The organism is Blastococcus sp. KM273128, from assembly GCF_021698975.1.
In the GTDB taxonomy this organism is placed as follows: Bacteria; Actinomycetota; Actinomycetes; order Mycobacteriales; family Geodermatophilaceae; genus Blastococcus.
The window spans coordinates 1-55,953 of the sequence record NZ_SSXA01000009.1 but is presented as its reverse complement, the minus strand read 5'-3'; the positions used below and the strand labels follow the sequence as shown (position 1 = coordinate 55,953).

The window sequence follows — 55,953 nt, the reverse complement described above, 5'->3', positions numbered from 1 at the left end:
CGTGAGAAAACGCGGCGGCCTTATACCCACGATGGCGCGCCCATTTTCGCCGGCAACAAGATCCGCTTCAAAGCGACCTACCAGTCGCCGGGACACTCGGAGATCTGGTGGCAGGTCACCAATACGGGCCGCCATGCGGCCAGTCGGACGGACCAGATGCGCGGCGGCTTCCTGAAAGCGCAGTCTGTCACGGGCGGGACATCGCGTGACCAATCAGTGCATTGGGAGAACACCTCATATACCGGGACCCACCGCGTGCGGGCAGTTCTGGTCCGCGACGCGACGGTTGTGGCCATTAGTCCTTGGTTGAATGTGAACATTTGGAGCAAGGACTGGCGGCATGGGATCTGATGGCAGCTAGCGCCTCGGCGTACTCTGCTCCGCTGGCCATCTAATGCTGGGAAATCGCATCGTCGTGCCCTATCGACCGCGGCCCCAGCTGCGTTCTCTGCCGGAGTTTGCGAACACGAACCTGCCGCGGCCGGACCCGGCGGTGCAGCAGCGGGTCGAAGAGTTTGGTCTTCAGAGCTACGGGTCCGGCCACTCGCTCCGGGAAATCGCTGAGTTGACGGATCGCTCGCACTCGGCGGTACGGAACATCCTGCACAAGCATGGCGTCCGTCGTCGATCGGGCGGTGCTGCTCGTATTTCGCCTGACTCTGGTTAGACCGCTGGTGGCTTGCGCTGCCACGGCGCTTCGTCGTCACTCAGGGTGTCGAGCATGAACTCGCACCAAGTCTTAGCGGCGTTGATGGCCAAGCGTGCATGACGGCGGCCAAGACCGGTCCGCGCCGCCCCAGGACCATGCCCAGTGCCGTATCCACGGTTGCGCAGTTCGGTCAGACCGGCCGTCACGGCGACTGTGGCACCAAGAATCTTTTTAACAGCGTCGGAGCCATCCGGTCCGGGAGCGTGGCCGGAAGGGTGAACGTCTAGTGCGATCTGCGCTCGGCGGACAAGCTCCGGTACATCGTCGCTGTCGCTGTATGTCTCTCCGCGCTCGCGCAGGACGAGCTTCGCTGTGCTCTCCACGAGCTCTTTCGCTGAGCCGATCGCTTGGGCCGGGTCATCTCTCTCGATGGCGTGACTGATGCGGTCAAGGTGCTCGTGAATGACCGTCGGCTCCGTGAGGTTGGCTAGGAAGTCCTCGGCTATGACGACGGTAGGGCCACCGGTGAGCCGGCCATCTTCGTGCAGCTGGTAGCCGTCGCGCTCCAGTAGCCGGCGGATGCGGGACACGAGCGCATCCACGTTGACGTAGCCCACCGGAGGGTGGAGCAGCTGCCGTAGCACAACCTCGAAGACCCGTAGCGCCCTGGTGACCTGTGCGGCGTCCGTCCAGTCCACTTGGTTGAGATAGCCCTGGAATCGCGTGACGCGCTGACCGCCAACCGGCTCAGGGTCCTCTGCGGGTGGAAAGAGCTCGTCCTGCCATAGTTGGTCGATCTCTCGCAGCGTCCACCCGCTCATCGTGTCGCGGATAGCCTCGCGAGTGCGGCGGCTGACTAGATCGCGACGGAGCGGAGCGGAGGCGGGAGTCTTTGACATATTGCGTCAGTCCTATGTGTCCAACATGTCCCAGTCTTCACCGAGGACCCAGCGTAAAGTTGATAATTTGCCGCTCAGCATGCCCCAAGCGAAATCGCTCTCCATGTGGCGCATCAGCTCGTCCTTGCCGTACTTTGCCTCGGCGTCCGCCATCGCCTTCCGCATACCCGCAAGTATCTCTTCGGGGACTGGGCGACCGAAGTCTCCGTCTTGCGGCTTGCGTCCATACCAAACCTTCTCAAACATCTCATTCTCGGCGGTCATGATGTCAGCGATGGACCGGAGCGACGAGACGGATACGCTGTGCTGCCAAGCGATATCGAGATCCTTGGCTATCATGCCGCTGAGCTGCGGCCGTTCCCAATAACGAAAACGGAACGGCGGTCGATTATTGGTCTGATACTGTGCGATCCAGTCCTTCGCGGGGTTGCTCAGGAAGCCGGACGCGATCACCAGGGCAACATCTGGGCGCTCAGTCAGGCCCCACGTAGCCAGCCCTTGCAGCGCTTCTGGCGGCACCCCAGTCTTGTAGTGCTTGCAGTCAACGAACCACGTCTCGTGATAAACGTGTCCGTCTACGTCGCGACGCTCTAACTGAGCGACAAGATCCCGACCGCGGTCCGAAGGACTTGCTTGTTTCGGCGTGCCCTTTCGCCAGTCGACGTTGACGAAGCCCTGTGCGATGAGGAGGTCGTGGCAGAAGTCCTCGAAGTCGGTAGCGTCCAAACCCTCGAAGCTCACGGAGCTCAGCAAGGGACTACCCGCATCGTCGTCCGATGCCGGTTCTTCTAATTCGTGGTCTGGGGTATCGTCCTCGGTCATCACCCCTATTATCGCATGTTTCGCGGCGAGGGCTGTTCCGTCGCTCCGGCGTGGTGCTCCGGGACCCTCGTAGCGCGACTCCAGGGGCCGGGTTGGCGGGGTTATCCCTCAGGCCCGTGTCTGCAGTCAGGGTCATGGCCTTACGGACCTGGCAGCGACCCGACACATGTACAACGACCTCGCTAACGCTGAGATCGATGACCGACATGTTTTGCACGACTATGCCGATGCCGAGGCAGCCGCGAGTTGGATCATGGAGGAAGTAGCCAAGGGCAACTTAATCATCTGAACATGCCGATTGCCGCATCTTAATTGCCACGCGGACCTCGCCTCCGAATAGCGATTCCGTTGCGGCGGAGCAGCTTGTTGACGGAGCTGTGAGCCAGACCGAAGCGCTCGCCAACATCCCGAGTTGTCGCGCCGCTTTCGTACATCGCCACGATGGCCACCACCGTCTCTGCTGACAAGCGGCTGCTCAGCTTGGTTGGCTGATAGATCGGCCGCGGTGTTCCGGACGTCCCCGCGGCAGGCTGCCTTCTCAGGTGTTGCGTCAGTCGTTCCACCCGCTGAGCAGCCCCGTAGCTGTTCGAGTGACGTCGGAGTACCTCCACCAAACTGATACCTAAGACTTCTTACTCGAACCGCCGGTCTCACGCTGGCGACATGTGGCCCGAGAAGTTCAGGATTAAAACATGGGCACCTTTGCTATCATTGTTGTATGAATGCACAGTCCAACGTAGAGGAGGCACCACAGCTAATAGTCGTGACCGGCCCGCCAGGTGCTGGCAAATCGACCGTTGCCGAACAACTCGCCAGTCGGTTCCCTGTTAGTGCCTTGATGGCGGGTGATGACTTCTTCGCATTCCTGCGCAACGGGGCCATTCCACCATGGGAACCGGCAGCACATCTTCAAAACGAAGCCGTCATAGCCGCAGCGGGTGCTGCGGCTGGACGCTTGGCGACAGGCCAGCGGACGGTCGTTTACGACGGCGTGGTTGGCCCTTGGTTTCTATCCAGATTCATGGCAGCGACGAATCTCGAAAGTTTCCACTACGTGGTGTTACTGCCCAGTGAAGCGGAATGCCTGGCGCGAGTACAGCACCGTGAAGGCCATGGTTTTACTGACCTGGCGGCAACCCGGCACATGTACAACGACTTCGCCAACGCTGAACTCGATGCTCGGCATATCCTGCGCGACTACATCGACGCCGCGGCAGCCGTCAGTTTGATCGTAGAGCGAGTCGCCAAGGGCGATCTGCTCGTCTAAGCATGCTGGTCCTGTCCGACCTCATCTGTCGCGCGGACCTCGTCTTCGCATATCGACGTCACTGCGGCGCAAGAGCTTGTTGACGGAGCTGTGAGCGAGACCGAAGCGCTCGCCTACTTCCCGAGTCGTCGCACCGCCTTCGTACATCGCCACGATGGCCGCCACGGTCTCTGCCGACAGCCGCTGACTGAGCTTGGTTGGCTGATAGCCCGGCCGCGGAGTCACTAACGGCTCCTCAGTGGGTGGCTTCGCCAGGTGCTTCGTCAACCGTGCGACCCGCTGGACGGCTCCGTAGTTGTTCGAGTGACGTCGGAGTGCCTCCACCCCGAGGTCTTCGCAGATTTCGCGGAGACTCTTCGCAGAATGACGAACCGCCCCGGACCTCCAGGTCCGGGGCGGTTCGTCGTCTCATGCAGGGGTCAGGCGGCCTGGGGGACCGGCTGCAGGTGGCCGCCGCGGAGGCGGCGCAGGCGCTCGGCGTCGACGGCCTTCGCCTCCTCCTTTGTCAGGTCGCGGAAGCCCCAGTACGGCGGGTCGGGCTGCAGCAGCGGGTGGTCCGCCGGGCCGCGGCCGGTGCGGTCGTGCCAGCTGCGGAGCTGTTCCTCGTTGAACACGCTGGCCTTGACCGCGGCGACGATGGAGGCCATGGCCAGGCCGGGCAGCCGGTTCTGACCGCGGCGGAGGCGCTGCCGGCTGGCGTTCTTGAGGATGCCGAAGGCGCCCTCGACGAGCGCCCGCCGCTTGAACAGCCGGCGCCACCGGCGGCTGCCGTAGTACTCGCGCTGCATCAGCTTGCGCTGGTGGTTCACGTCGTCCGGGTTCGGCGTGAAGTCCATCGTCTTGCCCGTGCAGCACCGCCGGGTCTGCCAGTCGCCGGGCGGGGTGATGATCGGCAGCTCCAGCTCGGTGGCCGCCTGGACCTGCGCCGCGCCGAGGGCGTGGCAGCCAGCGCGGCCGGCGCGGGCCGGGCAGATCCACTTGCTGGTCAGGTTCTTGCCGAGGCCGCTCTCCTTGCGGTCGAAGGCCCAGTTGCGCTGGAACTCCTCGACGCTGTCGTGGAAGGTCTCCCACTCCTCGGCGGAGGCCCGGTCGGGCGGCAGTGGCCGCTGGTCCATCGGGGCGGCGGCGCAGTGCAGCCAGCCGTGCTGCATCTGCGCACCGTTGATGTCGACGACCTTGTGGTTGTCGCTGCGCATCGCCAGCCCCTGCTCAATGCCCCGCTGGGCCAGGGGCACGGCCCACCGGCCGCCCTTGAGGTTGGTGTAGAGCATGTCCCCGAGGAGCCGGGTGAAGGCGTGCCGGGCGCGGATGCGGTCGATCAGCCCGAGGGAGGCGTCGACGACGTCGGCGTTGGCCGGGGTGAGGATGAACCCGTCGATGAGCAGCGGCTCGTCGTCGTTGTCGGCGGTGGGGTCCGGAACGCGGCACATGGTGTGCTGGTGGAAGCCGAACCCGACCTCCTTCTCGCCGGTCTTGCTGGTCTTGTAGCCCCAGGCGGCGTCGAGGCAGCGGCCCCGGGCGGTGGCGGGCGCGGGGGCGCTCTGGTCCTCGGGTGCGGTGGCACCCTCGTCGTCGGTGGCGATGCCGGCGACCTCGAGCGCGTCGGGGTCCTTCACGCCGTCGGCGCCGTCGGCGAGCTGCTTCTCCAGCTCCTTCTTGCGCTTGCTCGGGCCGCGGGTCCAGGCCCATTGGCCGGTGGCGTCGAGGGCCCAGGTGCTGCCGGTCCGTGGGATGGTGGTGGCGGCGGTCAGCGCGTCGATGATCTGCTCGACGGCGCCCTGGCGGGCCGCGCGCTCGGCGTCGTCGAGGCCCGGGGCGGCGCCGTGGCCGTAGTCGAGCCGCTTCCGCAGGGCGGTGGCAGCGTTGTAGAGATCGTCGTAGCTGAGCTCCTCGACGCCGTCCTCGGTCCAGATGCGCTTGCGGGGCTTGCCGTTCTTGACCAGCGCGGGCGCGTCGGGGTCGAACGGCTTGTCGTTGGCGCGCTTCTTGGTGGTGGTCGGGCGGAGCACGCCGAGCTCCCACTGCTTGTCGCGGGGCAGCGCCTCGGTGAGCACCTGGTGGATGCTGCTGAGGGTGGTCTCGTGCCCCAGGCGGGTGCACAGGTGCATGCCGATGAGCAGCAGGCGGGTGTTGTCCCGGATGTTGCCGATCCGGCCGCGCTGTCCGGGCTGCCGGGGCGGGCAGGCCAGGTCGAGGGCGCCGCTGCTGTCGATGACGTGCACCGTGCGGTCGACCAGCGCCGGAGTGAGGTGCTTGGCGCTCACCGGGCACCCTCGCGCAGCGCGTCGGCGGCGGGCGCGGTCAGGCCCTTGTGCTCGAGCCACGGGCCGACGTGGGGCATCAGGTCGACCAGCGTGCGGGCGGACTTCAGCCCGGCCGCCTGCAGGAGCACCCCGATGGGCACGGTGTCGGTCATCAGGTCGGCGAGCCAGGTGGCGCGCAGCCGCGCGGGCTCGATGTGCGGGACGTTGTAGAGGGCGGCGTTCTCCACGGCGCGGGCGGCGGTGTTCCGCCGGTCCGGCTTCTCCCCGATGACGAGTTCGCCGGTGCGCCGGCCGTCCATCGCGGCGCGGAGCAGGTCCTCCATCCCCCTGCGTAGCGGCACGGTCCGCGGCCGCGGCTGCTGGACGTGGACCTGCAGACCGTCGGTTTCGAGGTCCTCGATGTGCTCGGTGTGCAGGTGGCGGAGGTCGACGCTGTCCAGGCCGGCGCCGGCGCACAGCGCCACCACGACCGACAGGTCGCGGCGCTTGGTCTCGGTGGGCTGCGTGCGGCAGACGCGGGCGATGATGGCCAGCTCCGTCGGCGTGTAGGGCGGCTTGACCGCGCGGTGGCCGATCGGGGTGAGCCGCGCCGGAGTGGTGGGGCCCGGGTTGACGGTGCGGGCGAGGGCGAGCAGGCGCCGCCGCCGTTCCCCCTTGACGGAGTCGCCGGCACCGGTCATGCCCAGGCGCACGTACTCGTCGATGAAGGCCGTGGTGAGCACCTGCGGAGGGTCGAGGGCGACGCCGCGGTAGATCGCGTAGGCCGCCAGCCCGGCGATGTGCGTGCAGTGCTTCCGGACGCTCTCGACGCCGGTCAGCGTGCTGGCGGTGATGACGGTGCGGAGGAACGGCTGGATGCTCGCCATCTGTACGGCGGTGTAGTTGGTGCCGGTGTAGTCGTCGATCAGCTGCGCCAGCGCCGGCGGCAGCTGCCGCTGCTGCTCGTGCTCGGCCTGCACCTGCGCCAGCTGGCGGGCCATGGCCGCCTTGCTGGGCTTGCGCCGCCGTGTGGAGTTGCTCGTCAAGGTCGGGCTCCTCAGTCCGGCCGCCCGGCCTCTCCGGGCAGCTCGGGCCGGGACCGTGCGGGGGCCGACCGGTACGGCAATCACCGCCGACCTCACGTCGTCAGGCGCCGCGCAGCACCGCCCGCTGCTGCTCCGAGGGCCGCTCCGGGAGGACCGCGGCGTAGGTGAGGCCGAGGTCGAGGTCGCGCCGGGTCAGTCCCGCTGCGGCGATCAGCACCGCCACCGGCTGCTCGCTCTGCAGCAGCTCGTGGGTGATCACTGCGGCCAGCACCCGCTGGGTCAGCCCGAGTCCGTGGCGCTCAGCGAACGCCCGCGCCCGCCGCCAGTCCGCCGGATCGACGGCGGCCTCGACGTCTGTGCGGCGGGCACGTCGAGCGGCGTCCACAGCCGCGATGAGGGCCATCGCGCCGGTGCCGCAGTCCGCCCCGGCGGCGGCGACGACCCGGGCGACCTCGTTCACGAGCGACGGCGGGGGTAGGTCGTCCACCCGCTCGCCGTCCGCGCGGCGCTCCCGACGCCAGGGCACGCCGTGGTGCACCGCCTGCAAGCGGCGCAGGATGCCGCGACGGTTCTCGCGGGTCTTGTCCCGCGCACCGGCGCGTGCGAGTGCGAGGTCGAAGTCCAGCAGCGTCGCGTCCGCCAGCGCCTCGTCCAGCGACAGCTGGCGGTTGCGCTCGATCAGCCGGGCGGCGACCGCCCCGAGCGCCTGGATGTCTTTCTCCACCCGCGTCCGGGTAAGCGGTCCGGCCTTCCTGACCAGGGCGATGGCGTCCGGGGCGAGGACCGCCCACCGGTCGGCGTCCAGCCCGGTGGGGGTGTAGTCAGTGAGAAAGCGGTCGAGTTCAGCGGGGTCGTCGAGCCGGGGGCCGGGGCCGTCGGCGGTAGCGGTCATGCCCGGTACGTGTCCGGCGATGGGTCGGATCGGCAATGAGGTCGATCCGACCGTGGGGAAGGCGCTTGGCTGACCGTGCTGGCGTGGACCGCCGGCGCACCGGACCCGGACATGGGTGTGGCCCCGCCCTTGCGGGCGGGGCCACGGTGGTGTTCAGGACGCCGGGCGGACCTCGACGTCGGATACGTGCCACTGTCGGCAGAGCCGGCAGGACTTCGATGCGGGCCGGCCAGCGGGGTGCAGCCGGGCGGCGTCGGCCGCCACCCATCCGGCGTTCGACTGGGCCCAGACGGCGGGGTACTCCTGCCGCAGCCGTTCCTCGACGCGGTGGAGGCTCTGCCAGAGGACGTCAGCGCCGGGCAGGTCGTGGCAGAGGTGCTCGACCGCGGCGTCGGCGAGCGCCTGCCGGCGAACGAGGAGCTTCCTCAGCCGGTAGTCGCGTAGCGGTTCGGGCGTGCAGGTGCCCGGAGTGTCTGAGTTGGGGGTCATCGGCTTCTCCGTGCCGATCGGCGTCCCCGGCACCGGCGGTGCGGGTGACGCGGACGGGCCGAAGCCCGTCCGCGTCACCCCTGAGCGCGGCTTCCCAGGGCACAAGCCCTGTCACCGCTCGGTTGGAGCCGCCATCCAGCCCAGCACCAGCTCCGCGTCGCGGGCGAGGGCGTCCAGCCGGGCCTCCAGCTTTCCGAGTTCACGGGCGCACTCCATCGCCAGGTCGGAGCCGGCGCAGTCGGGGCACGCACCGGTCGACTCCTCCAGCCGCGACAGGAGCAGTTCAGCGGTGACACGAAGGACCGCCAGCTGCGCGGGGCCGGGACCCCAGCGCAGCGGTAGAGGTAGCACCCGGCTGGGGATGCCCACCAGCGTCGCTGCCCGGGTGAGCACAGCTTGGTCCGAGGCAGTGACGACGCGGTCTGACGGCCACGGCTCGTGGCGGCCGACGGCAGATGGGAAGCGGAGCACGGTCATGCCGGCACCTCCGGTTGGCTGGCGACCCAACGGGCCGCGGCGGACGATCCGCGCCTTCAGCTGTGCCGGCTGAGTCCGTCGGGACATTCGACCGAGCAGCCCGATTGACGAAGCACAGCCGCTTGGTGACCTTGCCCATCGTCGGCGGCGCGAGGCGCCGCCGATCGCACATTGACAACTCCACAGAGATCGAACGGACGCCGGGTTTCCGCCGGCTGGCAGCCGTCACCGAAGGAGGTGATGTTCGACGGCGCCGTCGCCCAGGTCCCACGCCGTCCAGACCCGCTGATGCTTGGACGCAGGAGACGCATCTGGGTCATGCCGACGCCGAAAGGAGGTGAACCGCTCGTTGGCGTGACCGACCGTGTCCGGTTGTCCACTGCACGGTGGCTGTCGGGCTACCGTGCCTGTGCTTCAAACAACCGAGGGAGTTGCAGGTGCCGTCGCGCGCGAACAAGAACGGGTCCGAACCGCTGACGATCGAGGACGTGCTGTTCACGGCAGCTGACCAGTTTCGCGACTCAGTGCTGCTGGTGGCGCAGGTGACGGGGGTGTCAGAGTGATCACTGGCGATCTGAAGGGCAAGATCGACAGGGTCTGGGACGCCTTCTGGTCCGGAGGTATCTCCAACCCCCTCGAGGTCATCGAGCAGATCACCTACCTGCTCTTCATCCGTCGCCTTGACGACCTCCAGACCCTGAAGGAGCGGAAGGCCAACCGCACCGGCAAGCCGATCGAGGATCCGATCTTCCAGCCCGGCGAGGCGGACCTGCGTTGGTCCCGGTTCAAGGACTTCGAGCCTGGTGTTATGCACCAGGTGATCGGCGAGGGCGTGTTCCCGTTCCTGCGCCGGCTCGGCGGCGACGGGTCGACGTACTCCGAGCACATGAGGGACGCCCGGTTCACCATCCCGACCCCGGCTCTGCTCTCCCGCGTCGTCGACATGCTCGACGACGTCCCCATGCAGGACCGCGACACCAATGGCGACCTTTACGAGTACATGCTCAGCAAGATCGCCACCGCAGGTCAGAACGGCCAGTTCCGGACGCCGCGGCACATCATCCAGCTGATGGTGGCGATGACCGCCCCGCAGCCGTCGGACGAGATCTGCGACCCTGCCTGCGGCACTGCTGGCTTTCTCGTCGCCGCGTCCGAGTACGTGCGGCGCGAGCACCCCACGGTCATGACCGACGATGAGCAGCGGCAGCACTACCACCGCAGCATGTTTCATGGGTACGACTTCGACTCCACCATGCTCCGCATCGGCAGCATGAACATGCTGCTGCACGGGGTCGAGCAGCCGGACATTCGCTACCGTGACTCCCTGTCGGAGGGCGCAGCAGGCGAGGAGGGGCTCTACTCGCTGATCTTGGCGAACCCGCCCTTTGCTGGCAGCCTGGACTACGAGTCAACTTCGAAGGACCTGCAGCGCGTCGTCAAGACGAAGAAGACGGAACTGCTCTTTCTTGCTTTGTTCCTGCGGCTGCTCAAGCCCGGCGGCCGTGCGGCGGTCATCGTCCCCGACGGTGTTCTCTTCGGGTCATCGACGGCACATAAGGCGCTCCGCCAGATCCTGGTTGAGGATCAGAAGCTGGACGCGGTGGTGAAACTGCCCTCGGGGGTGTTCAGACCGTACGCTGGTGTTTCCACGGCCATACTCCTCTTTACCAAGACAAATAGTGGCGGCACCGATAATGTCTGGTTCTATGACGTCCGAGCTGACGGCTTTAGTCTCGATGACAAGCGGACTTCCACTGAAGTCAATGACCTGCCTGATGTGCTGACACGCTGGCGCCAGCGTGGTGATGGTGAACTGAAGCGAGCACGCACCGAGCAGAGCTTTTGTGTGCCTAAGCCAGAGATCGTCGCCCAGAACTTCGACCTCTCGGTCAACCGCTACAAGGAAGCCGTTCGAGTCGAGGTAGAACACCGCAAGCCGCACGAGATCATGGCGGATCTTGAGGATCTCGAGGCGGAGATTACGCAAGGAATCGCCGACTTGAAAGCTCTACTGCGATGAGCGGTGTGCAGCGGCGACTGGACGAAGTCTGTGTCATCACGATGGGCCAGGCGCCGCCTGGGGACTCGTACAACAATGACGGGCGCGGCTGGCCACTCGTTGCAGGGGCGGGCGACTTCTCTGGCGACGGGCTATCGGTCAAGAAGTTCACCACAGCTCCATCGAAGCTGTGTGCGCAGGGAGACATCCTGCTGAGCATTCGCGCGTCGATTGGCGCAAAGGTTTGGGCGGATGGAGAGTACTGCGTAGGTCGTGGAGTTGCCGCACTTAGGTCAGGCCCGGACCTGCATCAGCGTTTCCTGTGGCATTGGCTCACTGAGAATGAATCAAAGCTCGCAGCTAAGGGTAGAGGGGCGACGTTCCTACAGGTCAATCGGAATGACATCGGAGAAATGCCGATTGAGGTTCCGCCTCTTGATGAACAGGGCCGTATCGCCGAAATCCTCGATCGAGTCGATGCGCTCCGGGCTCAACGTCGCCGGGCCCTAACGACCCTCGACCCGCTTGTTCACTCACTCTTGAATGACGTGCTTCAAGATGGGGGGACGGTGGAACGGAAGCTGGGTGAGGTTGCCGATTTCTTCGCGGGTAGCAGCCTTCCGGAAGGGGAGACGTATACCGGTCAAGGCAGCGGCTACCTGCTGATGAAGGTCTCTGACATGAATCGTCCGGGCAATGAGCGGGCGGTAGAGACATGCGCGCTTTGGAGTGCACATCCGGGATCTCGCTCCGCCACCTGTCCCGCCGGCTCCATTGTTATTCCGAAGAGGGGTGGCGCTATCGGGACAAACAAGAAGCGAATCGTCGTGCGTCCGACTGTGCTGGACCCCAACCTTATGGCCATCACTCCAAAGATGGACCTTGACCTGCAGTACCTGTTCGCATGGTTTCTGAGTTTCGACCTCGCTACCATTGCTAGTGGTAGTTCCGTGCCGCAACTCAACAAGCAAGATCTTTCGCCGCTAGTCGTGCCCGTTCCCTCGCCTCGGCGTCAACAGGAGTTTGCCGACGCGATCGAGGGGGTTGAGGTCGTGTCATCCCGGCATCGACAGCAGTTGGCAGTACTTGATGAGATGTCCGCGGCACTTCGAGCCCGAGCATTTAGTGGCACCCTCTAATGTGTGAAGTCATCGGGGACTGAACTGCGGGGGATTCGAATGTGGGACGGCTATCGGTATCGGCGCCCCAGTCTTGCTGACTGCCTAGTGGCTCTCAATGGTGAACGGGGAGTAGGAACATGAGCAACTTCGACTTCATCGCAGTCGAGTGGCCCCCCATTCATGCTGACTGCACGCGGGCCGAGTCCTACCTAACCTCAGACCCGCGGTCGGCGTGCTTTTATGCGCGTCGCGCGGCCGAGCAGATCGTTGGATTGATCTACGACGTCGACGGGTTGCCTGTTCCGTATAAGGACGACCTTTCTGCTCGTATCAACGAGGCGGCGTTCCAGCGGCGCGTCGGGGTCGGCATCGGGCAGAAGCTCAACCTGATCCGCAAGCTCGGCAACCGTGCGGTCCATGACGTGCAGTCCATCCCGGCCCGGGCCGCGGCCGATGTGCTGCGCGAGTTGCATCACGTGGTGGTGTGGACGGCGTTCCGCTACTCCACCAATCCGGCTTCGGTGCCGACCGGGGCTGTGTTCGATCCGAAGCTCGCCGGCAGTCAGGCGCCGCTGAACCGTGCCGATGTCGTCAAGCTCGCGGAGAAGTTCCGCCAGCAGGACGAGAACAATGCCCGTGCGCTCAAGGAGCGGGACGACCTTGCCGCGGCGAAGGACGCAGAGATCGAGGCACTGCGGCAGCAGATCAAGGCCGCGCAGGCCGCAAACACGCTGACCGACACGCACGACTACTCCGAAGCCCAGACCCGCGACCTCATCATCGATGAGCTTCTCCGCGAGGCGGGCTGGCAGCTCACCGATGTCCGGGACCGTGAGTTCGAGGTCACAGGCATGCCCAACGTCGAGGGGAAGGGCTTCGTCGACTACGTGTTGTGGGGCAGCGACGGGCTGCCACTGGCGGTGGTGGAGGCCAAGAAGACCACGGTCGAGCCCGCCGTGGGTCAGCAGCAGGCCAAGCTGTACGCCGACTGCCTGCAGCAGATGACCGGCCGCCGGCCGGTGATCTTCTACACCAACGGCTATCAGACCTGGCTGTGGGACGACGCCGCCGGCTATCCGCCGCGCCGGGTCGAGGGCTTCTTCACCGCCGACGAGCTGGAACTGATGGTGCAGCGCCGCACCGGCCGCCTTCCGCTGGCCGACGCGGGCATCGACAAGGCCATCGTCGGCCGGCACTACCAGCAGCGCGCCATCCGGGTGGTCGGTGAGGCGTTCACCGCCAACCAGCGGGCGGCGCTGCTCGTGATGGCCACCGGGTCAGGCAAGACCCGGACGGTCATCGCACTGGTCGACCAGCTCATGAAGGCGGGATGGGTCAAGCGGGTGCTGTTCCTCGCCGACCGCACCGCGCTGGTCAACCAGGCCGTCGGGGCGTTCAAGACGCACCTGGCGAACGCGACCACGGTCAACCTGGTCACCGAGAAGGTCGCCGATGGCCGGGTGTACGTCTCGACGTACCCGACGATGATGAACCTGATCAACGAGACCGACGGAGGCCTCCGGCTGTTCGGGCCGGGCTACTTCGACCTGATCGTGATTGATGAGGCCCACCGGTCGGTGTACCAGAAGTACCGGGCGATCTTCTCCTGGTTCGACTCCCTGCTGGTCGGCCTGACCGCCACCCCGAAGGACGAGGTCGACCGCAACACCTACACGCTGTTCAATCTCGAGGACGGGGTGCCCACCGACGCCTACAGCCTCGACGAGGCGGTCGCCGAGGGCTATCTCGTACCCCCGGTAGCGGTGTCGGTGCCCACCAAGTTCCTCCGGGAGGGCATCCGCTACAACGAGCTCAGCGAGCAGGAGAAGGACGACTGGGACTCCCTGGAGTGGAGCGAGGACGGCGACATCCCCGACGCCGTCGCGGCCGAGGAGCTCAACAAGTTCCTGTTCAACGCCGACACCGTCGACAAGGTCCTCGCCACCCTGATGCAGAACGGCCACAAGGTCGCCGGCGGCGACCGGCTCGGCAAGACCATCATCTTCGCCAAGAACCAGGCCCACGCCGAGTTCATCCAGAAGCGCTTCGACGCAAACTACCCCGAGTACGCCGGCCACTTCGCCCGCGTCATCACCCACTCGGTGACCTACGCTCAGAACCTCATCGACGACTTCTCGAGCAAGGACAAGGCGCCGCACATCGCCATCTCCATCGACATGCTCGACACCGGCATTGACGTCCCCGAGGTCGTCAACCTCGTCTTCTTCAAGCTGGTCCGCGCCAAGAGCAAGTTCTGGCAGATGATCGGCCGCGGCACCCGCCTGTGCCCCGACCTGTACGGCCCCGGCGAGGACAAGAAGAACTTCTACGTCTTCGACTTCTGCGGCAACCTCGAGTTCTTCAGCCAGAACCTGCCCGACTCCGGCGGGTCGCTGCAGAAGTCGCTGGCCGAACGGCTGTTCGAGACCCGCCTGGGACTGCTCGCCGCACTGGACCAGACCGCCGCCGGCGCCGGCGCGGACGGACAGCCCGAGGTCGGCCAGGGCGAGGTCAGCGAGCGCGGCCTGCGCGTGGATGTGGCCTGGACGCTGCACGAGGTGGTGGTCGGCATGAACGTCGACAACTTCCTGGTCCGCCCGGCTCGGCAATGGGTCGAGACGTACTCCGACTGGGATGCCTGGCACCAGTTGACTCCGGAGAAGGCCGGCGACATCGCGCACCATCTCGCCGGCCTGCCCTCCACCAAGCGGGACGACGACGAGGACGCCAAGCGCTTCGACCTGATCCTGCTGCGGCTGCAGCTGGCCCGCCTCGACGGCGATGCCATCCTGTTCGAGCGGCTGCGCACGCAGGTGCAGGACATCGCGGGCGCGCTGCTCGGCCAGACCGGGATCCCCTCGGTCAAGGCGCAGGAGCAGCTGCTCGAGGAGCTGTCCGGCGACGAATGGTGGGTCGACGTCACCCTCCCGATGCTCGAGCTCGCCCGGCGCCGAATCCGCGGGCTCGTGCGGTTCGTCGAGAAGTCCCGGCGCGCTGTCGTCTACTCCAACTTCGCCGACGAGCTCGGCGAGAGCAGCGTCGTCGAGCTGCCTGGCGTCACCCCGGGCACCAACTGGGAACGGTTCCGCGCGAAGGCCCGCGCCTACCTCCGCGACCACGAGAACCACTTGGCCCTGCAGCGGCTGCGCCGCAACCTCCAGCTCACGCCGGAGGACCTGGCGTCGTTGGAGGCGATGCTGGTGGAGTCCGGCGCCGGCAGCGAGGCCGACATCGCCCGCGCCCGCGAGGAGTCCCACGGGCTCGGGCTGTTCATCCGCTCCCTGGTCGGCCTGGACCGCGAGGCCGCGACTACCGCGTTCGACCGCTATCTGACCGACGCGACGTACTCGGCCAACCAGATCCGGTTCATCCAGCTCATCGTCGAGCACCTGACAGCCAACGGTGTCATGGAAGTGGAGCGCCTCTACGAGTCGCCGTTCACCGACAGCGCACCGCACGGCCCGGACTCGATCTTCACCGAGGATGAGGTCGACGGCATCGTGACCGTTCTCCACCAGGTCAGAGACCGTGCACTTCCGGACGTCACGGTCGCCTGAGCGAGGCTGCTGTCTCTGGCTCTCCGCCCGGCGTAGGTGTTCCTTGCCGGTCCTCAGCAGTGCCCGTCGAGAGTTGGAGCGGTGGCAGGGCGGCCATGTGACTGTGGGTGAACTGTGGCAGCGGGTGACGTTGGTGAACTAGCGGCTGGTGGAGCAACACGGCTTCGGCCCCCCTCGGTAGGCGCGGCGGACGCAGACCGGACCGATACCGTCCGGTCCGGGGGGATTGCGTCCCTGGCAGGCGCGGTCTGATTGCGCGGGCCCGTGTAGCCAGACGGACGGGCAAGCAGCCGGCGGGATCAGAGTTTTCGGTAGATCGAGCACCAACCAACTGCAACGGGGCTAGACATGGGTTTCCAGACGCCGCTCTACGAGCTGAGCGAGTACTTGAAGTGGACGACGAACGGCAAGATCCAGCTGCCGGACTTCCAGCGCGGCTACAAATGGGAGGACGAGCGGATCCGGCAGCTGCTGGTCACCATTCTCCGGGGACACCCGCTGGGCGTCGTGATGCTGCTGCGCACCGGCAACGACCAGATCCGGTTCAAGCCGCGACCCGTGGAGGGCGTGACGCTGCAGCCCGGTGTCGCGGCTGACCTGCTCCTGCTCGACGGTCAGCAGCGGCTGACGTCTCTGACCCAGGCCCTCACCGGTGGCGGCGTGGTCGCCACCGAGGACAGCCGCGGCAAGAAGATGACCCGCCGCTACTACGTGGACATGAAGACCGCGTTGCTCGGGGAGGATCGGATAGACGACGCCGTGGTCTCCGTCCCCGGTGACGGCGTCGTGCGATCCAACTTCGGCAAGGACGTCGACCTGGATCTGTCCGACGCGGACAAGGAGCGGGCGGAAGGCTACTTTCCCGTCCGCCTGCTTTTCGCTGGTGCCGAGACTGTCACCTGGCTGTTCGCGATGGAGGACAAGGACCTGGCGAGCCAGTTCCATGCCTCGATCGTGCAGCCCGCCGGCACCTACAACATCCCCGCCATCGAACTAGACACGGCTACCAGCAAGTCGGCCGTGGCCACCGTGTTCGAGAAGGTGAACACCGGCGGCCTGTCCCTCAACGTGTTCGAGTTGCTCACCGCGACGTTCGCCGGGGACAAGGCCTACTACGACGAGCACGGTGAGGACTTCAGGCTCAACGACGACTGGCGCGAGACGCAGCTCAAGTTCGCCGGCTACCCGGCGCTCTCCGCCGTGGAGAACACCGACTTCCTGCAGGCCGTCACCATGCTCACCACATTGCAGCGCAATCGGGCCGACAGCTCCGAGAGACCCCCCGCTGTGTCGGCGAAACGGGAGGACGTCCTCAAGCTGGAGCTGACGGACTACCTTGTCCCGCGTCAAGTAGTTGGCAGTTTTTCGGGATCGGGGAAGCTGGGGACGAGCGGGTCGGCGGCGCCAACGTGGACGTCGTGGGGGCGGTTCCAGGCGATCGCTTCGTGGGGGCGGACGGTGTTGTACTCGATGCGGTAGTCCTCGGCGTGGGCGACGAGGTCCAGGACGCTGTCGATCTCTTCCAGGAACAGTCGCTCGTACTTCAGCGAGCCGAAGCCGCGTTCGCGGGAGCCGTTCTGGCCGGGGGTGCGCACCCGGGTGCGGACGTGGCGCAGCTCGGGGTGGGTGGCGATGAACGCTTCGAACCGGAAGCTGCGGAACGGGCCGCCGTTGTCGGTGACGAGGGTGACCAGCGGCTGGATGTGCCCGTCGGCGTCGCGGGGAGCGAGGTCGACCAGCGGGCGCCCGGCCAGGCGCTCGGCCTCGGTGAGGGCGGCTTCCACCGCGGCGATCGCGTCATGCATGTTCGCCGTCGGGGACACGTGCCAGCCCAGCTCGTACTTGCTCCAGTAGTCCCGGCAGCCGGCCAGCCGCCAGGTGCCGCCGGTGGTGGTCTCGAACTCGGAGAAGTCCAGCTGCCAGACCTGGTTGGGGCCGGTGGGTTCGGTGGCGAACGCGGCTTTGCGCCGGGCGGCGAGCTGGCGGCGTTCCCGCTGGTAGGCCGCCTCCAGGATGAGGCCCTCATCGCGCAGCAGCCGAAGCACGGTGGCCTGGGAGACCCGGTGCCCGTCGTGGCGGCACATCGCCCACACCTTGCGGTGCCCCCAAGCCGGGTGAGCCAGCGCGTGCGCGCGGGCGACCTCTCGCACGCCGGCCCGCGCCGGCTGCGGCCAGGGGCCCTTCGGGAGCTGGCCGGCGCGGGCGCGGGCCTGGTGGCGGCGCCAGGTCCGCTCGGGCACACCGATGAGCTTGCAGAACCTCGTGGTCGGCATGCCCGCCTCGACGCGGATCACCTCGAGGTCTTCGAAGGGCCCAGGCGGCCCTCGGCGGACTTCTTCCAGACCCGCACCTCGATCGCGGCCTCACCCAGCGCGGTGGTCAGCTCTGCGACCTCGGCTTCCAGCTGCGCCTCCCGCGTCGAGGGCCCGCGCTTGCCGGCGACCAGGCCCGCCCGCCCGGCGTCGAGGAACTGCCGCTTCCAGGTCCCCACCGCCTGCTCGGACACCTTCGCCCGCCGTGCGGCCTCGGCGACGGTCACCTCCCCGGCCAGGATCGACAACACGATCCGGGTCTTGTCCTCCGCCGGCAGCACCGGTGGTCTCGCCATGACGATCAGACTCCTCGCAGGTCACGCCCGCATGCAACGGGTCATGCCAATAAGTCTGACGCGCGACAACCTGACGTGGCGCGACCCGCTCCGGGAAGCCTTCGTATGGGCGTCCACCTTTCTCGCGGATCTGCACATCTTCGATACCCGGTTCCTGCCGTACCCGAAGCAGCTCGTCCCCCTGGCGGCGCTCAAGGTGGAACTCGGCAAGGACGCAGACCTGATCGGCGTGCGCGACCGACTGAGGCAGTGGTACTGGTGCGGCATCCTGGGCGAGCTGTACGGCAGTGCGATCGAGACCCGGTTCGTCCGCGACATCGAGCAGGTCCCGGCGTGGGCCCGGCAGCAGCCGGGAGCCGTCACGCCGAAGACGGTCCAGGACGCCAACTTCGTGGAGTCCCGGCTGCACTCGCTGCGCACGCGCGGTGCGGCCGCCTACAAGGGCATCTACGCCCTTCTGCTCGGCAACGGGGCACATGACTGGATGAAGGGTCAGGCGCTGGACAAGGTTCAGTACGTCAACCTGGCCGTCGACATCCACCACGTGTTCCCGCAGAAGTGGTGCCTCGACAACAACATCGACGACGAACGCCGGGAGAGCATCATCAACAAGACGCCGCTGTCGGCGGAGACCAACCGCACGATCGGCGGCAGCGACCCGGCCATCTACCTGAAGCTCATCGAGAAGAAGGCCGGTGTAGACGCGGAGCGCGTCGACGGCCTGCTTGGCACTCATCTGGTGGATGCGGAAGCCCTGCGGGCCAGCGACTTCGACGCCCACTTCACCCGCCGGCGCGAAGCTCTCGTACAACTCGTGGAGAAGGCCATCGGCAAGACGGTGCAGCGCGACATCAGTGCCGGAGAGCCGGAGGAGACGTTGGACCACTTCGACGAGGACAACGCCGCTGTCGCCGAGGACCACGAGGATCTCGTCGCCGGTAGTGCGCCCGACGACAAGGCGTAGGGGAACCACGATGACGGGGGACGCAGTGTCGACTGACATGACGCCGTACGACGAGCGGGCATGGGCGGAGATCGTCGAGTGGCGTCAGAAGCGACTCACCGCTCGGACGCGACGAATGCTGCCGGCCGCGGTGCGAGACCGTGCGGTGAAGGCCGGGCAGAACGCGAAGGAGAAGTTCGAGGCGCTGCCGGGTGCGCAAGAGTTCGAGGCGAAGTTCCTGGAGGCCCTCGGCGGCCTGGGGGACTTCGGTGCCCGGACCGCGATGGCCAGCGTGCGTGACGGCGCGATCATCGAGGCCTACCGCAAGCGTGGCCACACCGTCGATGACCTCGACGACATCCGGAAGCTGGACCTGCAGGTCATCAACCGGGTGAAGCCGAAGCTGGGCTTGGTCTACACCGCCGGCGCCACCGCGGAAGGCGCTGTGGCCGGTCTCGCTGTCTCCGGTGGCGAACTTCTCGCAACGGCTGGCGGTGTCTTCGGGGTCGGCGCCGGAGGCGCTCCCGGCGCGGCGACCGTGATCGGCGCGATGGCGGCGGATGCCGTTGCCGTGCTCCTGGGAGCCAACCGTGCCGTCGCGCACATCGCGGCCTACTACGGCTACGACGTCGACAAGCCGGACGAGCGGCTGTTCGCGCTGGCGGTGCTCGGCATGGGCACCGCGACAGGGGCTGGCAAGGTGGCCGCCTACGCGGAGATCAACAAGCTCGTCCAGATGTTGGCCCGCCGGGCGACCTGGGAGCAGCTGCGCAGGAACGCGGTGACCCGGGTGGTCGAGCAGGTCTTCGCCCGGCTCGGCATCCGCATCACCCAGCGCAAGCTCGGCCAGGCCGTGCCGATTGTTGGCACCGTGTTCGGGGCTGGCATGAACGCGAAGCTGTTCACGAGTGTCACCGACGATGCCGAGTACATCTACCGCGAGCGCTTCCTGCGGGAACGCTACGGCCTCCCGGCGCCTGACACGTCTTCCTCTGCCGGCGAGCGGAGCGAGGCAGCCGATGTCATCGACGTGGCGGAGCTGCTCGACGAGGAACTCGACAGGGGCGGCGGCGATGACCGCGGCGAAGAGCCGGCCGGTACCTGACTGGTCGCCGTGTGAACAGATTGTGATCGCTCAGCTCACTGCTCCGTAGGATGCCGGGGCCTGGGGTCGCCAGGACTTGACGGACGAGCTGGAGGGAACCCGTGTCGGTCATGTCGACGACGGAGGGACCTGCCACGGCGCCGGCCGCATGACGACCTCTCCGCGTGAGCGCGTGGCGAACCTGACGTCTCGTTTGCGACAGCTGACAGCACGGCCGAGCACCGGGGTCATCCTCGCCGGACTCATGCTGCGCTCGAACACCTGGATGCACCGGCGGGTGGAGTCGCTGCGCATGGACGCCAACGGCGGCACGACGCTGCACGTGTCGTTGGATTACACGCTGCCTTCTCCGGCAATCGAGCGCAGTGGGAAGCGGGTACTCCTGCCCCTCGGCTTCGTCCGGAAGGGCGCGCTGCGGAAGGTGAACACCCGGGGTGCATCCGGTCAGCCGCTGCCCATCCTGGACTCCGAAGAGAACGGCAGCCTGGCTGTCGAGATGCTGCTCGCGCTGGCCGCGCAGGTGCTGCCGGACACGATTGTCTCGTCCGAGGAGTGCCGGAACACGCTTGAGGGGGTCGTGTACTGCTCGCCGAACGGCGCTCCGGAGGCCGTCGCGCAGTTCGAGGCCTGGCTCGGTTCACAGGGAGACATCGAGTCCGGGCCCGCGCAGGAGGTCTTCGCCTCGATGACCGCCCAGTTGGCGCGCAACTTCCTGTTCGCCGTCGAAGCCGACGCCGCCGTGGTCGGGACTCGTTCGATCGTGAAGTACTCGTACGAGGACGAACTGCCGGAGATCCGAAAGGTCAGCATCCCGACCACCATCGCCCGCGGCATCCCGCAGTTTGGTATCGCGGCGAGCTGGCACTTCGAGGTCGAGGCTCCGGCCGGCCTCGGTGTTCGCGCCTTGCGCGTCCGGGAGTACGACGTCGACGGGACCCTCGGCAGCGAATGGGAGGACCGGGCTCCCCGTCGGGACCCGGAGACCGTCGCGCATGTTGCCTGCCGTCCGGATCACCGCCTGACGACGGCGACAGCCGACATCGTGCTCACGCCGCAACGTCGGGGGCTGCCCCGTGTCACCCTGTGGGGTGCCCTGCTGACCGGCGTGCTGGTAGCGCTGGCGCTGGGGGCCCGGACCTTCACCGACGTCTTCATCGCTGAGAGCCCTGCGGGATCGTCTCCCGCATCGATCCTGCTCGCGGGTCCGGCTTTGCTGTTGTCCTGGCTCAGTCGCGCGCCAGAGCACGTGATGGTGGCTCGACTCCACTGGCCGCTGCGGCGTGTGCTCGTCGTGTCCTCCTTCGTGTTGTTCGGCATGGCGCTGATCGTCACGGTGCCGTTGCTGTCACCCTGGAACTGCATGGCGTGGGCGACGATTGCGGCTGCTCAGGCCTGGGCTGTCGTTGAGGCTGTGAGCCTCTACCGTTCTGTCGTACGGACCACCTAGCGTGCGCATCACCATGAAGGGAGGCGGGATGGCCACAGACAGCGCTGCCGACCGCAGCGTCAAGCGCGGACGGCGTCACAGCGAGGCTGACATCGTGATCCATACCGCCGAGGGCGCCATCGTCGGGCAGGTGAAGGGCCTGAAGGGACGCGGCGCCACCGAGCGGGTCATCGCCCAGTTGCTCAAGGGCGGTCCAGTGAGTGCAAAGGCTCCTCGGCGCGTGTACCTCTCCCGGAAGCCGGCCGCAGATCGGTAGCTCCGCACGGGTGCCCTGTAGAGGGTGCTGATTTCTGGACCGACGGGTGCAAGCCGCTGGCGCCGTTCGTAGAAACGGACGCTTCACCTCGTCGTCCGCGGATCTACGAACACCCCACCCCGCACCACCACGGAGGGCCCGGTCACCAGACCGGGCCCTCCGTGCGTCCCGGCTCGGGTGCCGGACGCATCCCCGGTCAGGACGGCCGGCCCGGCGGACCTCCGCGGGAGCCGCCCGGGCCGGCGCCCGTCCCGCCGCCGCTCGGCGCGGTGGTGGTGTCGACGCCGACCGGCAGGGTCACCGTGTAGCCGCTCGCGACGTCGCCGGTGACGGTGGCCAGCTGGCTCGCGCCGCCGTCGTCACCGAAGACGCCGTCGTTGGTGAGCGTGACCTGCGCCAGGGTGCGCACCGAGCTCTCGTAGCCGCTGGTCGCGTACACGGCGTCGCACAGGTCCTTGGGCAGCGCCACCTGCGAGGTGGCGATCGCGTTGGCCGCGTCCGTGATGCTGCCCTCGTCCGGGTAGACCTCGAAGTGGACGTGCGGCCACCGCCCCGGGTAGCAGGCCGGGACGATGCTGGTGAACCGCACCCGACCGTCGGCTTCGGCCACCTGCACGCCGCGCAGGTAGTTCTGGTCGGTGATCCCGTCGGAGTACATCGAGTAGCCGCCGTCGCGGTCGCAGTGCCACACGTAGACGGCGACGCCGGTGAAGGGCACGCCCCCGTTCGCCAGGTCCCGGACCACCAGCTCCAGCGTCATCGGCACGCCCTCGGCGGTGCCGCTGGACCCGCCGAAGCTGGACCGGATGTCGCTGCGCACGATGCCGCTCCGCTCGAGCACGTCCGGCCCGTTGGACCCGTCCCCGGGGTAGGGGCCCGCGGTCTCGTCGGGGATCTCCCCGGACGCCGTGGTGGCGCCCGTCGTCGACGAGGCACCGGTGGCCGCGGAGGAGCCGGCGCCGCAGGCGGCCAGGCCGGCGCTCGCCGCGCCGAGACCCAGCACGGCCAGCAGCCGGCGCCGGCTGAGCAGCGTGCCCAGGTCGAAGCCCAGCCCCTGGTCGACCACCTCCTCGTCCGGCCGGGGCAGCTGGCGCCCCTCGAAGGCGGGGATGGGGCCGGTCGGCAGCGGGGTCATGGGCTCTCCTGGGTCGGCTCGCGTGGTCGGGGACCACGCTCGGCCGGGGACCCGCGACCCGGCTGGACAGCGGCTGCGAGTGCGCTGTGTGAGTGACGTCGCAGGTCGCAGAGGGGAAACGCCCGGATCAGGTCCGTAGACTCGCTGCCGCAACCATCCGGAGCGGCTGAGAGACCTGGCTCGTCGACGTCGCAGCAACCCCCCGCATCGGCGGGCGCGGGTGCTACTGCCAGGACCGATGGAGGAACACCATGCGGTACGAGCTGCTCTCGTGGGCCCGCCGGCACGTCGACCTGTGCCGCACCGGCACGGCCATGTGCCGCTGAGGCCTCCCGCCTCCCGCTGACGCCCGCCGCACGCGGGCGCGCACCCCTGCCCCGCGCACCGCGGGCCGCCGCCCTCCCGGCGGGGCCCGCCCGTGCCTGCTCAACCCCGAGGAACAGCACCCCGTGATCGAACTGAAGGACGTCCGCAAGGTCTTCCCGGCCCGCGGGCGGGCCGACGAGGTCGTCGCCGTCGACGGCGTCAGCCTGTCGGTGGACCGCGGCGAGTTCGCCGGCGTCGTCGGCCCCAGCGGCTCGGGCAAGAGCACGCTGGTGCGCCTGGTCAACCTGCTGGAGCGGCCCACGTCGGGCTCGGTGACCGTCGACGGGCAGGTGCTCACCGAGCTGCCCGACGAGCAGGTCCGGCAGGCGCGGCGCTCCATCGGGATGGTGTTCCAGCACTTCGAGCTGCTCGACTCGCGCACCGCCGCGGGGAACGTGGAGCACCCGCTCGAGCTCGCCGGCGTCGGCCGGGCCGAGCGCCGGCGGCGGGCCGGGGAGCTGCTGGACCTCGTGGGCCTGGCCGACCGTGCCGACGCCCGCCCCGCCCAGCTCTCCGGCGGGCAGCAGCAGCGCGTGGCCATCGCCCGGGCGCTCGCCGTCCGGCCGGACGTGCTGCTCTGCGACGAGGCCACCTCCGCGCTCGACCAGGCCAGCACGACCGGCGTCCTGGAGCTGCTGCGCCGGGTGCGTGACGAGCTCGGCCTGACCGTCCTGCTGATCACCCACGAGATGTCCGTGGTCAAGGCCGTCTGCGACAGCGCCGTCCTGCTCGACCGGGGACGGGTCGTCGACGGCGGCCGGCTGGCCGACGTGCTGACCCGGCCGGGCTCGCCGCTGGGGGAGGCCCTGCTCCCGGCGCCGGTCGCGGACGCCGGTGCCGGGCACGACGGCGCCCTGCTGCGGGTGACCGTCACCGATCGGACCCCGGAGACCCGCGTCCTGCAGACCCTGATCGGGGAGCTGGGCCTGGCCGTCGAGATCGCCGGCGGATCGGTGGAGACCGTCGCCGGTGGCCGGTACGGCCGGCTGCTCCTGCGGGTCACCGGGGGAGGGGCGGGCCTGGACGACGCCGTGCACCGGCTGCAGGCCGACGGCGTCCTGGTCGAGCGCGTGGCCGCGACCGCGGAGGTGTCCCGGTGAGCGACTGGAACCGCATCTGGCCGCAGCTGCTGGACGCCACCTGGGAGACGCTCTACATGGTGGGCGTCGCGGCGCTGGTCACCGTGCTGCTCGGCGTCCCGCTGGGCGTGCTGCTCACCGTCACCGCCCCCGGCGGGCTGGCCCCGCGGCCGCTGCTCAACCGCGCGCTGGGCCTGGTCGTCAACCTGGGCCGCGCGCTGCCGTTCATCATCCTGCTGGTCCTCGTCGCCCCGGTCACCCGGGGCATCGTCGGGACGACGATCGGCTCCACCGCCGCGATCGTGCCGCTGACCATCGGCGCGGTCCCCTTCCTCGCCCGGCTGGTGGAGACCAGCCTGCGCGAGGTCGCCGCCGGCAAGGTGGAGGCGACGCTGTCGATGGGTGCCCGCCGCCGGGACGTCGTGCGCACCGTGCTGCTGCCCGAGGCCCGGCCGTCGCTGGTCGCCGGGGTCACGGTCACCGTCGTCGCGCTGATCAGCTACTCGGCCATGGCCGGTGCGGTCGGCGGCGGCGGGCTCGGCGACTTCGCCATCCGCTTCGGCTACCAGCAGTTCCGCACCGACATCACGCTGGCGACCGTCGTCCTCCTGCTGGTCATCGTCCAGGCCCTCCAGTGGGCCGGCGACCGCTGGGCGCGCTCGCTCGCGCACGCCTGATCCGACCCCCCCCGCGGCGGCCGACCGGCCGCCGTCCCACCCCGCACCACCCGAGGAGAGCTCCCACCATGCGCACCCGCTTCACCACCGTCCTGGCCGCGTCGGCGATGACGGCCCTGCTCGCCGCCTGCGGCGGCGAGGCCGAGCTGTCCGCGGCCGACGAGCCGCTGCGGGTCGGCGCGTCCCCGGTCCCGCACGCGGAGATCCTGCGCTTCATCGACGACAACCTCGCCGAGGACGCCGGCCTGGACCTCGAGATCGTCGAGTTCACCGACTACGTGCAGCCCAACGTCGCGCTCGACGACGGCTCCCTGGACGCCAACTACTTCCAGACGATCCCGTACCTGGAGGAGCAGGAGGCCAGCGCCGGCTACGACTTCGCGGCCCTGGACCCGGTGCACATCGAGCCGCTCGGCATCTACTCCGAGTCGCTGACCGACCTCGCCGCCCTGCCCGACGGCGCGACGGTGGCGATCCCGAACGACCCGACCAACGCCGCGCGGGCGCTGCGGCTGCTCGAGGCCAACGGCCTGATCACCCTCGCCGACACCGGGGACGCCGCGCCGACCCGGCTGGACATCGAGGACAACCCGAAGGACCTCGAGATCTCCGAGGTCGAGGCCGCGCAGGTGCCCCGCTCGCTGGCCGACGTGGACATCGCGGTCATCAACGGCAACTACGCCATCGAGGCCGACCTGGTCCCGGCCGAGGACGCGCTGGCGCTGGAGGAGGGCGAGGGCAACCCCAACGCCAACCTCCTCGTGGTGCGCACCGGCGACGAGGGCGACGAGCGCATCCAGGAGCTGGAGGAGCTGCTGCACTCCGACGAGGTGCGCCAGTTCATCGAGCAGAACTACGAGGGCGCCGTCCTCGCCGCGTTCTGAGCAGCATGTCGTGACCGCCGGGGTCGGGGTGCCCGCACGGGTGCCCCGCCTCGGGTGGCCATGTGTACGCTCGTTCCTATGAGTTCCCGGCCCGGTGAGGGCGACTGCCGCACGATGCGCGAGCGGATGCTCGCCGGTGACCTCTACCTCGCCGACGACCCGGAGATCGCCGAGGAGAGCGCCCGGGCCATCGACCTGGCCGACGCCTACAACGCGACGTCGGCCCGCCAGGGGCCGCTGCGCCGGCAGCTGCTGGAGCAGCTGCTCGGCGCGGTGGGGGAGGGCACCGAGATCCGGCCGCCGCTGCGCGTCGACTACGGCCGCAACCTGCGCATCGGCGCCCGCTGCTTCGCCAACTTCGGCCTGGTCGCCCTCGACGTCGCCCCGATCACCATCGGGGACGACGTGCAGATCGGGCCGGACGTGCAGCTGCTCACCCCCACCCACCCCGTCGAGCCCGGCCCCCGGCGGGACAAGTGGGAGGCGGCGCGGCCGATCACCATCGGCGACAACGTCTGGCTCGGCGGCGGGGCGATCGTGCTGCCCGGCGTCACCATCGGCGAGAACACCGTCGTCGGCGCCGGCGCGGTGGTCACCCGCGACCTGCCCGCCGACGTGGTGGCGGTCGGCAACCCGGCGCGCATCGTCCGCCGGCTGGACGAGCCCGCCCCGTGAGCGCCGATCCCGCGCCGGCCCGCCGCACCCGCCGGCACGACCCGGGGCGGCGCGACCGGCTGGTCGACACCACCCTCGACGTCATCGCGGCCCGCGGGGTCGCGACGGCCACCCACCGGGCGATCGCCCGCGCCGCCGACGTCCCGCTGGGGTCGCTGACCTACCACTTCGGCTCGCTCACCGAGCTGCTCGCCGCCGCCTTCACCCGGCACGTGGACGACGTCGCGGCGCGGTTCGACGCCCGCATGGCCGCCGCCCCCGACCGCGCGGCGGCCCTGGAGGCGCTGGTCGAGCACCTCACCGGCGACCTGCTGGGCTCGGAGCGCGACCTGGTGCTCGCCGTCGAGCTGTACGTCGCCGCCGCCCGCGACGCCGAGCTGCGCGCGGTCACCCAGGACTGGATGTCGCGGAGCCGCCGCAGCCTGGAGCGCCACCTCGACCCGGTCACCGCCCGCGAGGTCGACGCCCTGGTCGAGGGGCTGGTCCTGCACAGCGCGCTGTCCACCGACCCGATGGACGCCGCGCAGATCCGAGCCGCGCTGCTCCGGTTCGCCGGCTGAGGAGGGCTGCCCCCCCCGTGTCCACCGCTCCCGCCGTCGTCGAGCCCCCGCGCCTGCGCCGCGCGCGCCGCGCCGTCGCCGCCTGCTTCTTCCTCAACGCCGTCTTCTACGCCGGGCTGGTGCCCCGGCTGCCCGCGGTCAAGGCCGAGCTCGAGCTGAGCAGCACGGCGCTGGGCGCCGCGCTGGCCGCGGTCCCGCTGGGTGCCCTGCTGGCCGGGCTGTCGTCGGCGGCGCTGAACCGGCGGTTCGGCTCCGGGCGGGTCGCCTCCTACGGCCTGGCGCTGCTCGGCGCGGTCGTGTGGACGGTCTCGGTGGCGCCGAACTGGGCCGCCCTGGCCGCCGCCTTCCTGGTGGTCGGGGCGCTGGACGCCGTCGTCGACGTCGCGCAGAACGCCCACGGCCTGCGCGTGCAGCGGCTCTACGGGCGCTCGATCATCAACTCGCTGCACGGCGTCTGGAGCATCGGCGCGGTCACCGGCGGGCTGCTCGGCGCGGCGGCGGCCGGGCTGGACGTCCCGCTGCCGGTGCACCTCGGCGTCTCGGCCGTCGTCTTCGGGGCCGCCGCCCTCGTCGTCTCCCGCGGCGTGCTCCCCGGCTCCGACGAGCCCGAGCCGGTCGCCGAGGCGGTGCCGCGGGAACGGCCGCGCCGGCGGGCCGCAGTCCCCGCCCTGGCGGTGCTCGGCCTGCTGGCCGGCTGCGGTGCGCTGATCGAGGACGTCGGCGCCTCGTGGAGCGCCCTCTACCTGCGCACCGAACTGGAGGCCGGCGCGGCCGTCGCCGGGCTGGGCTTCGTCGCCCTCTCGGCCGCGATGACCGTCGGCCGGCTGACCGGCGACCGCGTGGTCGACCGGTTCGGGGAGAGCCGGGTCGCGCGGGCCGGGGGTGCGCTGGCCGCGGTCGGTCTCGGTGTCGCGCTCGCCTGGCCCTCGGTGCCCAGCACGCTGGTCGGGTTCGCGCTGGCCGGCCTCGGCGTCGCCACCCTCATCCCGGCCGTCTACCACGCCGCCGACGAGCTCCCCGGCCTGCCGCACGGCCAGGGCCTGATGGTGATCAACTGGCTGCTGCGGATCGGCTTCCTGGTCTCCCCGCCGCTGATCGGCGTGGTGGCCGACGCGGCCAGCCTGCGGGTGGCGCTGCTCGGCGTGGTGGTCGCCGGCGTCGGCGCGCTGGTGCTCGGGCGTGCGCTGCCGGGCCGCGCCGTCCGGTGATCATGAACAGGTGACCCCGATCGGGTGCCCGGCCGTGCCGTCCACCGGCCCCGCTCGTTGAGCCGCACGTGACCACCGCGGGCGACGACGACGTGCGGCGCCGGCTGCCCGGCATGGCCGAGTGGGCGCCCAGCGGCCGGCTGGCCGTCCCGGTGATCGTCGTCCTGGTCGTCGCGGCCAACCTGGTCGGCGTCGGCACCGTGGCGCTGCTGCTGCTCGGTGTGGACGGCGACCCGGGGAGCGCGGGCCGGGCCGAGGCGCTGTGGGCGGCCGCGGGCTACCTCGCCGTCGCCCTGCCGCTCGCCGTGCTCGCCGGGCTGGGGCGCCAGCGGGCCACCAACCGCTGGCTGACCGCCGGTCGCGAGCCCACGGTGGCCGAGGCGCGGCAGGCGCTGCGGCTGCCGCTGGACACCGCCCTCGTCGCCGCCGTCGTCTGGCTGCTCGGCGCCGTGCTGGTGGGCGGGATCGCGGCGGCCGCCTTCCCCGACGCCCGGGTGGGGGCCCGGATCGGCGTCGCGGCGCTGCTCGGCGGCGTGGTCACCGCCGGTGTCACCTACCTGCTGGTGGCCCGGGCCGCCCGCTCCGTCACCGCCCGCGCGCTCGCCGCGCACCCACCCGCGGGGGCGCTCACCCTCGGGGTGCGCATCCGCCTGCTGCTCACCTGGGGGCTGACCAGCGGGGTGCCGATGGTCGGCGTCGTCCTGCTCTACCTCGACCCGAGCAACCCCGACGGGCCCGGGCGCACCGCCGTCGTCTTCCTCGTCGTGGTCGCGCTGCTGGTCGGCGCGCTGGCCACGGTGCTCACCGCCCGCGCCGTGGGGCAGCCGCTGCGCGACCTGCGCCGGGCCGTGCAGCAGGTCGGCGCCGGCGACTACGACGTCGACGTCGTGGTGGACGACGCCGGGGAGATCGGCCTGCTGCAGGAGGGCGTCAACTCGATGGCCGCCGGCCTGGCCGAGCGGGAGCGGCTGCGCGACCTGTTCGGCCGGCACGTCGGGACGACGGTGGCCCAGCGGGCCCTGGCGACTGGCGTCTCCCTGGCCGGGGAGGAGCGCGCCGTCGCGGCGCTGTTCGTGGACGTCGCCGGCTCGACGGCGCTGGTGCGGCGCACCGGGCCGGAGGAGATGGTCGGCCTGCTCAACCGCTTCTTCGGGGTGGTCGTCGACGCGATCGAGGACGAGGGCGGGCTGGTGAACAAGTTCGAGGGCGATGCCGCGCTGTGCGTCTTCGGCGCCCCGGCCGACCACCCCGACCCGGCCGGCGCGGCGCTGCGGGCGGCGCGGCGCATCTGCGACGCCGTGGCCGCCGCGGGGGAGGTCGACGTCGGGGTGGGCGTGGCGTGCGGCCGGGTGTGGGCCGGGCAGGTGGGCGCGGCCAGCCGGATGGAGTACACGGTGATCGGTGACCCGGTGAACGAGGCGGCGCGGCTCACCGACCTGGCCAAGGAGCACCCGGGCCGCGCCGTCGCCAGCGAGCCGACGGTGCTGGCCGCGTCGCCCGCGGAGCGGGCGCACTGGCAGGCCGACCGGGAGGTGCGGCTGAGAGGTCGGGATGACCTGACCCGTACATGGGTGCGCGCCACAGGTCGCGCCGAGCGGGGCCCGGAGGGTCCCCGAGGCACGACCTGGGCTCCGCGCAGCGGGTCCTGACGACGGGGGGCCGGAGGCTCCCCAGAGGAAGGATGGGCAGGGCTCAGCGAAGCAGGGGAACGGCACCTGGCCGCGGTCGTCGACCCGGAGGGTCGACAAGTGTCATTGCGTGGGGAGCTGCATGCTCTTCCCCGGCTCGTGCGCCTTGACGACGACGAGCACGTCCTCCGGCTGCAGGGTGCCGATCAGCGGGTCGTCGAAGCGCAGGGTGCGCCCGCCGCGGGTCACCGAGAGCACGATGTCGCGCAGCTGGCGCGGGCTCAAACCGACCTCGTCGGCGGTGGCGGTGCGCTGGTGCAGGTCGAGACCCTGCCCGCCGGTCACGAGGTCCTCGACGACGGCGACCACGCGGGGGCTGTCGGTGGACAGGCCCAGCAGCCGGCCGGACGTGGCCGAGGTGGTGATGACGGTGTCCGCGCCGGACTGCCGCAGGAGGTTGGCGTTCTCCTCCTCGCGGACGCTGGTGGTGATCGGGACGCTGGGGTTGAGCTGGCGCACGGTGAGGGTGATGAGCACCGAGGCGTCGTCCCGGTTGGCCGCCACGATCACCGACCGCGCCCGCTCGACGGCGGCCCGGCGCAGCACCTCGGTGCGGCCGGCGTCGCCGACGATGCCGGTGAGGCCCATCGCGTTGGCCTCGTCGATGGCCCGGGGCTCGGGGTCGACGACGACGATCTTCTCGAGCGGGGTGCCGCTGGCCTGCAGGGAGCGGATGGCGCTGCGGCCCTTGGTGCCGTAGCCGCACACGATGACGTGCTGGCGCACGCGGGACCTCCAGCGGTGGATGCGGAACTCCTCGCGCGAGCGCGCGGTCAGCGCCTCGAGGGTCGTTCCGATGAGGACGATCAGGAACATGATGCGCAGCGGCGTGATCAGCAGGACGTTGGTCAACCGCGCCAGGGGGGTGACCGGCGTGATGTCGCCGTAGCCGGTGGTGGAGAGGCTGACCGTCGCGTAGTAGGCGGCGTCCAGGATCGAGATCTCGTCGCCGCGGCTGTCGGCGTAGCCGTCGCGGTCCAGGTAGACGATCGCGATCACGACGAGCAGGACGACCAACGCGATGACGACGCGGCGCCCCACCTGGCGCACCGGTGACTGCTCGACGTGGGCGATGCGGACACCGCTGTGCTCGGTCTCCAGCCCGTTCCGTTGCTCCTCCACGCCGCGGACGATAGTGAGGGCAGCGCCAGGTTGCGTGCCGCCGCACCCGAACGGGGTGCGGCGGCACGGACCGGCTCAGCCCTCGACGGCCTCGCGCTCGCGGGCGGCGAGCTCCCGCTTGAGCACCTTGCCGGCCGCCGAGACCGGGATCGCGTCGATGAACCGCACGTCGCGCAGCCGCTTGTACGGGGTCACCTTGTCGTTGACCGCGGCCATGACCGACTCCGCGGTCAACGCGGCGCCGTCGGCGTCGTCCTTGCGCACCACGTAGGCCACCGGCAGCTCGCCGGCCTCCTCGTCGGGCCGGCCGACGACGGCGGCCCCGGCGACGCCCGGCACGCCGAAGAGGACCTCCTCGAGCTCCCGCGGGAACACGTTGTAGCCCTTGTAGAGCAGCATGTCCTTGGTGCGGTCGACGATCGCGAGGTACCCGTCCTCGTCGAGGATGCCGACGTCGCCGGAGTGGAACCAGCCGTCGGCGTCGATCGACTCGGCGGTGGCCTCCGGGCGGTGCGCGTAGCCGCGCATCACCTGGGGGCCGCGGATGCAGACCTCGCCGCGCTCGCCGGGCGGCAGCGGGTCGCCGCCGCCGATCGGGCGGATGGTGATCTCGGTGTCGAAGATCGGCACGCCCACGGTGCCGGGCTTGCGCGTGCCCGACCGGAAGGTGGGGTTGCCGGTGGCCATCATCGTGACCTCGGTCAGGCCGTAGCCCTCGCCGATCGTGGCGTTGGGCATGAGCGCCTGCATCTTCTGGATGAGCGTGACCGGCAGCGGGGCGGCGCCGCTGCTGATGCCGCGGACGTGCGAGAGGTCGGCTTCGGCGAACCCGGGCACCTGCAGCAGCGCCACGAAGACCGGGGGTGCGCCGCCGATCGAGGTCACCTCGTACCGGACCATGTCCTCGACGTACTTCACCGGGTCGAAGCGCATGTGGATGACGGTCATCGTGCCGCCCATGACCATGCCGTTGAGGTAGCCGATCGCACCCATCGCGTGGAACCACGGCGTCAGGTTGATGATCCGGGCCTCGCCCAGCCGGGTCGGGCACTCGTCGGGGCCGAGCACCTGCTGCAGGGTCACGTCCCCCTCCTCGTCGAGGACGGGCAGGGCGCCGGCGGTCCAGCAGCCCGATTGCACGACGTTGGTCACGACCTGGCGGTGCGGCAGCTCCACGCCCTTGCTGACGCCGGTCGTGCCGCCGGTGTAGGCCAGGTGCGCGAGGTCGGTGGCGACGTCGATTCCGGCATCGAGGTGCCGGTCGGTCGGGTCCCCGGCCAGCAGGTCGGCGAGGTCGACGTCGGCGGGCTCGAGGCCGTCGAGGCGGGCGGCGAAGTCGAGGGTGTGCGCCTCGCCGGTGACGACGACGGTCTCCACCCCGGTCTGCGTGACCGCGCCGCGGACGAAGGGCAGCACCTGGTCCCAGGTGATGAGCACCGTGGCGCCGGCGTCGTCCAGCTGGGCGGCGAGGTCGGCGGCCGGCAGCAGCGGGTTGGTGGGGGAGAAGGTGGCGCCGGCCAGCAGGATCCCGTAGTAGAGCGGCGGGTACTGGCGGCAGTTCGGGATGTGGACGGCGACGACGTCGCCCCGCCCGATGCCGTGGTCGGCCAGCCAGCCGGCCACCGCGTGCGCCCGTGCACCCAGTTCCGTGAAGGTGAGCGGCACGTCGTGGTCGACGAACGCCGTCCGGTCACCCCACCGGCGCACGGCGGCCCGGAGGATCGACCCCACCGGCACGCTCGGGTAGTCCAGGGACCGGGGCAACCCGGGCGGCCAGCTGGCCGTGGTGGTTGCCGGGGCGGACTGCACGGTGGTCATTCGTTTCCTCTCGTCGGGTGACCTGAGCCACAGGGTGGCCCAGCTCACAGGCCGTGTCGAGGGTTCTGTGAGGATGTGACCCATGAGCGACCAGCGGACCGCCCTCGTGCTCGGCGGTGGGGGGATCACCGGCATCGCCTGGGAGATCGGGCTGCTCGCGGGCTTGGCCGAGGCCGGGGTGGACCTCACCGGGGCGGGGCTCGTCGTCGGCACCTCGGCCGGCTCGGTCGTCGGCGCGCAGCTCACCAGCGGCGCCCCGCTCGAGGAGATGTACGCCCGCCAGCTGGAGCCGCCGTCGCAGGAGAAGGTGGCGCGGATGACCCGCGGCAACCTCGCCCGCTACGCGTGGGCGATGATCGTCAGCCGCGGTCGCGACGTCGAGTTCCGGCGGCGCGTGGGGTCGCTGGCCCTGGCGGCCGAGAAGGCCGGAGCGACGCCGACCGAGCAGGAGCGGCTCGACGTGATCGGCTCGCGGCTGGTGTCCCGCGAGTGGCCCGAGCGGGAGCTGCTCGTCACCGCGGTCGACGCCGCCACGGGCGAGTTCCGCACCTTCGGCCGGGACTCCGGCGTCCCGCTGGTGCAGGCCGTCGCGGCGAGCTGCGCGGTGCCCGGCGTCTACCCGCCGGTCACGATCGACGGCCGCCGGTACATCGACGGCGGCATGCGCTCGGCGGCCAACGCCGACCTGGCCCAGGGCTGCGACCGGCTGGTCGTGCTGGCGCCCATCCCGCGCGGGGTGGGGCCGATGGCCAGCGTCGACGCCCAGGTCACCGGCATGGTCTCGGCCCGCGTCGCCGTCGTCGCCCCGGACGAGGCGGCCCGCGCGGCGATCGGCCGCAACGTGCTCGACCCTGCCGCCCGGGAGCCCGCCGCGCGGGCCGGGCGTGCGCAGGCGGCGTCGGTGGTGACGCGCGTCGGGGAGGCCTGGACGGGCTGAGCCCGGCCCGACGGTGTGCGCATCCGCGCAGATCGCGCGCGGATCCCTGCGCGACCGCGCCCCCTGTCGGCGAGCCCTGCTCACACCACCGGGTCGGCGACCAGCGAGCCGGCCGAGTGCTCCCGCCGCAGCGCGGTTTTGAGCACCTTGCCGCTGGGATTGCGGGGGAGCGCCCCGACCACCGAGTACTCCCGCGGGTTCTTGTAGCGGGCCAGCCGCTCCCGGCAGAACGCGGCCAGCTCCTCGGCCGTCGGCGGGTCGGCCGCGTCCCGCGGGGCGACGACGGCCAGCGGCGCCTCGCCGTAGCGGGTGTCGGGCACGCCGATGAGCGCGACCTCGGCGACCTTCGGGTGGGCGGCCAGCACGTTCTCCACCTCGGCGCAGTAGATGTTCTCCCCGCCGGAGATGATCATGTCCTTCTTGCGGTCGACGACGTAGAAGTAGCCGTCCTGGTCCTGGCGCACCAGGTCGCCGGAGTGGAACCACCCGCCGGCGAAGGCCTCGGCGGTCGCCTCCGGCTTGCCCCAGTACTCCTTCATCACCATCGGGCTGCGGTAGACGATCTCGCCGACCTCGCCCTGCGGGACGTCCTCCATCGCGTCGTCGACGACCCGCACCTCGACGTTGAGGATCGGGGTGCCGACCGAGCCGATCTTGCGCACCGCGTCCTCGCCGCGGAGCAGGCAGGTGACCGGGCTGCACTCGGTCTGCCCGAAGGCGGTGACCACCTCGGCCTGCGGGAAGGCGTCGATGAGTGCGCGCAGCAGGGTGGTGGACGCCGGCGCTGCTCCCCAGGAGACCCGGCGCAGGGCGGAGAGGTCGCGCGCGGCGAGGTCGGGCACCGCCAGCACCGCGGCCCACATCGCCGGCACCAGGAAGATGCTGGAGACGCGCTCCCGCTCCATCAGGTCCAGGGTCGCCGCCGGGTCGAAGGCGCCCGACCGCAGGATCACGTGGACGCCGCCGAGCAGCAGTGGCGGCAGCCCGCCGGCCAGCCCGGCGATGTGGAACAGCGGCGCCCCGGGGACGGCGACCCGGTCGTCGGGGTCCCAGCCCAGCGTGGTGATCTGGCTGAACGCGTGCATGATCAGGTTGCGGTGGGTCAGCACCGCACCCTTGGGCCGCCCGGTCGTGCCCGAGGTGTACATGATGAAGGCGGCCGCGTCCTCGTCCACGACGACGTCGACCGGGTCCCCGCCGGCCGCGTCGAGCGCCGCCGCGTAGTCCTCGCTGCCCGGCCCGGCGTCGCCCCCGCCGATCACCAGCGCGCTCGTGACGCCCGGGGCCTGCTCCCGCGCCTTCGCCGCGACCTCCGCCAGCGGGCCGTCCACGACGAGCGCGACGGCGCCGGAGTCGGTGAGCACGTAGGCGACCTCGTCGGCGACCAGCCGGAAGTTGACCGGGACGACGACCGCGCCCAGCCGCACGCCGGCGAGGTATGCCTCCCACGTCTCCATGCCGTTGAGCGCCAGCACCGCCACCCGGTCGCCGGTGCGCACCCCGCGCGTGTGCAGCGCCCGGGCCAGCCGGTCCACCCGCTCGTCGAGCTCGCCGTACGTGCGGCCGGTCCCCTCGAAGCGCAGCGCCGGGGCGTCCGGGCTGGTGCGGGCGTGCCGGGCCAGCATGTCGCTCATCGTCATGCCGCGGCCGCGCAGGACCGGGATCTGGACGCTCACGGGCTTCTCCTCAGCCGGGGGGAGTGTGACCCGCGTCATGCTGGCGGCCCGGAGGGAACGCGGTCAACCCTGACTGTCGAGCGCGAGCAGGCGGGCGGCGAGGCGCTTCCACAGCGCCAGGTGCGGGTCGGTGGCGGCCGGCCGGTCCTCGAACGCGTAGACCAGCGCGACCCCGCGCATGCTGGTGAACAGCAGCTCGCAGAGGTCGGCGTAGGTGGGTGCCCCGGCGATCTCCGGGCCCCAGATGCCGTCGGCCACCGCCCCGATCGCCGCCCGGAGCCGGCGTTCCTCGCCGCGCAGCGCCGCCCGCAGCTCGGGGTCGGTGCGGGCCGCCGTCCAGAGCTCCATCGCCGCCCAGAACGGGGGCTCGTGGAACGTCGCCCACATCAGGTCGATGGCCCGCTCGACGCGCTCGCGGCCGGTCGGCTCGTCCCGCATCAGCGCCGCGGCCCGGCGCCGCACCTCGTCCAGCTGCGTCGTCGACAGGTGCTCGGCGGCGGCCACCAGCAGCTCGGCGCGGGAGGGGAAGTGGTGCAGCAGCCGGCCGCGGGAGACCCCGGCCCGCGCCTGGACGGCGAGCGTCGAGGCGCCGGCGAACCCCTCCTCGACCAGGCAGGCGACGGCCGCGTCGAGGATCAGCAGGCGGCTGTCCGCGGTCCGCTCCGAGCGCGAGCGGGGCCCGGGAGCGGCGCCGGCGGCGACGGGCTCGGCGCTCATCCGCGGAACAGTAGGCCGTGCCGGCGGCGGCGAACAGTCACCGTTGACCGTTCCGGGTGACGCCTGTCACGCTGCGGCCGACCCCCGCTCACCGACGAGAGGCGTGCCCGTGGACTTCGACGACAGCCCCGACGAGGCCGCGTACCGGGCGCGGGTCCGGGCCCTGCTCGAGGAGCACGCCGGCGAGCTGCTGCACCTCGCACCCGGCCAGGAGGGCATCGACGCCCGCACCCACGAGGCGGAGATGCGCCGCACGCAGCGGGTGCTCGCCGAGGCGGGCCTGGTCGGCGTCACCTGGCCCCGCGAGTACGGCGGGCAGGGCGGCACGCTGGTGCAGCAGGCGATCGTCGGCCAGGAGCTCGCCCGCGCCCGGGTGCCGGCGCTGATCAACCACATCGGGATCGGCATGTGCGGGCCCACCGTCATCACCCACGGCAGCCAGGCCCAGCGCGACCGCTACCTCGCCCGCCTGCTGCGCGCCGACGACGTCTGGTGCCAGCTGTTCAGCGAGCCCGCCTCGGGCTCCGACCTCGCCGCGCTGCGCACCACCGCCGTCCGCGACGGCGACGACTGGGTGGTCAACGGGCAGAAGGTGTGGACGACGCTCGCGCACGTCTCCGACTACGGCATCCTGCTCACCCGCACCGATCCCTCGAAGCCCAAGCACGCCGGGCTCACGATGTTCGTCGTCGACATGCACGCCCCCGGCGTCACCGTGCGCCCGCTGCGCCAGATGGGCGGGCAGGCCGACTTCAACGAGGTCTTCTTCGACGACGTCCGCATCCCCGACGAGGAGCGGCTGGGCGAGCCCGGCGAGGGCTGGCGGGTGGCGCTCACCACGCTGATGAACGAGCGGGTGGCCATCGGCGGGGCCGGCGGCGCCATCGGGGCCCCGGTCGAGGAGTTCGCCGAGCACGCGCGCGAGCGGCTGCCGCGGCTGGACCCCGAGCGGCAGGTGCTGGCCCGCCAGGCGGTCGGCCGGGCGGTGGTCGCCGCGCTCGCCGCCCGCTACACCGGCTACCGACGGCTGACCGTGCTCAGCCAGGGCGGCATCCCCGGGCCCGAGGCGAGCGCCGGCAAGCTCGCCGGCACCGAGGCCGGCCTGCTCATGGCCGACGCCGGGGTGCGGCTGCTCGGCGACGACGCCGTCTACGCCGCGACGGCCGACGGCGACGACCGCTGGCAGCGCACCCAGTCGTGGCTGCCGGGCATCAGCATCGCCGGCGGCACCGACCAGGTGCTCCGCAACATCCTGGGCGAGCGGGTGCTGGGCCTGCCGCCGGAGCCGCGCAACGACAAGACCGCTCCTTTCTCGGGAGGGACGCGATGAACTTCGACCTCGACGCCGACCAGCGCGACATCGCCGACGGCGCCCGCGACTTCTACCGCGGCAACGCCTCGCCGTCCGCCGCCCGCGCCGGGCTCGAGGGCGGCCGGCTGGAGCCCGGCCGCAAGGCGCTGGCCGACATCGGCTTCCTGGGCATCACGGTGCCGGAGTCCGCCGGCGGGTCGGGGCGCCCGCTGCTCGACCTCGCCGTCGTCGCCGAGCAGGGCGGCGCGGTGCTCGCCGCCCCCTCGTTGGTGACCGCCGCGCGGGCCGCCGTCCTGCTCGCCGACGCCCCCGACCTGGCCGCGCAGCTGGCCGACGGCTCGACGGCGTTCGCCGTGCTCGACGGCGCGGTGGACGGCTCGGCCCCCTCGGTGGACGCCGCCGACGCGACGCTCTTCCTGGGCCTCGACGGCGGCGACCTCGTGGTCGGCGAGGGCGAGGTCGTGCCCGGCCGGCCGATGGACGCCACCCGCGGGCTGGCGTCGGTGCGGCTGACCTCCCGCCGGGTGCTGACCGCCGACGCCGGCGCGCTGTGGGCGCGGGCCCGCCAGGTGGGCGCGGTCGTCATGGCCGCGGAGGACCTCGGCGGCGCCGACCGGTGCGTGCAGCTGGGCGTGGCCTACGCCCAGGAGCGGGAGGCGTTCGGCCGGCGCATCGGCTCCTACCAGGCGATCAAGCACATGCTGGTGGACGCGTGGGTCGGCGTGGAGCAGCTCCGCTCGCTGGTCTGGTGGGCGGCGTGGGCGGCCGACAGCAACCCGGCCGAGCTGCCGGTGGCGGCGTCGGCGGCCAAGGCGTGCGCGGCGGTGACCTTCGAGCGGGCGGCGAGCACCCTCATCCAGGTGCACGGCGGCATCGGCTTCACCTGGGAGCACGACGCGCACCTGTACTGGCGGCGGGCCAAGGTCGACCGGCTGCTGCTCGGCGACGAGGCCGAGCACCTCGACGCCGTCGCGCGGCTGGCCGTCACCGGGGCGCTGGGCGGCGGGCGGTGACCGGCGAGCTGACCGAGCTGCGGTACGAGGTGGCCGACGGCGTCGCGACCGTCACGCTGCACCGGCCCGACCGGCTCAACGCGTTCACCCTCACCATGGCCGACGAGCTCACCCGGGTCGCGGCGGCCGCCGACGCCGACGACGACGTCCGGGTCGTGCTCGTGACCGGGGCCGGCCGGGCCTTCTGCGCCGGCGCCGACCTCGCCGGCGGGCCCGACACCTTCGGCGACCGGCGCACCCGGGTGCGCCCGCCCGGCCCGCTCAGCGAGGAGATCGGCGGCTTCCCGCGGGACGCCGGGGGAGTGGCCTCGCTGCCGTTCGCGGCGCTGCGCAAGCCCGTGATCGCCGCGGTCAACGGCCCTGCGGTGGGCATCGGCGCGACCATGATCCTGCCGATGGACGTCCGGATCGCCGCGGAGTCGGCCCGCTTCGGGTACGTCTTCGGCCGGGTCGGGATCGTGCCGGAGGCGGCCTCCTCGTGGTTCCTGCCCCGCGTGGTCGGCATCAGCCAGGCCATGGAGTGGGTGGCCACCGGCCGGGTGTTCGACGCGGCCGAGGCGCTGCGCGGGCGGCTGGTCTCCCGGGTGGTGCCCGACGAGGAGCTGCTGCCGACGGCGCATTCGCTGGCCCGGGAGATCGCCGACAACACGAGCGCGGTCGCGGTGGGCGCGGCGCGGCAGCTGCTGTGGTCGATGCTCGGCGCGCCCTCGCCGTGGGACGCGCACCGCGCGGAGTCCCGGGCCCTGGTCGAGCTGGGGGACGGGCCGGACCCGGCCGAGGGCGTGGCCGCGTTCCTGGAGAAGCGGGCGCCGCGGTTCCCGGCGCGGCTGCCCGAGGGCGAGGTCGCCGGGGTGCCGCGCTGGCCGCTGCCGCCGGAGGACGTGCACCCCGGCTGACCCGGGTGCGCCGACTTCCGGGATGTCGGGGCCGTGCGGCTGTCTCAGGCCCCGACATCCCGGATCTCGGCGTCCGGAGCGGGTCAGGGGATGCGGACCGGGTCCAGGTGGCGCAGCAGGGTCTCGCCGAGGTCGCGCATGGCCTCGACCTGCGCGGGGGAGAGCTGGTCGAACAGCTCCCGACGCACGCCCTCGACGTGCACCGGCGCCGCGCCCTCCAGCGCGGCGAACCCCTCGTCGGTGAGGACGGCGAGCTGGCCGCGCCCGTCCTCGGCGCACACCTGGCGGCGCACCCAGCCGCGCTCCTCCAGCCGGGAGACCGCGTGCGAGAGCCGGCTGCGCGAGGACAGGCAGCGATCGGCGAGCTCGCTCATGCGCATCATCCGCTCCGGTGTCTCGGAGAGGGCGACGAGGATCTCGTAGTAGGCGTGCGAGATGCCGGTGCGGTGGCTGAGGTCGCGGTCGAGCCGGTCGAGCAGCAGCTGCGCGCTGTACAGCCAGGCACGCCAAGCCCGCTGCTCCTCCGGGTCGAGCCAGCGGGGCTCACCCGTGGGGAGGGGTTCGGGCGACACCGACGTTGTCATGCCCCCAGAATACTGGCGGAATAGTCAAGCGCTCAACTACGCTACGACATGGCGAAGGCCCCACCGATCCACCAGGGAGACACCATGACCAGCAGCACCACCACCCAGATCCCCGGCTACATCGCCGGCACCTGGGACATCGACGCCAGCCACTCCACCGTCGGCTTCTCCGTCCGCCACATGATGGTCAGCAAGGTCCGCGGCTACTTCCGCGACTTCGAGGGCGTCATCGTCACCGCCGCGGAGCCCACCGCCTCGTCGGTCGAGGCGCGCATCAACATGGACTCGATCGACACCCGCCAGGAGCAGCGCGACGCGCACATCCGCTCCGCGGACTTCTTCGACGTCGGCAACCACACCGAGATGACCTTCCGCTCGACCGCGGTGAAGACCGACGGCGCCGACTGGACCATCGAGGGCGACCTGACCATCAAGGGCATCACCAAGCCCGTGATCCTGGAGCTGGAGCTCAACGGCTTCGGCCCCGACGCCTACGGCGGCACCCGCGCCGGCTTCAGCGCCAAGACCGAGATCTCCCGCAAGGAGTACGGCGTCGACATCGACATGCCCATGGACGGCGGCGGCGTCGTCGTCGGCGACAAGATCAACGTCGAGCTCGAGATCGAGGCCGTCCTCCGCGCCTCCTGACGCGTTGATCATCGTCGTCTGGTCGCCCGCACCGGCGTGTCGACCAGCCGTTCGCCGATGATCAACGACTGAGCACGTCACGAGGGCCCCGGGTGGTTCGCCGCCCGGGGCCCCGTCGCGTCCGGGGGCGGCTACGGCGTCCCGGGAGCCAGCACCTGGAACAGCACGTGGTCCTGCCACCGGCCGGCGATGCGCAGGTACCGCGGTGCCAGCCCGTAGCGGGTGAACCCGTTGCGCTCGAGCACCTTCTGCGACGCCGCGTTGTGCAGCAGCGTGCCGGCCTCGACCCGGTGCAGGCCGAGGTCGGTGAACGCCCGCCGCAGCATCTCGGCGACCGCACCGGTGGCCAGTCCGCGGCCGTCGCTCGCCGAGGCGACCCAGTAGCCGAGGCTGGCCGACTGGAACGCGCCGCGCACGACGTTGTTCAGGTTCACCCGCCCGGCCACCGCGCCGGCCTCGTCCAGGACGACGCACGGCAGGGCGAGCCCGGCCTCGTGCCGGTCCAGGGCCGCCCGGACATCGTCCCGCTGGCCGGCCTCGGTGTACCAGCGCTCGTCGCGGGCCGGCTCCCACGGCGCCTGGAACTCCTGGTCCGCGCGGACCAGGTCGGCCAGGGCGGGGGCGTCGTCGAGCGCCAGGAGGCGGGTCCGTGCGTGCACGCCGCGACCCTGCCAGCCGCCGCGGTCGATCCGTCGGCAGGGACACTGGGCGACATGTCGACCTCTGCTCTCACCCGCGTCCCCGCCTCGCTGCTGGTCGCCGTCGGGCTCGCCGCCGGCTTCGGCATCGCGCAGGGGACCGGCGTCCGGGCGCTCGGCGGCGCGGTGTTCGCCGTCTGCGGCGTCGGGGCCGCCTGGATCGCCGCCCGCCGGCGGGGCCCGGCCGTCACCGCGGGCCTGGCCGCGCTCTACGTCGGCGCCTTCGTGCTGGCCCACGTGCTGGCCCTGGGCGCCGGTCTCCCGGCGTGGTTCGCCGTGAGTCTGGTCACTGTTGCCGCCGCTGGGGTCACCTTCGGGGTGGTGGACCGGTCACGGGAGCCGGTTCGCGCCCGCTGAGCACCTAGAGTGGAGGGAAGGTCGCGGCATCGGTCGCTGTTGACCTGATGCCCGCGCGCGTCCGCGCGGCGCGCCCCCGAGCCCCCCGAGGTGCCCTTCCGCATGCCCACCCGCAACGACCTGCGCAACGTGGCGATCATCGCTCACGTCGACCATGGCAAGACGACCCTGGTCGACGCCCTCCTCCGCCAGGCCGGCGCGCTCGGCCGCGCGAAGGGTGAGGGCACCGACGCGGACACCACGCAGGACCGCGTCATGGACTCGATGGACCTCGAGCGCGAGCGCGGCATCACCATCCTCGCCAAGAACACCGCCATCCGGCTGGCCGACGAGGACGGCAACCCCGTCGTCGTCAACATCGTCGACACCCCCGGCCACGCCGACTTCGGCGGTGAGGTCGAGCGCGGCCTGTCGATGGTCGACGGCGTCGTCCTGCTCGTGGACGCCTCCGAGGGCCCGCTGCCGCAGACCCGCTTCGTGCTGCGCAAGGCGCTGGGCAAGGGGATGCCGGTCATCCTCGCGGTCAACAAGACCGACCGCTCCGACGCGCGCATCGCCGAGGTCGTCGACGAGTGCTACGAGCTGTTCATGGAGCTCATGGAGGACGCCGGCCTGGACGCCGACGCCCTCGAGTTCCCGATCGTCTACTGCAACGGGCGCACCGGGCAGGCCTCGCTCAACCGGCCGGAGAACGGCACCGTCCCGGACAGCCCGGACCTCGCCCCGCTGGTGACGACGCTGCTGGAGACCATCCCGGCGCCGAGCTACGACGCCGAGGAGCCGCTGCGCGCGCAGGTCACCAACCTCGACGCCTCGCCGTTCCTGGGCCGGCTGGCGCTGCTGCGCATCCACTCCGGTGAGATGAAGCGCGGCCAGCAGGTGGCCTGGTGCAAGGTCGACGGCAGCATCAAGAACGTCAAGATCACCGAGCTGCTGATGACCGAGGGGCTCACCCGCACCCCGGCCGACAGCGCCGGCCCGGGCGACCTGGTCGCCATCGCCGGCATCGAGGACATCATGATCGGCGACACCCTCGCCGACCCGGCCGACCCGCGGCCGCTGCCGCCGCTGACGGTGGACGAGCCCTCGATCTCGATCACCATCGGCATCAACACCTCGCCGATCTCGGGCAAGTCGGGCAAGAAGCTCACCGCCCGGCTGATCAAGAACCGCCTGGACCAGGAGCTGGTCGGCAACGTCTCGGTGCGGATGCTGCCCACCGAGCGCCCCGACACCTGGGAGATGCAGGGCCGCGGCGAGCTGGCGCTGGCCATCCTCGTCGAGCAGCTGCGCCGCGAGGAGTTCGAGCTCACCGTCGGCCGGCCGACCGTCGTCACCAAGGAGATCGACGGCAAGCTGCACGAGCCGGTCGAGCGGGTCACCATCGACACCCCCGGCGACTACGTGGGCACCCTCACGCAGGCCCTGGCCACCCGCCGCGGCCGCATGGAGAACCTGGTGCACCACGACACCGGCTGGGCGCGGATGGAGTACATCGTGCCGTCCCGCGGCCTGATCGGGTTCCGCACCGAGTTCCTCACCGAGACCCGCGGCACCGGCGTCCTCAACCACAACCTCGAGGGCTACGAGCCGTGGATGGGCGACATGCGCGCCCGCCCGACCGGCTCGCTCGTGGCCGACCGCCAGGGCGTGGCCACCTCGTACGCGATGTTCTCGCTGCAGGAGCGCGGCTCGATGATGGTCGCCCCGGGCACCGAGGTGTACGAGGGCATGATCGTCGGCGAGAACTCCCGCCCCGACGACATGGACGTCAACATCACCAAGGAGAAGAAGCTCACCAACATGCGGTCCTCGACCGCTGAGGAGCTCGAGCGGCTGATCCCCCCGCGCATCCTGAACCTGGAGCAGGCGCTGGAGTTCTGCGCCGAGGACGAGTGCGTCGAGGTCACCCCGGCCGCCGTCCGCGTGCGCAAGGTGATCCTCGACCAGAGCGAGCGCGGCAAGGCCAAGAACAAGAAGCCCAAGCCGAGCTGACCCCCACCCCTCCCGGGCGTTTTGTGCACATTCCGCCGGGGAGGGCGGCACCACCTCGCGCACGCTCTGCCTCTGAGTGCACCTGCACTCAGAGGCAGAGCGCTGTCCGGACCCCTTCCGGCTCCGCCGCCCCCGGCCTTTTGTGCACATTCCGCCGGGGATGGAGCGGCGGCGGCGTGGTCGTCAGGTCACGAATCGTGATGACCGGCCGTGGCGGCGCGGCACGCCCGCCCCACGCTCCTCAGAAGTGGTGTGTCGCCGCGCCTACGTTCTCCTCGGGGCCATCTGCCGTGGCCCGGGGACGAGTGGACGAGAGGCGGCCGACGCTCATGGCGACGATCACCCGTACGGTGCCGGCGACCGAGGGGTTCCGGGGTGGGATCGACGTCCGGGTGAGCCTGCGCGCCGACGCCGGGTCGGGTGGGTCGGCCTTCGACGGCGCCTGGTTCCCGCGCAGCCGAGACCTCGCCGTCGAGCTCCCCGAGCTGATCGCCGCGCTGGAGCGGCACGGCGTGCGGGTCGAGCGCTTCACGTACGCCCTCGACGCGTGGCAGCCCGCGCCCCGCAAGCTCGAGGTCCTCGGCCGGACGGTGCGGGCCGGTGGGTTCCGCAGCATGGACCCGCAGGTCGTCTGCCTCACCTGGGCCGGGGGCAACCGCCGCGCCGACCTGCTCGTCGTCCCGCCGGAGACCGACGTTCTCACCGGCGCCCGGGCGCTGCGGCTGTGCACCCGCCGGGGCCTGCCCTCCTCGCCGCAGATGGTGCTCGCCGCGGCCCGCTCCACCCCGCTCCCGCAGGTGCCCACCGTGCCGGCGTCGCGCGCGGTCTAGCGGTTCGGCCGGCAGCGGATCAGCCCTGGGCTGATCCGCTGGACGGCGGGGGAGCTGCCGGACTGGGGTGAGGGGCATGAGACTCCTCGTCCTCGGTGGCACCCAGTTCCTCGGCCGGCACGTCGCGTCGGCAGCCCTCGCGCGCGGCCACGACGTCGCCACCTTCACCCGCGGTGTGTCCGGGCCGCCGCCGGAGGGTGTCCGGGCGCTGCACGGGGACCGCGACGACCCCGATGCGCTGCCCCGGGCGCTGGGGGAGTGGGCACCCGAGCTCGTCGTCGACACCTCCGCGCGCACCCGCCCGGCCGCCCGGCACGCCGCCGCCGTCCTGGGCGGGGTGCGCGGGTACGCCTTCGTCAGCAGCCTCAACGCCTACCGCGGCTGGCCGCCCGGCCCGGTGGGGCCCGAGGACGGCGAGCCCACCTGGGACACCGACGAGGACGACTACGGCCCCAATAAGGCCTACGCCGAGCGCGTGATCGGGGCGAGCGTGGGCCCGGGCTTCCTCACCGCGCGGGCCGGGCTCGTCGTGGGGCCGTGGGACTACGTGCACCGGCTGGGCTGGTGGCTGGAGCGCATCCACCGCAGGGGCCGGGTGGTCGTCCCCGCCGAGGGGCTGGCCCAGCCGATCGCGCTGGTCGACGCCCGGGACCTCGCCGGCTGGCTGGTCGGGATGGCCGAGGCCGGCGTCGGCGGTGCCGTGAACGCCACGGGCCCGGCCGGGATGACGACGCTCGGCGGGCTGCTCGAGATCTGCCGCGAGGTCACCGGGGGCGACGCGGAGTGGGTGCCGGTGCCCGAGGCGGACCTGCTCGCCGCCGGCGTCGAGGAGTGGGTGCACCTGCCGCTGTGGCTGCGCCGGGAGGTCGCCCGCACCGCGTGGGACGTCGACACCGCACGGGCCCGCGACCTCGGGCTGCCCAGCCGCCCGCTGGCCGCGACGGTCGCCGACACCTGGGCCTGGCAGCAGGAGGACCACCGGCCGCGGTACTCGCCCAACGGCCTGCCGGAACCCGGCCTCCCTCCCGAATTGGAGGCCGCCCTGCTGCCCTCGTGATGATCAGCGACCCTGATCACGCGGTGTCCTCCCTCAGCGCAGGAGGTGAGGGAGGACGCGCCGCGATCAGGTTCCCTGATCATCGCGGCCCGCCCGGGGTTCGACCGAGCCGGCGAGGGCCGAAAAGGGTGGGCGCGCTCAGTCGCGCGGGGCGCTCGGGCGGCCGGCGCCCACGGGCTCGTCGGCGGGCTCGTCGGCGGGCACCTCGGCGACGACGTTGCGCTGGGCCACCTCCGCGACGGCATCGGCCGACTCCAGCGCGGCGTCCTGCCGGTAGCGCCGGTAGGAGTGGACGACGGCGAGCACCCAGACGACCCCGAGGACGGCGTAGACCACCGTGCTGAACGTGCTCCCGGCGTCGATCCACTCGCTGCGCAGCAGCGTGCGGGCGTTGGTGAGCACGATCATCCCGCCGACCAGGGAGCCCAGCAGCCGCGGCGGGATGTGCCGGACCAGCCATGCGGCGATCGGGGCGGCGACCAGCCCGCCCGCCAGCAGGCCGCCGACCCACAGCGGGTCGATCCCCTGGGTGCCCAGCGCCAGCAGGAAGCCGGCGCTGGCCGCCAGCGCGACGAGGAACTCGGAGGTGTCGATCGAGCCGATGACCTTGCGCGGCTCCATCCGCCCACTGGCCAGCAGCGCGGGCGTGCCGACCGGGCCCCAGCCGCCGCCACCGGTGGCGTCCACGAAGCCGGCCACGAGGCCCAGCGGGCCCAGGAAGCGCTTGCGGATCGGCTTGCCCACGTTGCGCCGGTCGATGCCGCGCAGCGTGAAGCGCACCAGGATGTAGGCGCCCAGCGACACCAGGATCAGCGACATGACCGGGGCGGCGATCTCGGTCGAGAGCCCGGCCAGGAAGTGGGCACCGGCGAACGCGCCGACCGCGCCGGGCACCCCCACCCGCGCGACGACCTTCCAGTCGACGTTGCCGAACTTCCAGTGCGAGAGCCCGGAGGCCAGCGTGGTGCCGATCTCGGCGAGGTGGATGGTGGCCGACGCCGCCGCTGGGTTGGTGCCGATGGCCAGCAGCAGCGTCGTCGAGGTGACGCCGTAGGCCATGCCCAGGCTGCCGTCGACGAGCTGGGCGCCGAAACCGGCGAGGGCGATCAGGATCAGGGTCTTCACGGGGCGCTGACTCCGGGTCTCACGGGCGCAGGCGCGACCGCGTGGAGGGGGACGATACGGGTCCCGCCGGTTCGGCGGGGCGGGATCAGCAGCCCGGACAGGCAGCGGCGCAGACGCGCAGCAGGTCGACGTGCCGACGGCTCACCAGGAGCACCGAAGCCGTCGTCCGCGTCACGGCGCAATGTCTACCAGATCGATGAACTTATGCGCACGCTCGCTACCCGGATGTGGGACGGGAGGCTCGGCGGTCAGCCGCGCGCGGTCCCGCTGCGCCCGGTGTCCCGGTCCGCCGCGAGGGACCCGACGAGGTCGGCGCGTGCCCGGGCGACGCGGGACCGGATCGTGCCGACCGGGCACCCCACGACCTCCGCGGCCTCGGCGTAGGGCAGCCCCAGCAGCTGGGTGAGCACGAAGGCCTCCCGCCGGTCGGGGTCCAGCCGGGCCAGCAGGTCGGCCACCGCCGCGCCCTCGCCGACCGCGTCCCCGGCGCCCGGCGGGGCCAGCACCTCGAGGTCGGCGGGCTCCCGGACCAGGGTCAGCCGCCGCCGGCGCCGCGAGCGCACGGCGTCCGCGCAGACCCGGCGGGCGATGGCCAGCAGCCAGGTGCGCACCGAGGAGCGGCCCTCGAACCTGTGCAGCGACCCGAACGCCCGCAGGTAGGTCTCCTGGGTGAGGTCGTCGGCCGAGCCCGGGTCGCCGAGCGCCGCGCACAGCCGCCAGACGTCGGTCTGCGTCTGCCGGACGAGGGTCGCCGCGGCCAGCGGGTCACCGGCGGCGGCGTCCGCGGCGGTGCGTGCCAGATCGTCCATGTCCTCGTCAGGGTGTCACGGGAAAGTCCGGGGGTGGTGGGAACCGGACCGCGCCCGGCGGAGACTAATGGACCATGTCGTGCCACCAGTGCCGAGAGGCGTTCTCCTCCCGTCTCGACGGCGAGCCGCTCGGGATGCCCGCCGAGGAGCTCGACGCCCACCTCGCCGGCTGCGCCGGCTGCGCCGCCTGGACCGCCGACGCGGAGCGGGTGACCCGCCGGGCGCGGCTGGCCCCGGCCCCGGCCGTGCCCGATCTCACGGTGGCCGTCCTCGGCGCGCTGCCCCGAGAGCTGCCCGGGGCGGGAGCCGCCGCGCGCGCCCGGCTGGTGGACTCCGCGCTGCGCGTCGCGCTGCTCGTCGTGGGCGCGGCCCAGGCGACGCTGGCCTGGCCGCTGCTCGCCTCGGGCACCGGCGGCATGAGCGCGCCGGTGCACATGGCGCGGGAGAGCGGTGCCTGGAACCTCGCGCTGGCCGCGGCGTTCCTCGCCGTCGCCGCCGGCCCGCGGCTGGCCGCCGGCGCGCTGCCCTTCCTCGGGTCCTTCGTCGCCTTCCTGCTGCCGGTCACCCTCGCCGACCTGCAGGCCGGGCACGTGCACGCCGACCGGGCGCTGACCCACCTGCTGCTGCTGGCCGGCACCGTCCTGGTCGCCGCCGTCGCCTGGCGGGGCCGCCGCCGCGCCGTCCCCGCGGTCGCCGTCCGGCCGGTGCCCGCGTGAGGCGCTCCGCCCTCCTGCTCCTCCTGCTGGTCGCCGGCTGGCTCGGCGCGGGCATCGGCACCGCCGGTCCGGCGGCCGCGCACGCCACCCTGGTCGGCACGACGCCGGGGGAGGGCGCGCGGGTGGAGGCCGCCCCCGACGAGGTGACGCTGCAGTTCACCGAGGGCGTGTCGCTGGGCGCCGGCTACGCCCGCGTGCTGGGCGCCGACCAGCAGCGGGTGGACGCCGGCAGCGCCTCGGTGGACGGCGACGTCGTCACCATCCCGCTGCGGGGGGACCTGCCCGACGGCGGCTACCTGGTCACCTACCGCGTCATCTCCGCCGACTCGCACCCGGTCTCGGGCGCCTTCTCCTTCGCCGTCGGGGACGGCGAGCTCCTCGCCGCCGGCACCGCCGACACCGAGAGCGCCACCGACCCGGTCGTCGGGACGCTGCTGCCCGTCACGCGCTGGGCCGGGTACGCCGGCCTGGCCCTGGCCCTGGGCGTGCCGGTGCTGGTCGCGGTCTGCTGGCCGGCCGGGCGGGCGTCCGCGCGGCTGCGCGCGATGGCGCTCGGTGGCGCCGCCGCGGTCGCCGTCTCCGCCGTCGCGGGCTTCCTCCTCCAGGGCCCCTACGCGGCGGGGACCGGGCTGACGGCGGTCGTCGACCCGTCGCTGCTGGCCGCGACGGCGGGCACGGGCGTGGGCTGGGGCGCGCTGGCGCGCGCCGTCCTCGCCGTCGCCCTGCTGCTGGTGCTGCGCCGGGTCTGGCGGGCCGCGGAGCCCGGGCGCGGGACGACGGCCGCGGTGGCGGTGCTCGGCGTCGGGCTGGTGGTGGCGACCGCGGCGGTCGGCCACCCGGTCGCCGGGCCGTGGCCGGTGCTGGCCGTGCTGGTCGCCGCGGTGCACGCGGGGGCGATGGCGGTCTGGCTGGGCGGGCTCGCCGGCCTGCTCGCCGTCGCGGTGCGGCCGGATGCCGAGCCCGGTGCGGTGGCCGGCGCGCTCCCGGCGTTCTCCCGGCTGGCGTTCGGCGCCGTCGTCGCGCTCGTGGTCTCCGGGGTGGTGCAGTCGGTCCGCGAGGTCGCGTCGCCCACGGCCCTGGTGGAGACGACGTACGGCCGGCTGCTCCTGGTCAAGCTCGTGCTCGTGGTGGTGGTCCTGGCCGCGGCCGGGCTCTCCCGCGTCTGGGTGCAGCAGCGGCTGGGCGTCCGCCGTCCCCGCGCCCGCCGGACGACGACGGTGCACGCGTTCGCGGCCGGCGTGGCCGCCGAGCGGGCCGAGCCCGCCCCGGAGGAGGTCGCGGCCGCCGCCGAGCGGGACCGGGCGCAGGCCGAGGCCGCGGCCGAGCACCTGCCCGCGCTGCGCCGCTCGCTGCTCGTGGAGGCGGTGCTGGCCGCCGTCGTCCTCGCGCTGTCGGCGGTGCTGGTCGCCACCCCGCCGGCCCGCACGGAGCTGGCCCAGCCGGTGGAGGTCGTGCTGCCGCTGCAGGGCGGCTCCGGCGCGTCCTCCGGCAGCGTCCAGATGACGGTCGAGCCGGCCCGCCCCGGCGAGAACACGCTGCACGTCTACCTCTTCGACGACGCCGGGCGGCTCACCCAGCCGGCCGAGATCCGGCTGACGCTGACCGAGCGCAGCCAGCAGATCGGCCCCCTCGACGTCGCCCTCGAGCCCGCCGGGCCCGGCCACTACGTCGGCGACGGCATGTCGATCCCGGGCGCCGGCACCTGGACGCTCACCGCCACCGTGCGGCTCGACGAGTTCACCGCCCTCTCGGCGGCCACCGACTTCCCGGTGCGCTGACCACTCCGCGATGCGCCACCCCCTGCTGAGGAGCCCCGTGTCCCTGTCCCGCCCGCTCGCGCGGCTCGCCGTCCTGCTGCTGGCCGCCCTGACCGCCCTCGGCGCCGCGGTGGGCCTGGCGCCCGTCGCGTCCGCGCACGTCACCGTCTCCTCGGCCGACGCCACCCCGGGCGGCTACGGGAAGCTCACCTTCCGCGTGCCCAACGAGAGCGACACCGCCAGCACCGTGGCCCTGCGCATCCAGATCCCCGAGGAGGCCGCGATGGGCTCGCTGCGGGCGCAGCCGGTGCCGGGCTGGACGATCAGCACCGAGACCACCGAGCTCGCCGAGCCGATCGAGGTGCACGGCCGGGAGGTCAGCTCCTACGTCTCGCTGGTGGAGTTCCGCGCGGCCGACGGCGCCGGCATCGCGCCCGGCCAGTTCCAGGAATTCGCGCTCGCCGGGGGGCCGTTCCCGGACGCCGGGCAGCTCGGCTTCCCGGCGGTGCAGCGTTACAGCGACGGTAGCGAAGCGGCCTGGATCGAGCCCACGGTGGCCGGGCAGGCGGAGCCGGAGCGCCCCGCCCCGGTGCTGTCGCTGGCCGCGGACGACGCCCCCGCGGCGGAGGTCGAGGCCGCCGACGAGGCGCACGCGCACACCAGCGACCCCGGTGCCATCGCGCTGTTCTTCGCCATCCTCGCGCTGCTGACCGCGCTCGCCGGTGTCGTCCTCGGCGTCCGCGCTTCCCGACGTACCGTGTCCTCGTGACTCCCGCCGTCCGCCGACGCTCCCGCCGGGCCGTGCCGGCGCTGTTCCTCACCACCGGTCTGCTGCTCGCCGGCTGCGGCGGCTCGGCGGACGACGCGGGCGGCGAGTCGGGCGCGGCCGGGGAGCACGACCACTCCGGGGACGCGCCGGCCGTCGTGGAGGCCCCGGACGACCGCTACGCCGGGCTCGACCTGCCCGAGCCCTACCGCCGGCCGTCGTTCACGCTCACCGACACCACGGGCGCGGAGTACGACTTCAAGGAGGCGACCGCCGGCCGCCCGACGATGCTGTTCTTCGGCTACACCGAGTGCCCCGACATCTGCCCCACCACGATGGCCGACGTCGCGGTTGCGCTGCGCGGGGTGGACCCGGCGCTGGCCGAGCAGGTGCAGGTGGTCTTCGTGACCACCGACCCGGCGACCGACACCCCGGAGGTGCTCGGGGAGTACCTCGACCGGTTCGACGCCGACCTGCCCACCTCGTTCGTCGGCCTCACCGGCGACCAGGAGGCGGTGGACCGGGCCCAGCTGGCCGCCGGCGTGCCGCAGGCCGAGGACCAGGGCCGGCTGCACTCGACGTTGCTGCTGCTGTACGGCGCCGACGACGAGGCGCGGGTGGCCTTCGACGCCGGCAACACCCACCAGGACATCGCCGAGGACCTCCAGGTGGTGGCGGGCGCGTGAGGCCCGGCCTGGGCCGGCTGCTCGCGGTCCTGGCCGCCGTGGTGGCGCTGCTGGCCCTCGCCGGGCCGGCGTCGGCGCACGTCGGTGGCGGGGCGGCCGGCAGCGACTTCGACGCCCGCGTGCTGCAGGTCAGCCCACAGCTGCCGGGCGTGGGCGTGCGGTCGCTGCAGTTCGGCGACGAGCTCGAGCTGGTCAACAGCACCGACGTCGAGGTGCACGTCCCCGGGTACTCCGGCGAGCCCTACCTGCGGATCGGCCCCGACGGCGTCTGGCGCAACGCGAACAGCCCGGCGACCTGGATCAACCTGGACCGCTACGGCCGGACGGCGCTGCCCCCCTCCGCCGACGCGGACGCCGCCCCGGACTGGGAGCAGGTCTCCACCGAGCCGGCCTACGTGTGGCACGACCACCGCACCCACTGGATGAGCGAGGGCGTGCTCCCGCCTCAGGTCGCCGCCGACCCCGACCGCGAGCACGTGGTCTCGGAGTGGGTCGTGCCGTTGCGGCACGGGCAGACCGACGTGCAGGTGGCCGGCGTGCTCACCTGGAGCCCGCCGCCCTCGCCGTGGGCCGTGTGGCTGCCCGTGGCCGCGCTCGTGCTGGCCGCCGCGGCCGCGGGGCTGCTGGCCCGGACGCCGCTGCCGCTGGGGGCGCTGCTCGGCGTCGGGGCGCTCGCGGCGCTCTGGCACGCGGTGGCCACGCCCGAGCCCCCGGTCAGCGTCGGCTCGCACGCCGGAGCCGTCGTGTCCGCGCTGATGCCGGCGGCGGCCGCGCTGCTGTGCGCCGTCCTGGCGCTGCGGGCCGCCTGGCGGGGCCGGGGCGCGCTGACCGGGCTGCTGGCGGTCGTCTCCGGGTGGCTGCTGCTGGTGCAGGGCCTGCCCGACGTCGACGTCCTGTGGTCGGCGAACGTGCTCTCCAACGGGCCGCAGCTGCTCGCGCGGCCGGCCGCGACCGTGCTGGTGTCCCTGGGCGTGGGGCTGGTCGTCGGCGGCGTCGCCGCGGTGCGCCGCTTCCGGGAGGCCCCGGCGGAGCCCGCGGGAACCGCCGCCGGCCCGCCGGTGCCGGCGGCCTGACGGCGGTTCCCGTGCGGGATCAGGCGATGTCGGCGACGACGTTGGCGGGCCCGCCGCCGAACAGGGTGTTGGCCCGCTGGAGGTCGCCCTCGAAGTCCACCTCGACCGCGGCGTACTGCGAGATGTCGACCGGGCGCACCCGCAGGCCCGCCTCGGCGATCGCCGTCTCGATGCCGCGCTCGAAGTAGTCCTGGGAGGAGCAGGCCTCCAGGTGCTCGAGGAGCACGGCCTTGTCGGTGGAGGACACGTAGTTGATGCCCACCGCCTCGCCGAGCCCGCCGCGGACGGTCTTGGACAGCTCGCGGATGCACCCGTCGGCGTCGAGCGTGTACTTGACCTCCTCGTCGGCGACGGTGCTGGTGTCGACGCAGACGAAGCTCTGGTCGGCCACGAGGTAGGGGAGGGCCACCTCCAGCACGGCCGGGTCGAACACGACGTCGCCGTTGAGCCACAGGACGCCGCCGTCCCGCGTGGTCCGCAGGCCGCGCAGCAGGCTCTTGGAGGTGTTGGTGGCCGCGAAGTCCGGGTTGTAGGCGAACAGCAGCTCGGGGGCGGCCTTCATGATCCGCTTGCTGCGGTAGCCGACCACCGCGGTGACCGAGACGTCGGCGCCCAGGACGGTGCGCAGCCCCTCGAGCTGGCGGTGCAGGATGCTGCGGCCGTCGTCGAGCCGGGTCAGCGGCTTGGGATCCTGCCGGCCCAGCCGGGTGCCCATGCCCGCGGCCAGGATGACGACCTGCACCGAGGGCGTCTGCTGGCGTCGGCCGGTCGTGCGGGCCGACAGCGGGGAACCGCCCCGACGGACGGGGTTGAGGACGTGGTCACCGGTCCGCACGGACATCATCTCCCTCGAGATTGCTGGTGGTGGGGTGCCCGGACGCGGGTGCGGTCGGGAGGAGGTCGAGGACGCGCGCGGTGGCCGAGCCGTCCTCGAGGTGGCAGAAGGTCTCGCGGAACCGGGCGTAGCGCCCGGCGTGCTCCGCGGCCACCGCGTCGACGCCCGCGATGGCGTCGATGAGCTCGTCGCTGGTGCTCAGCAACGGACCCGGTGCCACCGCCGCGAGGTCGAAGTAGAACCCCCGGAGCTGGTCGCGGTAGCGCTCCAGGTCGTAGACGAAGAACAGCAGCGGTTTACCCGTCACGGCGAAGTCGAACATCGTGGACGAGTAGTCGGTGACCATCACGTCCGCCGCCAGGTACAGCTCGGCGACGTCGAGGTGGTCGGAGACGTCGACGACGGGGGCGCCGGGCGGGAGCTCCAGCCGGCCGGCGACCATGCTGTGCAGCCGGAGGAGCAGCACGTGGTCCTCGCCCAGGCGGGCGGCGAACTCGGCCAGGTCGATCGCCAGCGGCGGGGCGGAGCCGTCGCCCTGGAACACCAGGTCGTCGCGCCACGTGGGGGTGTAGAGCACCGCGGTGCGGCCGTCGTCGAGCCCGAGGTCGGCCCGGACCTTGCGGCGCACCGCTTCCCGCTCCGGGCTGCTGAGCAGGTCGTTGCGCGGGTAGCCGGTCTCGGCGATCGGCCCGCGGTGCCCGAAGGCCCCGCGCAGCCGGTCGGTGGTGGCCGCGTTCGGCGAGAGCAGCAGGTCCCACCGGGCGACGTCGAGGTCGGCGTTGGTGAGCCAGCCCTCCGGCCCGCCCTCGACGTCGTGGTGGATGCGCTTGAGCGGCGTCCCGTGCCACGTCTGCAGGTAGAAGGTCCCCGGCCGCTTGGTCCAGTGCATGGAGATGCAGTCGTTGGCGACGACGAGGTCGGCGGTCTCCAGGGCGGCGCGGGCCTCCGGCGTCCCGTACAGCACCGTCTCGACGTCCGGGGGGAACGTGCGCCGGGTCTTCTCGGTGCACAGCCAGGTGTGCACGGTGTCCCGGTCGTGGCGGGCGGCGAGGGCTTCGTAGAGGGCGCGCGGGTTGTCGGCGAACAGCCCCCGGAAGCTGAAGTAGGTGATCCTCACCGGCGGGACGGAGAGGTCGCGTGGTCAACGGGTCGGGCGTCGGTCAACGCAATCCCTCCTCCGGGCGTGTGGGGACACGGCGTTCGCGGCCCCCCGATGCGGGGGCCATGGGAACAGTGTGCGGGTACCGGCGCCGCTTGCGTCAGGTTCGCGTCCCGCGTCGTCGACGGCGCGCCGCCACCGACGGCCGGAAGGTGCCCTCGGAGGCCTCTGACGACCGGCTCGGCGCCGGTGTCGGCGTCCATGATCCTCGACCGGCGCAGGGCGCCGGCGGGTGGATGGAACTACACCGGTGTCACTTCCGCGTGTGACTCGTGGGGCGGGCGGGGTGCGTGGTGCGGGTCACGGCGGCGTGTCCCGGACGACGCGCCGAACGGCTGGTCACGAAGCAGTCACGGAATGTTTCGATGGGTGCACAGCACGCAACGCGAGACGGACGAGGTGCATGGACGCTGGTATCGGCCCGGAGGCCCGCACGGAGCTCCTGGTGGCGGTGCAGCCCCGCACCGGGCGGGCGGCCGAGCGCCGGGCGCAGCGGCGCTCATCCGGTGCCCGGCGCAGCCCGGCCCTGCTGCTGACCTCGCTGCTGCTCGGCGGCGCCGTCGCCGCGGGCGTCAGCCTGCAGGGCGCACCGGCCGCCGAGGCGACCTCCGTGCTCGCCGCCCAGGACACGCTGCTGACGGCGGAGGAGGGCGTCGAGGTGCTGCCGCAGGCCTCGATCACCGTCGCCGAGGCGCAGGCCCGGCTGGAGGAGGTCGCCGCGTCGCGCGCCGAGCGGCAGGCCGCGGAGGAGGCCGCCGCGGCCGCCGCCGCCGAGGCCGCCCGCCCCAAGGCCGTCATGCCGGTCGCCGGCGCCCGGCTGACCAGCGGCTACGGCGGCCGGTGGGGGACCTTCCACTACGGCATCGACCTGGCCGCCCCCATGCGCACGCCCGAGTACGCCGCCGTCGACGGCGTGGTGCTCCGCGCCGGCTCGGCCAGCGGGTTCGGCCTGGCGGTCTACATCCTCCACGAGAACGGCGACGTCACCGTCTACGGCCACATGGACAAGATCCTGGTCGCGCCGGGGCAGTACGTGGAGGCGGGGGAGACCATCGCGCTGCTGGGCAACCGCGGCCAGTCCACCGGCCCGCACCTGCACTTCGAGGTGCACCAGGGCGGCCTGGACGGCAAGCGGGTCGACCCGCTCCCGTGGCTGGCGGCGCGCGGCGTCCACGTCTGAGAGGGTGTTGGGTAACCGGCGTTGAGCGGAGGGTGACGGCGTGACGGCTGGCGCTCGGGCCAGCGGCGTGGCGGCTGGTGGCCGATGGTGCGTCG

Annotated in this window: 54 protein-coding genes, 1 pseudogene and 1 riboswitch (1 of these 56 only partly in view); of the genes and pseudogenes, 35 read left to right on the top strand and 20 right to left on the bottom strand. The window is 71.9% G+C overall.

Annotated features, from left to right (window positions below):
* Both E9529_RS04550 and E9529_RS22940 read left to right on the top strand, forming a co-directional pair.
* Window positions 1-351 carry the 3' portion of a nucleotidyltransferase gene (locus tag E9529_RS04550; RefSeq protein WP_236829915.1) on the top strand. The gene continues 1,005 nt to the left of window position 1, outside the view, so 351 of the gene's 1,356 nt are visible here — the last part of the coding sequence; its start codon lies off the left edge, out of view; the stop codon is at window positions 349-351.
* A gap of 43 nt (window positions 352-394) precedes the next feature.
* Complete coding sequence (locus E9529_RS22940; RefSeq protein WP_374201309.1) at window positions 395-667, top strand: helix-turn-helix domain-containing protein; 273 nt, start codon at window positions 395-397, stop codon at window positions 665-667.
* Here E9529_RS22940 and E9529_RS04545 read toward each other — a convergent pair.
* Window positions 664-1,470, bottom strand: a complete 807-nt coding sequence (locus E9529_RS04545) for an abortive infection family protein (RefSeq protein WP_236829914.1) — start codon at window positions 1,468-1,470, stop codon at window positions 664-666. The genes E9529_RS22940 and E9529_RS04545 overlap by 4 nt on opposite strands.
* 90 nt (window positions 1,471-1,560) lie before the next feature.
* On the bottom strand, window positions 1,561-2,370 hold the full coding sequence (locus E9529_RS04540) for a restriction endonuclease (RefSeq protein ID WP_236829913.1): 810 nt from the start codon (window positions 2,368-2,370) through the stop codon (window positions 1,561-1,563).
* 718 nt (window positions 2,371-3,088) lie between these two features.
* Between E9529_RS04540 and E9529_RS04535 the strand changes: the two genes are divergently transcribed.
* On the top strand, window positions 3,089-3,637 hold the full coding sequence (locus tag E9529_RS04535; protein WP_236829912.1) for an AAA family ATPase: 549 nt from the start codon (window positions 3,089-3,091) through the stop codon (window positions 3,635-3,637).
* A 419-nt stretch (window positions 3,638-4,056) separates the two neighbouring features.
* Here the strand turns inward: E9529_RS04535 and E9529_RS04530 are convergent, their stop codons facing one another.
* From E9529_RS04530 to E9529_RS04510, 5 genes are all read right to left on the bottom strand, one after another.
* The gene (locus E9529_RS04530) at window positions 4,057-5,901 is read right to left on the bottom strand and encodes a hypothetical protein (protein WP_236829911.1); all 1,845 of its coding nucleotides are present in this window, start codon (window positions 5,899-5,901) and stop codon (window positions 4,057-4,059) included.
* Complete coding sequence (locus tag E9529_RS04525) at window positions 5,898-6,926, bottom strand: hypothetical protein (RefSeq protein ID WP_236829910.1); 1,029 nt, start codon at window positions 6,924-6,926, stop codon at window positions 5,898-5,900. The genes E9529_RS04530 and E9529_RS04525 overlap by 4 nt, the downstream gene beginning before the upstream one ends.
* A gap of 100 nt (window positions 6,927-7,026) precedes the next feature.
* Window positions 7,027-7,818, bottom strand: coding sequence for a hypothetical protein (locus tag E9529_RS04520; protein WP_236829909.1), 792 nt, complete (start codon window positions 7,816-7,818; stop codon window positions 7,027-7,029).
* A 153-nt stretch (window positions 7,819-7,971) separates the two neighbouring features.
* Window positions 7,972-8,307, bottom strand: a complete 336-nt coding sequence (locus E9529_RS04515) for a hypothetical protein (RefSeq protein WP_236829908.1) — start codon at window positions 8,305-8,307, stop codon at window positions 7,972-7,974.
* A 111-nt stretch (window positions 8,308-8,418) separates the two neighbouring features.
* Window positions 8,419-8,784, bottom strand: coding sequence for a hypothetical protein (locus E9529_RS04510; RefSeq protein WP_236829907.1), 366 nt, complete (start codon window positions 8,782-8,784; stop codon window positions 8,419-8,421).
* Window positions 8,785-9,221: 437 nt separating this feature from the next.
* Between E9529_RS04510 and E9529_RS21805 the strand changes: the two genes are divergently transcribed.
* From E9529_RS21805 to E9529_RS04490, 5 genes and pseudogenes are all read left to right on the top strand, one after another.
* The gene (locus tag E9529_RS21805) at window positions 9,222-9,347 is read left to right on the top strand and encodes a hypothetical protein (protein WP_255708270.1); all 126 of its coding nucleotides are present in this window, start codon (window positions 9,222-9,224) and stop codon (window positions 9,345-9,347) included.
* Complete coding sequence (locus E9529_RS04505; RefSeq protein WP_236829906.1) at window positions 9,344-10,804, top strand: class I SAM-dependent DNA methyltransferase; 1,461 nt, start codon at window positions 9,344-9,346, stop codon at window positions 10,802-10,804. Before E9529_RS21805 ends, E9529_RS04505 begins: the two co-directional genes overlap by 4 nt.
* A complete protein-coding gene (locus tag E9529_RS04500) occupies window positions 10,801-11,922 on the top strand; it encodes a restriction endonuclease subunit S (RefSeq protein WP_236829905.1) in 1,122 nt (373 codons plus the stop codon). The genes E9529_RS04505 and E9529_RS04500 overlap by 4 nt, the downstream gene beginning before the upstream one ends.
* A 119-nt stretch (window positions 11,923-12,041) precedes the next feature.
* A complete protein-coding gene (locus tag E9529_RS04495; protein WP_236829904.1) occupies window positions 12,042-15,461 on the top strand; it encodes a DEAD/DEAH box helicase family protein in 3,420 nt (1,139 codons plus the stop codon).
* A gap of 348 nt (window positions 15,462-15,809) precedes the next feature.
* Window positions 15,810-16,544, top strand: a pseudogene (locus tag E9529_RS04490) (DUF262 domain-containing protein); the annotation flags it as partial.
* A 263-nt stretch (window positions 16,545-16,807) separates the two neighbouring features.
* Here E9529_RS04490 and E9529_RS04485 read toward each other — a convergent pair.
* Together E9529_RS04485 and E9529_RS04480 are read right to left on the bottom strand one after the other, a co-directional pair.
* Window positions 16,808-17,734, bottom strand: coding sequence for an integrase core domain-containing protein (locus E9529_RS04485; RefSeq protein WP_236829903.1), 927 nt, complete (start codon window positions 17,732-17,734; stop codon window positions 16,808-16,810).
* A 17-nt stretch (window positions 17,735-17,751) separates the two neighbouring features.
* Window positions 17,752-18,069 carry a helix-turn-helix domain-containing protein gene (locus E9529_RS04480; protein WP_163208335.1) on the bottom strand — a complete coding sequence of 106 codons (318 nt, stop codon included), beginning with the start codon at window positions 18,067-18,069 and terminating at the stop codon, window positions 17,752-17,754.
* On the opposite strand from E9529_RS04480, the gene E9529_RS04475 reads away from it, so the two are divergent.
* The 4 genes from E9529_RS04475 (at window position 18,068) to E9529_RS04460 (ending at window position 21,820) form a co-directional block, all read left to right on the top strand.
* Window positions 18,068-19,033, top strand: a complete 966-nt coding sequence (locus E9529_RS04475) for a hypothetical protein (RefSeq protein ID WP_236829902.1) — start codon at window positions 18,068-18,070, stop codon at window positions 19,031-19,033. The two genes, E9529_RS04480 and E9529_RS04475, sit on opposite strands and share 2 nt — an antisense overlap.
* Before the next feature lie 37 nt (window positions 19,034-19,070).
* Window positions 19,071-20,117: an EcsC family protein gene (locus E9529_RS04470; protein WP_236829901.1), complete on the top strand. Its 1,047-nt coding sequence runs from the start codon at window positions 19,071-19,073 to the stop codon at window positions 20,115-20,117.
* Between the two features lie 172 nt (window positions 20,118-20,289).
* Complete coding sequence (locus tag E9529_RS04465) at window positions 20,290-21,564, top strand: hypothetical protein (protein WP_236829900.1); 1,275 nt, start codon at window positions 20,290-20,292, stop codon at window positions 21,562-21,564.
* Between the two features lies 1 nt (window position 21,565).
* Window positions 21,566-21,820: a hypothetical protein gene (locus E9529_RS04460; protein ID WP_236829899.1), complete on the top strand. Its 255-nt coding sequence runs from the start codon at window positions 21,566-21,568 to the stop codon at window positions 21,818-21,820.
* Window positions 21,821-22,016: 196 nt separating this feature from the next.
* Here E9529_RS04460 and E9529_RS04455 read toward each other — a convergent pair whose 3' ends face one another.
* Window positions 22,017-22,955: an intradiol ring-cleavage dioxygenase gene (locus E9529_RS04455; protein ID WP_236829898.1), complete on the bottom strand. Its 939-nt coding sequence runs from the start codon at window positions 22,953-22,955 to the stop codon at window positions 22,017-22,019.
* A 150-nt stretch (window positions 22,956-23,105) separates the two neighbouring features.
* A riboswitch (SAM riboswitch) is annotated at window positions 23,106-23,200 on the top strand.
* A 6-nt stretch (window positions 23,201-23,206) separates the two neighbouring features.
* Between E9529_RS04455 and E9529_RS22935 the strand changes: the two genes are divergently transcribed.
* From E9529_RS22935 to E9529_RS22560, 8 genes are all read left to right on the top strand, one after another.
* The gene (locus E9529_RS22935) at window positions 23,207-23,281 is read left to right on the top strand and encodes a putative leader peptide (protein ID WP_374201310.1); all 75 of its coding nucleotides are present in this window, start codon (window positions 23,207-23,209) and stop codon (window positions 23,279-23,281) included.
* Between the two features lie 123 nt (window positions 23,282-23,404).
* Window positions 23,405-24,421 carry a methionine ABC transporter ATP-binding protein gene (locus E9529_RS04450; protein ID WP_236829897.1) on the top strand — a complete coding sequence of 339 codons (1,017 nt, stop codon included), beginning with the start codon at window positions 23,405-23,407 and terminating at the stop codon, window positions 24,419-24,421.
* Window positions 24,418-25,077 carry a methionine ABC transporter permease gene (locus E9529_RS04445; protein ID WP_236829896.1) on the top strand — a complete coding sequence of 220 codons (660 nt, stop codon included), beginning with the start codon at window positions 24,418-24,420 and terminating at the stop codon, window positions 25,075-25,077. The genes E9529_RS04450 and E9529_RS04445 overlap by 4 nt, the downstream gene beginning before the upstream one ends.
* A gap of 68 nt (window positions 25,078-25,145) precedes the next feature.
* On the top strand, window positions 25,146-25,961 hold the full coding sequence (locus E9529_RS04440; protein ID WP_236829895.1) for a MetQ/NlpA family ABC transporter substrate-binding protein: 816 nt from the start codon (window positions 25,146-25,148) through the stop codon (window positions 25,959-25,961).
* A 78-nt stretch (window positions 25,962-26,039) separates the two neighbouring features.
* Window positions 26,040-26,636: a sugar O-acetyltransferase gene (locus E9529_RS04435; RefSeq protein ID WP_236829894.1), complete on the top strand. Its 597-nt coding sequence runs from the start codon at window positions 26,040-26,042 to the stop codon at window positions 26,634-26,636.
* Window positions 26,633-27,196, top strand: a complete 564-nt coding sequence (locus tag E9529_RS04430) for a TetR/AcrR family transcriptional regulator (protein ID WP_236829893.1) — start codon at window positions 26,633-26,635, stop codon at window positions 27,194-27,196. Before E9529_RS04435 ends, E9529_RS04430 begins: the two co-directional genes overlap by 4 nt.
* A 17-nt stretch (window positions 27,197-27,213) precedes the next feature.
* Window positions 27,214-28,404 carry an MFS transporter gene (locus E9529_RS04425; RefSeq protein ID WP_236829892.1) on the top strand — a complete coding sequence of 397 codons (1,191 nt, stop codon included), beginning with the start codon at window positions 27,214-27,216 and terminating at the stop codon, window positions 28,402-28,404.
* Between the two features lie 68 nt (window positions 28,405-28,472).
* Window positions 28,473-30,053, top strand: a complete 1,581-nt coding sequence (locus E9529_RS22560; RefSeq protein ID WP_236829891.1) for an adenylate/guanylate cyclase domain-containing protein — start codon at window positions 28,473-28,475, stop codon at window positions 30,051-30,053.
* A gap of 102 nt (window positions 30,054-30,155) precedes the next feature.
* Here E9529_RS22560 and E9529_RS04415 read toward each other — a convergent pair whose 3' ends face one another.
* A complete protein-coding gene (locus tag E9529_RS04415; RefSeq protein WP_236829890.1) occupies window positions 30,156-31,214 on the bottom strand; it encodes a TrkA family potassium uptake protein in 1,059 nt (352 codons plus the stop codon).
* A gap of 75 nt (window positions 31,215-31,289) precedes the next feature.
* The gene (locus tag E9529_RS04410; RefSeq protein ID WP_236829889.1) at window positions 31,290-33,032 is read right to left on the bottom strand and encodes a class I adenylate-forming enzyme family protein; all 1,743 of its coding nucleotides are present in this window, start codon (window positions 33,030-33,032) and stop codon (window positions 31,290-31,292) included.
* Window positions 33,033-33,114: 82 nt separating this feature from the next.
* Here E9529_RS04410 and E9529_RS04405 point away from each other — a divergent pair, with 82 nt between their 5' ends.
* Window positions 33,115-33,969, top strand: coding sequence for a patatin-like phospholipase family protein (locus tag E9529_RS04405; RefSeq protein WP_236829888.1), 855 nt, complete (start codon window positions 33,115-33,117; stop codon window positions 33,967-33,969).
* An 80-nt stretch (window positions 33,970-34,049) separates the two neighbouring features.
* Here E9529_RS04405 and E9529_RS04400 read toward each other — a convergent pair whose 3' ends face one another.
* Both E9529_RS04400 and E9529_RS04395 read right to left on the bottom strand, forming a co-directional pair.
* On the bottom strand, window positions 34,050-35,645 hold the full coding sequence (locus tag E9529_RS04400; RefSeq protein WP_236829887.1) for a long-chain-fatty-acid--CoA ligase: 1,596 nt from the start codon (window positions 35,643-35,645) through the stop codon (window positions 34,050-34,052).
* Between the two features lie 63 nt (window positions 35,646-35,708).
* Window positions 35,709-36,362: a TetR/AcrR family transcriptional regulator gene (locus E9529_RS04395; RefSeq protein ID WP_236829886.1), complete on the bottom strand. Its 654-nt coding sequence runs from the start codon at window positions 36,360-36,362 to the stop codon at window positions 35,709-35,711.
* A 103-nt stretch (window positions 36,363-36,465) separates the two neighbouring features.
* Between E9529_RS04395 and E9529_RS04390 the strand changes: the two genes are divergently transcribed.
* The 3 genes from E9529_RS04390 to E9529_RS04380 are packed head-to-tail and all read left to right on the top strand — an operon-like array spanning window position 36,466 to window position 39,583.
* The gene (locus tag E9529_RS04390) at window positions 36,466-37,692 is read left to right on the top strand and encodes an acyl-CoA dehydrogenase family protein (RefSeq protein ID WP_236829885.1); all 1,227 of its coding nucleotides are present in this window, start codon (window positions 36,466-36,468) and stop codon (window positions 37,690-37,692) included.
* Entirely contained in the window at window positions 37,689-38,687 is a 999-nt protein-coding gene (locus E9529_RS04385) for an acyl-CoA dehydrogenase family protein (protein WP_236829884.1), read from the top strand. The genes E9529_RS04390 and E9529_RS04385 overlap by 4 nt, the downstream gene beginning before the upstream one ends.
* Window positions 38,684-39,583, top strand: a complete 900-nt coding sequence (locus E9529_RS04380) for an enoyl-CoA hydratase-related protein (protein WP_236829883.1) — start codon at window positions 38,684-38,686, stop codon at window positions 39,581-39,583. The genes E9529_RS04385 and E9529_RS04380 overlap by 4 nt, the downstream gene beginning before the upstream one ends.
* Window positions 39,584-39,666: 83 nt before the next feature.
* Here the strand turns inward: E9529_RS04380 and E9529_RS04375 are convergent, their stop codons facing one another.
* The gene (locus tag E9529_RS04375; protein ID WP_236829882.1) at window positions 39,667-40,167 is read right to left on the bottom strand and encodes a MarR family winged helix-turn-helix transcriptional regulator; all 501 of its coding nucleotides are present in this window, start codon (window positions 40,165-40,167) and stop codon (window positions 39,667-39,669) included.
* A gap of 84 nt (window positions 40,168-40,251) precedes the next feature.
* Here E9529_RS04375 and E9529_RS04370 point away from each other — a divergent pair, with 84 nt between their 5' ends.
* Window positions 40,252-40,815, top strand: a complete 564-nt coding sequence (locus tag E9529_RS04370; RefSeq protein WP_236829881.1) for a YceI family protein — start codon at window positions 40,252-40,254, stop codon at window positions 40,813-40,815.
* A gap of 131 nt (window positions 40,816-40,946) precedes the next feature.
* Here the strand turns inward: E9529_RS04370 and E9529_RS04365 are convergent, their stop codons facing one another.
* The gene (locus tag E9529_RS04365) at window positions 40,947-41,474 is read right to left on the bottom strand and encodes a GNAT family N-acetyltransferase (protein WP_236829880.1); all 528 of its coding nucleotides are present in this window, start codon (window positions 41,472-41,474) and stop codon (window positions 40,947-40,949) included.
* Window positions 41,475-41,528: 54 nt separating this feature from the next.
* Here E9529_RS04365 and E9529_RS04360 point away from each other — a divergent pair, with 54 nt between their 5' ends.
* The 4 genes from E9529_RS04360 to E9529_RS04345 all read left to right on the top strand — a co-directional run bounded on the left by E9529_RS04360 (window position 41,529) and on the right by E9529_RS04345 (window position 45,752).
* Window positions 41,529-41,870: a hypothetical protein gene (locus E9529_RS04360; RefSeq protein ID WP_236829879.1), complete on the top strand. Its 342-nt coding sequence runs from the start codon at window positions 41,529-41,531 to the stop codon at window positions 41,868-41,870.
* Window positions 41,871-41,972: 102 nt separating this feature from the next.
* On the top strand, window positions 41,973-43,865 hold the full coding sequence (typA, locus tag E9529_RS04355; protein ID WP_236829878.1) for a translational GTPase TypA: 1,893 nt from the start codon (window positions 41,973-41,975) through the stop codon (window positions 43,863-43,865).
* A gap of 329 nt (window positions 43,866-44,194) precedes the next feature.
* A complete protein-coding gene (locus tag E9529_RS04350; RefSeq protein ID WP_236829877.1) occupies window positions 44,195-44,695 on the top strand; it encodes a DUF5994 family protein in 501 nt (166 codons plus the stop codon).
* 76 nt (window positions 44,696-44,771) lie between these two features.
* A complete protein-coding gene (locus E9529_RS04345; RefSeq protein ID WP_236829876.1) occupies window positions 44,772-45,752 on the top strand; it encodes an NAD-dependent epimerase/dehydratase family protein in 981 nt (326 codons plus the stop codon).
* 138 nt (window positions 45,753-45,890) lie between these two features.
* Here the strand turns inward: E9529_RS04345 and E9529_RS04340 are convergent, their stop codons facing one another.
* Together E9529_RS04340 and E9529_RS04335 are read right to left on the bottom strand one after the other, a co-directional pair.
* Window positions 45,891-46,877: a sulfite exporter TauE/SafE family protein gene (locus E9529_RS04340; RefSeq protein WP_236829875.1), complete on the bottom strand. Its 987-nt coding sequence runs from the start codon at window positions 46,875-46,877 to the stop codon at window positions 45,891-45,893.
* A gap of 248 nt (window positions 46,878-47,125) precedes the next feature.
* Window positions 47,126-47,686, bottom strand: coding sequence for a sigma-70 family RNA polymerase sigma factor (locus E9529_RS04335; RefSeq protein ID WP_236829874.1), 561 nt, complete (start codon window positions 47,684-47,686; stop codon window positions 47,126-47,128).
* Between the two features lie 74 nt (window positions 47,687-47,760).
* Here E9529_RS04335 and E9529_RS04330 point away from each other — a divergent pair, with 74 nt between their 5' ends.
* The 5 genes from E9529_RS04330 to E9529_RS04305 are packed head-to-tail and all read left to right on the top strand — an operon-like array spanning window position 47,761 to window position 52,684.
* Window positions 47,761-48,402: a zf-HC2 domain-containing protein gene (locus tag E9529_RS04330; protein ID WP_236829873.1), complete on the top strand. Its 642-nt coding sequence runs from the start codon at window positions 47,761-47,763 to the stop codon at window positions 48,400-48,402.
* On the top strand, window positions 48,399-50,180 hold the full coding sequence (locus E9529_RS22375) for a copper resistance protein CopC (protein WP_308195251.1): 1,782 nt from the start codon (window positions 48,399-48,401) through the stop codon (window positions 50,178-50,180). Before E9529_RS04330 ends, E9529_RS22375 begins: the two co-directional genes overlap by 4 nt.
* 37 nt (window positions 50,181-50,217) lie before the next feature.
* Window positions 50,218-50,928, top strand: a complete 711-nt coding sequence (locus E9529_RS04315) for a YcnI family protein (protein WP_236829872.1) — start codon at window positions 50,218-50,220, stop codon at window positions 50,926-50,928.
* A complete protein-coding gene (locus E9529_RS04310; protein ID WP_236829871.1) occupies window positions 50,925-51,611 on the top strand; it encodes an SCO family protein in 687 nt (228 codons plus the stop codon). The genes E9529_RS04315 and E9529_RS04310 overlap by 4 nt, the downstream gene beginning before the upstream one ends.
* The gene (locus tag E9529_RS04305) at window positions 51,608-52,684 is read left to right on the top strand and encodes a hypothetical protein (protein WP_236829870.1); all 1,077 of its coding nucleotides are present in this window, start codon (window positions 51,608-51,610) and stop codon (window positions 52,682-52,684) included. Before E9529_RS04310 ends, E9529_RS04305 begins: the two co-directional genes overlap by 4 nt.
* Window positions 52,685-52,703: 19 nt before the next feature.
* On the opposite strand, the gene E9529_RS04300 is transcribed toward E9529_RS04305, so the two are convergent.
* Together E9529_RS04300 and E9529_RS04295 are read right to left on the bottom strand one after the other, a co-directional pair.
* Window positions 52,704-53,519, bottom strand: a complete 816-nt coding sequence (locus tag E9529_RS04300) for an NTP transferase domain-containing protein (protein WP_236829869.1) — start codon at window positions 53,517-53,519, stop codon at window positions 52,704-52,706.
* Complete coding sequence (locus E9529_RS04295; protein ID WP_236829868.1) at window positions 53,506-54,636, bottom strand: CDP-glycerol glycerophosphotransferase family protein; 1,131 nt, start codon at window positions 54,634-54,636, stop codon at window positions 53,506-53,508. Before E9529_RS04295 ends, E9529_RS04300 begins: the two co-directional genes overlap by 14 nt.
* A gap of 445 nt (window positions 54,637-55,081) precedes the next feature.
* Between E9529_RS04295 and E9529_RS04290 the strand changes: the two genes are divergently transcribed.
* Window positions 55,082-55,858 carry a M23 family metallopeptidase gene (locus E9529_RS04290; RefSeq protein WP_236829867.1) on the top strand — a complete coding sequence of 259 codons (777 nt, stop codon included), beginning with the start codon at window positions 55,082-55,084 and terminating at the stop codon, window positions 55,856-55,858.
* The last annotated feature ends 95 nt before the right edge of the window (window positions 55,859-55,953 follow it).

Coding starts and splice junctions, on each gene's coding strand:
- E9529_RS04540 (WP_236829913.1), bottom strand. CDS start 2,370: ATGACCGAGGACGATACCCCAGACCACGAATTAGAAGAACCGGCATCG.
- E9529_RS04410 (WP_236829889.1), bottom strand. CDS start 33,032: ATGACCACCGTGCAGTCCGCCCCGGCAACCACCACGGCCAGCTGGCCG.
- typA (WP_236829878.1), top strand. CDS start 41,973: ATGCCCACCCGCAACGACCTGCGCAACGTGGCGATCATCGCTCACGTC.
- E9529_RS04545 (WP_236829914.1), bottom strand. CDS start 1,470: ATGAGCGGGTGGACGCTGCGAGAGATCGACCAACTATGGCAGGACGAG.
- E9529_RS04520 (WP_236829909.1), bottom strand. CDS start 7,818: ATGACCGCTACCGCCGACGGCCCCGGCCCCCGGCTCGACGACCCCGCT.
- E9529_RS04500 (WP_236829905.1), top strand. CDS start 10,801: ATGAGCGGTGTGCAGCGGCGACTGGACGAAGTCTGTGTCATCACGATG.
- E9529_RS04395 (WP_236829886.1), bottom strand. CDS start 36,362: ATGAGCGCCGAGCCCGTCGCCGCCGGCGCCGCTCCCGGGCCCCGCTCG.
- E9529_RS04385 (WP_236829884.1), top strand. CDS start 37,689: ATGAACTTCGACCTCGACGCCGACCAGCGCGACATCGCCGACGGCGCC.
- E9529_RS04350 (WP_236829877.1), top strand. CDS start 44,195: ATGGCGACGATCACCCGTACGGTGCCGGCGACCGAGGGGTTCCGGGGT.
- E9529_RS04455 (WP_236829898.1), bottom strand. CDS start 22,955: ATGACCCCGCTGCCGACCGGCCCCATCCCCGCCTTCGAGGGGCGCCAG.
- E9529_RS22940 (WP_374201309.1), top strand. CDS start 395: ATGCTGGGAAATCGCATCGTCGTGCCCTATCGACCGCGGCCCCAGCTG.
- E9529_RS04480 (WP_163208335.1), bottom strand. CDS start 18,069: ATGGCGAGACCACCGGTGCTGCCGGCGGAGGACAAGACCCGGATCGTG.
- E9529_RS04345 (WP_236829876.1), top strand. CDS start 44,772: ATGAGACTCCTCGTCCTCGGTGGCACCCAGTTCCTCGGCCGGCACGTC.
- E9529_RS04435 (WP_236829894.1), top strand. CDS start 26,040: ATGAGTTCCCGGCCCGGTGAGGGCGACTGCCGCACGATGCGCGAGCGG.
- E9529_RS04290 (WP_236829867.1), top strand. CDS start 55,082: ATGGACGCTGGTATCGGCCCGGAGGCCCGCACGGAGCTCCTGGTGGCG.
- E9529_RS04360 (WP_236829879.1), top strand. CDS start 41,529: ATGTCGACCTCTGCTCTCACCCGCGTCCCCGCCTCGCTGCTGGTCGCC.
- E9529_RS04335 (WP_236829874.1), bottom strand. CDS start 47,686: ATGGACGATCTGGCACGCACCGCCGCGGACGCCGCCGCCGGTGACCCG.
- E9529_RS04440 (WP_236829895.1), top strand. CDS start 25,146: ATGCGCACCCGCTTCACCACCGTCCTGGCCGCGTCGGCGATGACGGCC.
- E9529_RS04375 (WP_236829882.1), bottom strand. CDS start 40,167: ATGACAACGTCGGTGTCGCCCGAACCCCTCCCCACGGGTGAGCCCCGC.
- E9529_RS04485 (WP_236829903.1), bottom strand. CDS start 17,734: ATGCCGACCACGAGGTTCTGCAAGCTCATCGGTGTGCCCGAGCGGACC.
- E9529_RS04470 (WP_236829901.1), top strand. CDS start 19,071: ATGACGCCGTACGACGAGCGGGCATGGGCGGAGATCGTCGAGTGGCGT.
- E9529_RS04515 (WP_236829908.1), bottom strand. CDS start 8,307: ATGACCCCCAACTCAGACACTCCGGGCACCTGCACGCCCGAACCGCTA.
- E9529_RS04330 (WP_236829873.1), top strand. CDS start 47,761: ATGTCGTGCCACCAGTGCCGAGAGGCGTTCTCCTCCCGTCTCGACGGC.
- E9529_RS04405 (WP_236829888.1), top strand. CDS start 33,115: ATGAGCGACCAGCGGACCGCCCTCGTGCTCGGCGGTGGGGGGATCACC.
- E9529_RS04495 (WP_236829904.1), top strand. CDS start 12,042: ATGAGCAACTTCGACTTCATCGCAGTCGAGTGGCCCCCCATTCATGCT.
- E9529_RS04510 (WP_236829907.1), bottom strand. CDS start 8,784: ATGACCGTGCTCCGCTTCCCATCTGCCGTCGGCCGCCACGAGCCGTGG.
- E9529_RS04370 (WP_236829881.1), top strand. CDS start 40,252: ATGACCAGCAGCACCACCACCCAGATCCCCGGCTACATCGCCGGCACC.
- E9529_RS04535 (WP_236829912.1), top strand. CDS start 3,089: ATGAATGCACAGTCCAACGTAGAGGAGGCACCACAGCTAATAGTCGTG.
- E9529_RS04475 (WP_236829902.1), top strand. CDS start 18,068: ATGACGATCAGACTCCTCGCAGGTCACGCCCGCATGCAACGGGTCATG.